The sequence below is a fragment of the Aquimarina latercula DSM 2041 genome (genome assembly GCF_000430645.1).
GTDB classification, from domain to species: Bacteria; Bacteroidota; Bacteroidia; order Flavobacteriales; family Flavobacteriaceae; genus Aquimarina; species Aquimarina latercula.
On record NZ_KE387186.1, the window covers coordinates 242925 to 300595 of the forward strand.

Here is a 57671-nt window from a genome sequence, read left to right on the forward strand (position 1 = left end):
CAAGAAGACGGTAAGTCTTTTATAAAATTCATCATAAGCTTAAAATTCAATCTAAAGTGTGTTTGTAAAAATCTCATAGTCTTTTCCCTTTTTATAATATAACGCTTGTTAGAATAAGATACCCTACCACTGTTATATTCTTTTTATTATAGTGTTTCTAATGAAGTATAAGAATAATAAAAGCCTATGATGTAATCTATAAGATGCAAATCATGCTAAAAATACAAAGTTTTTTAATTAGGTGTAACAATTTATGATCAAGTGCATCAAAGAAGAAATCAAAAACAAAACGTAATGAAAAACGTGAAAATCACATTTGCTTTCTTCTTGCTAATTAATCTTGCATTTAGTCAAGCTCCAGCTATTACAATAGACCTATCAGGAAATGGAACCCCAATTATATTTTTGCCTGGTTTTACAACACCAGGATCGGTTTGGGAGGAAACAATAATTCATTTAGATGGTAATTATCAAAATCATGTAGTATCCTATGCAGGATTTGATGGTAATACCCCTATTGCTATGCCTTGGTATGATACTATAAAAAAAGAATTGATTACATATGTTAAAGAAAATAAGTTAACAGATGTAATTATTATTGGACATAGTATGGGAGGTAATTTAGCAATTGATATTGCAGCCTCATTACCTAATTCTATAAAAGATTTAATTCTGGTGGATTCAATACCTTGTATGCGTGAATTAATGATGCCTGGTGTATCAGAAACCCAGATCCAATACGATAGTCCATATAATAAACAAATGTTATCTATGAATGAAGAACAGTTTACCCAAACAGCTTTGATGATGGCTCAAAATATGACTAATAAAAAGGAGAAAGTAAATACATTGTTAGACTGGATACAAACAGCAGATCGAGAAACATATGTGTATGGTTATACAGATTTATTAAAATTAGATTTGAGAAAAGTATTGGATAGAATAACTGCAAAAACTCTAATCGTTGGAGCGGCTTTTCCAACTATTGAAACAGCAAAAGCAAATTATGAAAAACAATATGCGCAGCTATCTAATAAGCGTATAGAGATGATACCTGATAGTAAGCATTTTATTATGTTTGATCAACCAGAATTGCTTTATGAAAAGATAAATGAATTTTTAACTAATGAGTAAAGAGAAACCACAACTTTTTGAAACAATATATAATGATTGTTATCCAATGGTATTGCAGATGTGTTTAGGTTATATGAAAGGAGATGAGAGTTTGGCCCATGATTTAACCCAAGAAGTATTTATTAATATTTGGAATGCATTGGATAAATTTAAGGGTATATCATCTCATAAAACCTGGGTGTACAGAATTACAGTTAATTCATGCTTACAACATATTAGAAAAGAGAAAAACAAAAAACAAGTGTCTATTGATACGGTAGCACATATGATTGAGGATGATAATCAGGAGGTTAATACAGGAGAAAATAAGAGTTTATATACAGCAATAGGTAAGCTGGAAGAGATAGATCGTTTGCTAATCATGATGGTTTTAGAAGGCCAGGATTATGATAGTATTTCAGAAATAATGGGGATAAAGCCAACCAATGTAAGAGTTAAGATCCATAGAATAAAGAAGAGATTAAAAAAAATATTAGATCATGAGTAATGAATTTGAAGCATTGCAGAGTCAATGGAAAGAAAATAAGAATAGTATTAAACGTAATTCACCGAATTCAGATGAGATGTTTTCCTCAATAAATAAAAAGAAAAGTTGGAGTACTCGTTTTCATTATGGAAATATTATTATACTATCATTAGTTTTGATAGGGATTGTAGCTTTTTTCTATTTTATAGCTCCTGTTCAGGAGCTGTTGAGTAGAGTTGGGGCTGGATGTATGATTGGAGGTTTATTTATAAGAATCGTAATTGAAATTATAAGTGTATCTAAGGCAAAAAAGATCAACATGACTGACAATGCTTTACAAACGACTAACGATACAATTGCATTCTATAATTTTAGAAAAAAGATTCACGGGCCAGTTACCGTCGGAATTATAGTTTTATATACTATTGGTTTTTATATGATCACTCCAGAGTTTAGTTTGTATTTTAAAATGTGGCAGATGATTTTGATTGATGTGTCTTATATTATTGGTGCGATAATTCCTTATATCGCTGTTCGAAAAAACATCAGAAAAGAAATACATGTTTTATTAGAGATTATTGAGTTAAAGAGAACAATAACAAGGGAGGTTAAATAATATATTTGAGAAATCAATTTATAATATAGATAAGTCGACCATCCATATGGTCGGCTACTTTTCCGTAAGCAATTAAAGAAGCTCCAATGGTCCAGCGCTTAGATTTTCCAATGCTATACCAAAACGAATATCGTTGATATAACCAATTTGGTTGAATGTTTCTAGGTCTAGTAATATAAAATCCAAACTGCTGTAGGAAATAAAAATCTCCTATTGAGAAATGGTGGCCAACTGTTATTGACGATGAAAATGCGGAATCATTAATATCCTCTTGTTTTGCAATCTCTCGATCAGAAAAATCATACCAAAATTCTATACCGGCATTTAGCCCATTAATTCCAGATATTGGTTGTAGAATTCCTCCCGTGATTCCGATTAAAAGATGATTCGAAGCTTCAGCTTCTCGATCAGAGGATCTTAAACTAATAAATGAACCTAGGTAATAATCAATAGATGTTTCATAAGACTTTAAGGATTTTGGTTTTTTCTTTAATTGAGTGTTATTAATGACTTTATCAATCCCTATAGAAAAAGTTGGAAAATTCATTCCTTTATTCGGTTGCTTTTGACCGCCATTAGAGATGTGATTATAATTTGCGGAAAGGTTAACTGCATAATTATCGTTAATATGATAATTTAGATTTAGAGATAATGCTAGGTAAAAACTAAAATGAGTACTAAATAATAGATTTTCTGGGTTCGTTTCTTGATCAAATATTTGATCAAGGTATGTAACCCCTAAAGATCCTCTTAGCGAAAATTTTAGAGGTCCTTTATACGTAAAATAAGGTTCTACAAAGTATATAAGATTGTATGAGTTACCCAGGATGTTTGGGTTGGCATAGTTGAAATAAGCAAATGCAAATCCACTTCTTCCGTAACAGAAACAGGTTTTCCAGGCTTTGTCGGTGGTTTTTAACCAACTATATTCTAACTGCAATCCATAAGGATTTGTTTGCGAAATCGGTTTTAATTCCGGCGAATGCGCGATGATAAAACCGTAATGGGATTTTGCCCCAAAAAAAGTAGGATTCACTTGGGCTCCTATCGAGGTGTAGATCAATATGCTGAATAAGATTAATGTAATCTTTTCCATTGTTAATCAGTGTGTTATTAAATTTACTGAAAATTATTAACGGTTTAAATTCAATTTGATACTTTATTTTAGTTTTCATACAGAAAACCCATGTATACTAGAAATGTTATTTGCAATTATTTAGTACATTAGTAAATAACTATAGCATATATAACAACAACTTGAAACCAATAACGACCATCAATGATGTCATCGACTCTTTAGATGATATTATTAAAACATCAAAACTTGATAATAGTCCCTTAGGATATTTTGCCGCGTTGTATAGACGGGTAACTATTAAGGTAAAAGAAGGAATTGAAAATGATTTTTTTGATGACGGTCCTAGGATGGAAAAACTTGATATCATTTTTGCTAGTAGATACTTAGATGCCTATTTTTCTTATAGAGATGATAAAGTAGTAACGACTTCTTGGAAAATAGCATTTGACTTGTCAAAAAATTATTGGCCTATAGTATTACAACATTTATTAATAGGAATGAATGCCCATATTAATTTGGACCTAGGAATAGCGGCTGCAGAAGTTTCCAAAGGCACAAATATTGAAAATCTTAAAGAAGATTTTGATAAAATAAATCAAATTCTTTCATCATTAGTAATTGAGATAGAAAATGATCTGGCAAGTATTTGGCCGACCCTTAAAAAAATCCTCAAATTGACTCGAAATGTTGATGATTTTTTAGTTGATTTCAGTATGGAATTAGCAAGAGATGGAGCATGGGAGTTTGCTAAACAAATTGCAATCACACCAAGTGATCAATTTATAGAAGTAATTAATCAAAGAGACCTTAAAGTAGCTGATAAAGCTTCAATAATTACAAACCCAGATTTCGTGGCTAATATTATCTTGGGTATTATTAGAATAGGCGAACGAGGATCTGTTTCCAATAAAATTCAATATTTAATATCCTAAAACGCAGTTTTTTTGTTTTTCAAAGTCAATTTTGATTTTTTTAACATAATATGTAAGGAAAATTACTTTTTTATTTAATTTTATCGCGATAAACATCTTAAATTTTTCTTATGTTTTAATATTTTAGTTAAAAAAATGTGATAAAAACAACGCAAACGTTTGCGTGATTGTAATTTCTGTGATCCCTTGTTAAATCTTCATTTCTAGGGTTTTTATTTTTTATTATTGTTAAATAAATAGTGTTAAAAAAGAATATTCAATATAGTTTACCTTGTTTGTTTAATGATTTGGTAATTCCATTCTTAATTTAGTGACATAATCACTAACTAAATTTAACACTATGAGAATGTTTGTCAAGTTTTTTGGAATTCTGTTATTAGTTTTGTCATCATCTGCCTGCGAAACAGAAGAGTTAATTGTAGAAGATGCCACTGATATACAAAATACAACAGATATAGATGCAAAGGCAGGACCTTGGGTTCGACAGTTTACTGATAACTTTAATTCTAATGGAAATTTAAATCAATGGGAGAGGACACATAATAGAGCGGATTATAATTCTAGTGTATGTAATTATAAAAATTGGAATTCAGAAATAGCTAATCTTGATGGCAGTAGTTGTTTACGTCTTCAAGCATATAAAAAGAGCAATAATAATTATGAATCAGGTCATGTAAAATCTTATTTTAATTTTCATCCTGGAAATAACGAGGAATATAGAGTAAGAGCAAGAATTAAATTGTTAGCTAAGAACGGTACAAATAGTTATAAAGGATTTTCGGAAACTTATGGTGCTTGGCCAGCTTTTTGGACGGTTAATGAAACGAATTGGCCTACACGTGGAGAAAGTGATATTATGGAAGGTTATTCTTTTGGTAATAGCGCAAGATTCGCTAGTAACTTATTTTATGGAGCAAATACCTCTCAAAATCAATTGGGAACTAGTGCTGAAAGAAGATATAATTTAGGAGAAGGATGGCATACTTACGAGCAAAGATGGATCAACAGAAATGGATGGGTTACTATTCAGGTCTATGTTGATGGGAATAGAGTTGCTAGTTATAATAATAATGTGGATAATGATCTAAGACTTCAGAATTTCAAAAACCATAATATTATTTTAAATTTAAATATAGGTTCGGACACAGGTATTTTTAATAATTCTAGCATTAATATTTTCTGGAATACTTATATGTATGTAGATTATGTTCGTGTTGATAAGCGAACTATTTAAAAGTGTAGAGATCTTATACTAAACCATTACATCTTAATTAAAAGCAAAAAGCTGTCTCATGTTAACTTAGAGGCAGCTTTTTTAAGAATGATAATGTTTTGATTTTGTCTCAAAAAAGCCTAAAAAATATACACCACTTGGTTTTAAGTACTTCCACTGTTGTCAGAAATGTATACAATTACATTTATCTAGTTTTTTCTAACTCTCAGTTCTGACTGGCCCATACTTAAATAGAGAGTTTTTGGTTTTTGAATTTTTAGGCTTTTTGTTTTCTATTGAATTTGGCTAACTCAAATAAATTAAGAACTTCAATATTCTTTTTCAAAAATACATTATATGATGACTCTAATAAAGAGTTAAAAAACTAGTTTTGATAGGGGTATGTTACCCTTTGTTTTGTGATGATATCATAGATATATATCTTTACTTTGATAATCCTAAAAAAAATAAAAACTTAGTTCATGAATCATCAATTAATAATAAAAAGCTTGTTAAGAAATCAAAAGGTTTTCGAAGAACTATTAAGCGGTATTACAAAAGAAGAATATTTATGGAAAGACAGGCCAAATCGTTGGTGTTTACTTGAGATAGTTTGTCATTTATATGATGAAGAAAAAGAAGATTTTAGAAAAAGAACAAAACATATATTAGATACTCCAGATAAAAATTTTGAGCCAATTGATCCCGAAGGTTGGGTGGCTAACAGAGCGTATATAAAACAAGATTATAATGTTGTTTTTAATAATTTTATCGAAGAACGAAAAGCATCTATTAATTGGTTGAATTCTTTAGAAAACACTAATTGGAACAATGTTTCAATACATCCCGACCTTGGAGAAATGACGGCAAAACAATTTCTTACTAATTGGTTAGCACATGATTATTTGCACTTTAAGCAAATCACAAATCTAAAATTGGATTATATTAAATACACATCTAAAGAAGATTTCTCTTATGCAGAAGGATATTAGATATATAGTCTAAAAAGATTTCGAAAAGTACAGTCCAACACTATCGCCCGTAAATTGCGGTGCGAATGCGATATCGTCTAGATTTTTAAAAGGGTTCCAAGAAATAAGATGTTCATAATGGTATACTAATCGCGTTGTTAAGATTCCTATTCCAGCTCCTACAAGTACATCAGAGAGATAATGTTTGTTGTTCATCATTCTTAAGCTACCAGTGGTAATTGCAAAAATATATCCACTATACGCTAATAAAGGACTACTATCGATGAATTCTTCATATAAAACAGCAGCAGAAACAAAAGCCATAGAAGTATGTCCTGATGGAAATGAGTTTAATTGGGTAGGATCTCCTGGTCGTGCCTTATCAACCTCTTTTTTTAAGACTGTAGTAGCTGCACTGGTTACTAAAGAAGAGATTAAAAGGTTTTTAGTTTGATCGAACCAATGATTTCTTGATGCTACTCCAAAAATATCAGCAGCATACATTTGCACTATAGGGGCGTACCTTGTGTAATCATCAATGTTTAAATAAAAATTATTACCTGTGTAACCTCTAATGTCTTTTTGTAATGATTTTTCAAAATCACTAGTTGATAAAAGAATTCCAGAAGCAATTAAAGTAAAGGGTATTACTCTTTTTGTAAATAGATTTCTTTTTTGTTTTTTACGTTCAGTTTGTTTAGAAGTCTTGAAATCAACTTTAGTAGCTGGTGCTTCTGTAAATTGGGCATTGGTGGTGTTTAGATATAGACATACCAATAGTAGTAGGTTAATACTAATCTTCATAGAATATTTTTTTAGGGCTCTTTTTGATTTGGGATCAAAAGCATTGAAATATACTATTTTAATATTAAAAAAATGTTAAATTAGATGAAGCTATTATTAATTTTTGGCAACTAATACTATTAACAGGTTAGTTTGTAATGTCCTTAAAAACAGTGTTTAAAGGTGGTTTCGTGTTTTTTGAAGAGTCATGAGTATTGTTGTAAGGTATTAAATTTCATTTCAAATAAACAAAACCGATATTAGCTATTGACTTTTATAGGATTCCTTTAAAAAAGGCTTATATTTGCACGCAATTAAATCTTAATTGCGATGACAGCACACGAATCCAAAATCGTTGGAGAAGGACTTACATATGATGATGTACTTTTAGTCCCTGCATTTTCCGAAGTACTACCACGAGAAGTAAGTATCCAAACAAAATTTACAAGAAATATAACGATTAACGTTCCTATAGTTTCTGCGGCTATGGATACCGTTACAGAAAGCCGTATGGCAATTGCTATGGCGCAAGAAGGTGGAATTGGTGTATTGCACAAAAATATGACCATTCAGGAACAGGCTATGAAAGTTCGAAAGGTAAAAAGGGCAGAAAGTGGGATGATTATAGATCCTGTTACATTACCATTAGATGCAAAAGTTATTGATGCTAAAAATAATATGCGAGAGCATAGTATTGGAGGAATTCCTATAGTAGATGATAATAATAAGTTGTTAGGAATAGTTACTAATAGAGATTTACGTTTCGAGAAAAATAATGAACGACCTATTTCAGAAGTGATGACTAGCGAAAATCTAGTTACTGTTGGAGAAGGAACATCATTACAGGAAGCAGAAGTTATATTACAAGATAATAAAATTGAAAAATTACCAGTAGTAAATGATGATAATACCTTAGTGGGATTAATAACTTTCAGAGATATTACAAAACTAACGCTAAAACCAAGTGCTAATAAAGATAGTTTAGGACGTCTTCGTGTAGCTGCTGCTATTGGAGTAACGGGTGATGCGGTGGATCGTGCAGAGGCTTTAGTTGGTGCTGGAGTAGATGCGGTGGTAATTGATACAGCTCATGGACATACTAAAGGAGTAGTTTCTGTTCTAAAAGAAGTGAAAAAGAAGTTTCCTGAATTAGATGTAATTGTGGGTAATATTGCAACAGGAGAGGCTGCAAAATATTTGGTAGAAGCTGGAGCTGATGCGGTAAAAGTTGGAATTGGACCAGGCTCTATCTGTACGACTAGAGTTGTTGCTGGAGTAGGTTTTCCACAGTTTTCAGCAGTTTTAGAAGTTGCTTCTGCAATTAAAGGATCAGGTGTTCCTGTAATAGCGGATGGAGGAATTAGATATACTGGAGATATTCCTAAAGCAATTGCAGCTGGGGCAGATACAGTTATGTTAGGCTCTCTATTAGCAGGAACAAAAGAATCTCCTGGGGAAACAATTATTTACGAAGGAAGAAAATTTAAATCCTATCGCGGAATGGGGTCAGTAGAAGCAATGAAAAAAGGATCAAAAGATCGTTATTTTCAGGATGTAGAGGATGATATCAAAAAACTAGTTCCAGAAGGAATTGTTGGTCGTGTAGCGTATAAAGGAGAATTATATGAGAGTATTCATCAATTCGTTGGTGGATTGCGTGCTGGTATGGGATATTGTGGTTCTAAAAATATTAAAACGCTACAGGATACAGGCCGTTTTGTGAAAATAACTGCTAGTGGTATCCATGAGAGTCATCCTCATGATGTTACTATTACTAAAGAAGCTCCTAATTATAGTAGGTAATAAAGTTTTAAATAAAGATATAAAAAAACGCTTCAAAATTATTTGAAGCGTTTTTTTATAATGTATTTTAATAGGTAAGATTACTGTACTGGAATTCCCAGTTTTGTCATTACCGTTTTAGTAAGATCAAATTTTGGATCTACATACGCTAATCCACTGCTTGTAATTGTTAGTACCTGTGTATATCCTTCTGCTTTGGCTACTTCTTCTAGCGCCTTTCCTATTTTAGTATATAATGGTTGTAATAATTTATTTTGCTCTAGTTGTACTAGTTGTGAACCGTTTTGGCGAAATTTAGCAATGTCATTTTCTACAGCAATGATTTCTTCTTGCTTAGTTTTTTTCATAGGTTCAGTCATTGTTGCTTCACCCTCCTGATAAGCTTTTACTTTTGCCTGATAATCATCAACTTTTACTTTTAAGTCAGCTTCTAATTTGGTGTTATATGCTTTCAGGTCTTCTTGAACTTTTGTTAATTCAGGCATTTTAGACAAAATAAAATCACTATCGATTGTTCCTACTTTAGATTGTGCTATTGCTTGTGCACTAATAAATAATACTAGTATTGGTAATAATATATTTTTCATTATAACTTTTTTTCTTTAATTTTTGATTTAGAATTTTTGCAAATATATAAGGTCTAAGGCAATATACGTGCCAAGACAAAAAAAAATAAAAATCTATTCTTGAAACAATTGACCACGATGTGGTTTTAAGGCGTCTCTGACTTTTTTCATTTCGGAGTCGATTACTACCATATAGGCAATACAGTGGAACTCGTTAACATCTTGATGACCAGTGTTTTTTATAGACAAGCCTTCAGAAGTAATGTATTCATTAAGGTGAATCACATGGTGTTGTGCCGTTTTATTTGCTACAGGACCTCTAAAATCCCAAATAAGCTTTAATTTTCTTTCCAAATTTTATAGTTAAGGTTGTTGTAAAATATATATTTTTCGATTTTGAAGTGTTTTTTTCTTTCTGATATATTTATATTGGTTAAATATGGTGGCAATATATATAGAACACTAAAATTTTAAAAACTATTTAATACTATATTATGGTAATGATTCGTTAGAATAAAGAGCTTGTAAAACGCTTTAATATTGTTATTTTTGTCCGATTTGGGACTTTATTTAGAGAACTATGCACAAAAAATCTATCGTACTGTTTTTAACAGTCATCTTTTGCACCTTAATATATGGTCAAGAAAAAGACCCTGTATTACTTACCATTAATAATTCGCCTGTATACAGATCAGAGTTTAAGAGAGTATATCTTAAAAATATTGATTTGGTAAAGGATGAATCCCAAAAAGATATTGATGAATATCTACAGCTGTTTATAAACTATAAATTAAAGTTAGAAGAAGCTAAAGAACAAGGTCTAGATAAAAAAGAATCTTACATTAAAGAACTAGAGGGGTATAAGAAACAACTTTCATCTGGATATCTTACAGATACAGATGCATCTGATGCTTTAGTAAAAGAAGCCTACGATCGTTTACAAGAAAGAGTAAATGCAAGTCATATACTGGTACAGGTTAAACCTAATGCATCTCCAAAAGATACATTGCAAGCTTATCAGAAAATAATAGAGGCAAGGAATAAAATAATTAATGGAGCTGATTTTAAAGAAACAGCATTTGCATATAGTGAAGATCCTTCTGCCAAAAAAAATGGAGGTGATTTAGGCTGGTTTTCTGCGTTTAGAATGGTGTATCCGTTCGAACAAGCTGCTTTTACAACTAAGGTAGGGAATGTTTCAGAACCTTTTAAAACTCGTTTTGGGTATCACATCGTAAAAGTTAATAAAAAAGAAAAAACTTTAGGAGAGGTTACAGTTGCTCATATTATGGTAGCCTTTAATAAGGACAGAACGGAAAATGAAGCAGAAAAAAGAATCAATGAGATCAAGACGCAATTGCAAGCTGGTACTTCATTTGAATCACTTGCAAAACAGTATAGTGATGATCGCAATACTGCTGTAAACGGTGGTAAGATTAATCGTTTTGGTAGAGGAGCTCTAAATTCAGAAGATTTTGAGAAAGTAGCTTTTGCTTTAAAATCTTCGGGAGAATTGTCAAAACCTGTAAAAACGAAGTATGGCTGGCATCTTATCAAACTATTAGAAAAACATCCACCCAAGACTTTTGATGAACTGAAAGGAGAACTTACTCAGAGAATTAAAAAGGATAGTAGATCTCAACTTATTACAAAATCATTTATAAATTCTTTAAAAGAGAAATATGGTGTAAAAAGAAATGAAGAAGCAATATCTTATTTCGAAAAGAATGTGCCGTCAACTATTTTTAATGAAAAATGGAATATTCCAACGAGTGATAAAAATTTAACTAATTCTATTTTTTCTATAGGTAAAGAGAGTTTTACTTATTTAGACTTTGCAAAATTTATACAACAAAAAGGAACTCGTAAAACGAAAACAAAAGATATCTCTTTGTTTATAGAAAATGTGTATAATGATTATGAATCAGCTAAGTTACTCCAGTACTATGAAGAGCATTTAGAAGAAGATAATCAAGATTTTGCAAATGTAGTTTCGGAATATAGAGATGGATTATTGCTATTTGATCTTATGGAATCTAAGATTTGGAATGCTGCTAAGGTTGATTCTGTTGGGCTTCAAGAATTTTATGCATCTAGAAAAGAAACCTATATAAAAGAAGAAAGTTATAAAGTGATAAAAGCTTCTTCGTCTAATAAAGAACTAATAGATAATGTGAAAGCGAAAATTGAAAAGGCCAATAGTATTGAGCAAATTAAAAAGGAGGTGAATATTTCAGACTCCAATACGGTACTTTTTACAGAAGAAGAGTTAACTAAGGATATAGATGAGTTAGCAGATAAATTTTCTGGTAATAATGGAGAAGTGGTCGTTGTTAATGAGGATGATTATATAACCCTGATTAAAGTAGTAGAAGTACTACCTTCAAGGGTGAAAACCTTTGATGAAACAAAAGGTAAGGTTATTAATGACTTTCAGGAAGACCTAGAAAAGCAATGGCTTAGTGAACTTAGAAAGAAATATTCTATAGAATTAAATAAAAAGACGTTAAAACAAATCAAAAAAGAATTATCTATCTAAATGCGATATATCTCTAACATACTATTGTTTTTTGTTTTAGTTTCTTGCGGAAATATAAATCGAAACGCAAACAGAGAAGTGGTAGCAAGAGTTAATGAGACATATCTCTATAAAGATGCTATAAAAGACCTGGTTCCTAATGGTACCGCAGCAGAAGACAGTTTAAATATAGTAAACAACTATATCAATATATGGGCAACTAAACAATTGTTTATAGACCAATCAAAAAGGAATCTTACGGAAATAGAACTTCAGGAATTTGATAATTTAGTAGAGGATTATAAAAGTACTTTATATATCAATGCTTATAAAGATGCTGTAATCAATAAATCCATTAATATGGAGGTTACCAAAGATGATATGACGTCTTATTATTCAGAAAATTTAGAAAATTTTATTCTTAATGAAGAGTTGGTAAAGCTACGTTACTTACATTTGCCACCTGATTATAAAAATATTGTTGCAACGCAAACACGTTTTAATCGTTTTAATGAAGAGGATCATGAAGAACTACTTGGTAAAAAAATAGAGTTTGCTACATTTTCCTTTAATGATTCAGTTTGGGTTCAGTTTGATCAGGTATTAAATAAAATCCCTGTTCTTAAGAATCAAGACAGGAACAAGATCTTAAAAGATGGTAAGTATGTTCAGTTGCGAGACTCTTTGGGAGTGTATATGATTAAAATAAAAAAAGTGCTTAAGAAAAAAGAAACAGCACCTTTAGATTATATAAAGCCAACAATACGACAAATCATATTGAATAAAAGAAAGCGAGAGCTGATAAAAAAATTAGAAAAGGATATCACGAAAGATGCAATTAAAAACAAACAATTTGAAATATATAATTAAGAATACTATTTGTATTGCTGTATTGCTATTATGTAGCACTGGTGCTCAGATCTATGCTCAGGAAATTATAGAAGATGTTAAAAAAGAGGTTGAGAAGAAAGAAGATTCTGTAAAATCATTTCAAAAGATTAAAATCGATGGAGTTGCAGCTGTAATAGGAGAATATGTAATATTAGAGAGTGATATTACAATTGCTTATCAGCAATTGATAAGTGAAGGAGTTTCTGCTGCAGATGTTAGTCGTTGCGAATTAGCAGGAAGCTTGTTTGAGAACAAATTATATGCTCACCATGCGGTACAAGATAGTGTTATTGTATCTGATGCTGAGGTGAATTCTATGGTAGATCAGCAACTGAGTTATATGACAAGAGAACTGGGAACAATAGATAAAGTTTTAAAATTCTATAGAAAAGAAAGTGAAGCAGATTTTAGAAAAGAACTTTTTGAAATTAATAAAGGAAATAGACTAGCAGAACAAATGCGTTCTAAGATAGTAGAAGATGTAGAGATTACACCAGAAGAAGTAAGAGAGTTTTTTGATGAAATCCCTGAAGATGAAAGACCTCTTTTTGGTACAGAATTAGAACTTGCTCAGATAGTAATAGATCCTAAAATTCCAGATGAAGAAGAGCAAAAAGTAGTTGATAGGTTAAAGCAATTTAGAACTGATATCGTAGAGAATGGAAGTAGTTTTGCTACTAAAGCGGTTTTATATTCTCAGGATCCCGGATCAAAATCAAAAGGAGGGAAATACACGTTAAACAGACAAACTCCTTTTGCTAAAGAGTTTAAAGATGTTGCCTTTAGTTTACAGGTTGGTGAGGTTAGTGAGCCTTTTAAGACAGATTTTGGTTGGCATATCATACAATTAGATAAAATTAGAGGAGAAGAAATAGATGTTAGACATATTTTATTGATTCCAGATGTTACAAGAGAAAGTGTTGAGGTAGCACAGAAACTTGTGGATTCTGTTCGTACAGCAGTGGTTTCTGGAACTATTGGTTTTAAAGAAGCTGCTAGAAAATTTAGTAATGAAAAAGAGACCAAAGAAGATGGAGGACAATTATTAAATCCTACAACAGGTGATACACGTTTTGAACTTACCAAAATTGATCCTATATTGTACGATCAAGTATCAAAATTAAAAACGAATGAAGTTTCGTTAGTAATACCAGATCAAGATCGTCAAGGTCGTAAAAAATTTAAATTAATCACTGTACTAAATCGTTTTGATGAGCATATAGCGGATTATTCTAAGGATTATTTAAAAATACAAGAACTCGCTCTCAGGAAAAAACAAATAGAAGCAATACGAGCTTGGCAGGAAGAAAAAATTAATGATACTTATATAAAAATTAATGGAGAGTACAGAGACTGTGAGTTTAGCGGTAACTGGTTAAAAAAAGAAAAATAATATGTCTGACGTTGCAGCAGTAGAAAAACTGGTAAGCAAACATACCGAACTCAAAAAAGAAATAGCAAAAATAATCATAGGTCAGGAAGAAGTAATCGATCAGATACTGATTGCTGTATTTTCTGGAGGTCATGCTTTATTGATAGGTGTTCCAGGATTAGCAAAAACACTAATGGTTAATACCATTTCCAAAGCTTTAGGATTGGATTTCAAAAGAATTCAATTTACTCCAGATTTGATGCCAAGTGATATATTAGGAAGTGAAATCTTAGACGAGTCCAGACATTTTAAATTTATCAAAGGCCCAGTGTTTTCTAATATTATTTTGGCAGATGAGATTAATAGAACTCCACCAAAAACACAGGCAGCCTTATTAGAAGCAATGCAAGAAAGAGCCGTAACAGTTGCAGGTCATCATTATAAACTAGATTTACCATATTTTGTATTAGCTACACAAAATCCTATTGAGCAAGAAGGGACTTATCCATTACCAGAGGCTCAATTGGATAGATTTATGTTCGCTATCGAATTGAAATATCCTAGTTTTCAAGAAGAAGTAGAAGTTGTGAAAAGCACTACAGGAGATACTTCTGCAACAATTAATGCCTTGTTTACTGCCCAAGAGATTATCGATTTTCAGCAATTGATTCGCCGTATACCTGTAGCTGATAATGTAGTAGAATATGCGGTGTCTATGGTTTCTAAAACTAGGCCTAATGGAGAATCCGCAACGGATTTGGTTAAAAGCTATATAGATTGGGGTGCCGGTCCAAGAGCATCACAAAATCTAATTTTGGCAGCAAAAGCAAATGCGGCCGTAAAAGGTAAGTTTTCTCCGGATATTGAGGATGTGCAAGCTGTGGCTATGGGGATATTACGTCACCGTATGATTAAAAACTATAAAGCCGAAGCAGAAGGAGTAAGTATTGAGGATATTATTCAAAGCTTATTCTAATCATTAAACCAATTTCTTAGTTTAAGAAGAATCAATTTTTATTTAATAAAAAAAGAAAAGCCCATTCAAGTAGGAAATGGGCTTTTTGCAATTATGAACAATTGAATTTTTGGGTAATGAATACTTGGGGAAAATCATCACCAGATATCTTCAATTTCAGTGCGCGAAAATAATAGAATAAGGGGAAATAACCCCGTTTTTAACATTTCTTTAATCCACTTTTAAGGGTTTGTAAAGAAATCATAAAGCCTGAGTTAAAATCTTTTAACCTCAATAGAGTAATTGAGGTTGTTGATTAATGTTTTCATTAACTTATAGAGGTAGAATTCTAAATAACTTTGTTTTTTTTATCTAAATAATTAAACCTTTTTTATTTCTGCGAGTCTTACTATTGAACGTTCATTAAAATAAAGTTGAATAATTAAGAAAAATAGATAGATGAAAAATAGTATAACCTACATAATGATTATGTTTTTGGGAGCATTTACGATGTTTGCCCAGTCGGAAGATGTAAGTGATAGACGTGAGAAACATAAAGAGCAAAGAGAGTTAAGAAAAGAATTTAATGAAAGCCTTTCAGAAGATCAAAAAGCTCAATTAGAGTATCAAAGAGAGTTACATAAAGAACACAGAAAGGCATTTAAAGATACTTATACAGAAGAACAATTACAGATTGTAAAGAATGAAGACCTTTCTAGAAAAGGAAAACGTAAAGCCTTAAATCCTACGTTAAGTGATGAGCAAAAAAGCCTTAAAAATAAACAAAAAGAGGAAATGAAAGCTGCTAAAAGCAAGTTTGAATCATCTCTTAATGATGAACAATTAGAGAAATATAAAAAGGTAAAAAAGAAAGGTCATAGAAAAGGGAAGAAAGGACGTAAAGGTCATAACAGAAAAAAAAGCGATAAAGAAGAAAATTAAATTTAGTTTATTTTGTGTAGAAAGAGTGAAGTTGCTAAAACTTCACTCTTTTTTTGTTTTTATGTTAAAATTGATGGTTTTTAAATCAATAACTTAACAAATTACTACAACGTTTTCGTAATTCTTAAAGAAGTCAATTAAAATATTAGATATTTTTTTATGTGATTACCATTTTAATAGTTCTAAAATTGATGATTTAATCAAATAAAAGCGGTATTTTTTTTAAAAATGTAAAAAAGGGTTATTAACGCCATTCATTTAATAAAATCCCTTAAAATTCGTATTTTCGTCGGACTTTTCAATACACATTATATAGCAATATTGTTCTCAATATCGATATGATAAAGAAAGATGAAGGTCTAAGTTATAGAAACACAAAATACTGTTTCTTAATCAAGAATATATCTTTACTATTATTTTAGAAAATTATCACGATATTTTTTTGAGAAACTTGAGATAAATAAGAATATTGAAAAGATGTAAGGACTACCATAATTTCACTACCTAATGTATAGCTTGTCATTATGTAACAATATATAATAGGATTTTTCTATTATTGGCGGGTAGGAGAAATTTATCGTTTTCCAAACATTTGTATTAAACCAGGAAAGAATTCTATTACGTACTATGAACATTTACAATAATTACATTAGGGAAATCGAAGAAAGGAAATCCCTTGGGTTACACCCTAAGCCAATCGATGGAGCAGAGTTATTAAGTGAAATTATTTCACAAATTAAGGATAATGATAATGCACATCGTGATGACTCCCTTAACTTTTTTATCTACAATGTTTTGCCAGGAACCACAAGTGCTGCTGGTGTAAAAGCTCAGTTTTTAAAAGAAATTATTTTAGGTAAAGAAGTCGTTAAAGAAATTACTCCTGCTTTTGCTTTTGAGCAATTATCTCATATGAAAGGTGGACCTTCTGTAGAGGTATTGTTAGATTTAGCTTTAGGTGATGAAACTGCAATAGCTAATGAAGCTGCTAAAGTATTAAAAACGCAAGTTTTCTTATACGAGGCAGATACAGAACAATTAGAAAAGGCGTATAAAGCAGGCAATACTATTGCTAAAGAATTAATAGAGAGCTATGCTCAAGCAGAGTTTTTTACAAAGTTACCAGACGTAGAAGAAGAAATAGAGATTGTAACTTTTGTTGCGGGAATAGGTGATATTTCTACAGATTTATTATCTCCTGGAGCGGATGCGCATTCAAGATCAGATCGTGAATTACACGGTCAGTGTATGTTTGAGCATAATAAAGATATGCAAAATGAATTATTAGCTTTAAAAGAACAACACCCAGATAAGCGTGTGATGTTGATTGCTGATAAAGGAACAATGGGAGTAGGATCTTCAAGAATGTCAGGTGTAAACAATGTGGCGTTATGGACAGGTATTTCTTCTAGCCCATATGTACCATTTATTAATATTGCTCCAGTAATTGCTGGTACGAATGGTATTGCGCCAATATTCTTAACAACTGTTGGAGTAACTGGTGGTATTGGTATTGATTTAAAGAACTGGGTAAAGCAAAAAGATGCAGAAGGAAATACAATTGTAGATGAAGATGGTGAAGCAATCTTAAAAGAAGAGTATTCTGTAGCTACAGGTACCGTTCTTACAATAAATACAAAAACAAAGAAATTATATAATGGAGACAAAGAGTTAAAAGATATCTCAACTGCTTTAACACCACCAAAAATGGAGTTTATTAAAGCAGGAGGTTCTTATGCTGTTGTTTTCGGTAAGAAATTACAAACATTTGCTTGTAAAGTTTTAGGAATAAATGTTCCTCAAGTATATGCAGCTTCCAAAGAAGTTTCTGTGGAAGGACAAGGTTTAACTGCTGTTGAGAAAATTTTTAACAGAAATGCAGTAGGAACCACGCCAGGTAAAACATTACATGCAGGTTCAAATGTTAGAGTTGAAGTAAACATTGTAGGTTCTCAAGATACTACGGGTTTAATGACTTCTCAAGAATTAGAGATGATGGCTGCTACAGTAATCTCTCCAATTGTTGATGCTGGTTACCAATCAGGATGTCATACAGCTTCAGTTTGGGATGATAAATCCAAAGCTAATATTCCGAGATTAATGAAGTTTATGAATGACTTCGGATTAGTTACAGCACGTCATCCAGAAGGGAAGTATCATGCAATGACTGATGTAATTCATAAGGTATTAAATGATATAGCGGTAGATGATTGGGATGTAATCATAGGTGGAGATTCACACACACGTATGGCAAAAGGAGTTGCTTTTGGAGCGGATTCAGGAACAGTTGCTTTAGCATTAGCTACAGGAGAAGCTACTATGCCAATTCCAGAGTCTGTAAAAGTTACTTTTAAAGGAGAAATGAAACCTTATATGGATTTCCGTGATGTAGTTCATGCTACTCAAGAGCAGATGTTAAATCAGTTTGAAGGTGAAAATGTTTTCCAAGGAAAAATTATTGAAGTACATATCGGTACTTTAACTTCTGATCAAGCATTTACATTTACAGATTGGACCGCTGAAATGAAAGCAAAAGCATCTATCTGTATTTCTGAAGATGATACATTAATTGAATCCTTAGAAATCTCTAGAGATCGTATACAAATTATGATTGATAAGGGTATGGATAACCCAAAGCAGGATCTTAAAGGATTAGTTGATAAAGCAAATAATCGTATTACGGAAATTAAAACTGGAACTAAATCGGCATTAAAGCCAGATGCAGACGCTAAATATTATCAAGAAGTTGTTATTGATTTAGATAAGATCGTAGAGCCAATGATAGCTGATCCAGATGTAAATAATGAAGATGTATCTAAGCGTTATACGCATGATAATATTCAACCATTGTCCTTTTACGGAGGAACTAAGAAAGTAGATTTAGGTTTCATAGGATCTTGTATGATTCATAAGGGAGATATGAAAATTTTAGCTCAAATGTTAAAGAACATTGAGAAACAACAAGGAGAAGTTGTATTTAATGCACCTTTAGTTGTTGCTCCTCCAACATATAATATTGTTGATGAGTTAAAAGCAGAAGGTGATTGGGATGTTTTAGTTAAATATTCTGGTTTTGAGTTTGATGATAGTGCGCCAAAAGGTTTAGCACGTACAAAGTATGAGAATATGTTATACTTAGAACGTCCTGGATGTAATTTATGTATGGGTAACCAAGAAAAAGCGGAGCCAGGAGATACAGTGATGGCTACTTCTACACGTTTATTCCAAGGAAGAGTTGTTAGAGATTCTGATGGCAAAAAAGGAGAATCTTTGTTGTCTTCTACGCCAGTAGTAGTTTTATCTACAATTTTAGGTAGAACACCAACCATGGAAGAATATGAAGCTGCTGTTGATGGTATTGTATTAACTAAGTTTAAACCATCTCAGAAGCAATTAGTTATGTAATTAAAAATATATAATAGTTTAAAAGCCTTAATACGAATTGTTGTATTAAGGCTTTTTTGGTTTTAGCTAAAGATGTTTTTTGATATATGAGATAAACTTTTTAATGAAAATAGACAGTTTAGGGAATCAAGTTTAAAATTGATTGTTTGCAATCGATATTATGTGCAGGTTATTCTTAGTTTGTATAATACTTGTTTTTAGTGCAATAGAATATTTTTTATAATCATTCTATATTCTCGATACTCTTTTCGTAGTCATTCGATATTTCGTATCTTGGAATACTTAAAAAAGAATAACGAAAACACATAAAACACAACTATATGGCATTCGATATCGATATGATAAAAAAGGTGTATGCTCAAGTTGCCGAAAGAGTTGATGCTGCTCGCGAAGTAACAGGAAAACCTTTAACATTAGCAGAGAAAATTTTGTACTCACATCTTTGGGATGGTAAAAGTAAAACAGCATTTACTAGAGGTAAGGATTATGTTGATTTTGCTCCAGACCGTATTGCTTGTCAAGATGCAACTGCTCAGATGGCATTATTGCAATTTATGCAAGCTGGAAAAAAGAAAGTTGCAGTTCCAACGACGGTACATTGTGATCATTTAATTCAGGCTAAAGTTGGTGCTGATAAAGATTTACAATCAGCGATGAATACCAGTAGTGAAGTATTTAATTTCTTAGAATCGGTATCTGATAAGTATGGTATTGGTTTTTGGAAACCTGGAGCTGGAATTATACATCAGGTAGTTTTAGAAAATTATGCATTCCCTGGAGGTATGATGATTGGTACGGATTCTCATACGGTAAATGCAGGAGGATTAGGAATGGTAGCAATTGGTGTAGGTGGAGCTGATGCTGTAGATGTAATGGCAGGAATGCCTTGGGAATTAAAGTTTCCTAAATTAATTGGTGTTAAACTGACTGGTAAATTATCTGGTTGGACAGCACCAAAAGATGTGATTCTAAAAGTGGCCGAAATTCTTACTGTAAAAGGTGGAACTGATGCTATTGTAGAATATTTTGGCCCAGGAGCAACTTCAATGTCATGTACAGGAAAAGGAACTATTTGTAATATGGGTGCCGAAATAGGTGCAACAACATCTACATTTGGTTATGACGAATCAATGGAGCGTTATTTACGAGCTACAGAAAGAGCTGAAGTAGCAGACGCCGCTAATAAAGTAAAAGAACATTTAACTGCAGATCCAGAAGTATATGCTAATCCTGAACAGTATTTTGATCAGGTTATAGAAATTAATCTGTCAGAATTAGGACCATTATTAAATGGGCCATTTACCCCAGATTTATCAACTGAGGTTGGTACGAGTATGACAGAGAAAGCAAAAGCGAATGATTGGCCTTTGCAGGTAGAATGGGGACTAATAGGTTCTTGTACCAATTCTTCATATGAAGATTTATCACGTGCTTCTTCTATTGCACAGCAAGCATTGGATAAAGGTCTAAAAATGAAATCAGAGTTAGGAATCAACCCAGGTTCTGAACAGGTGAGATATACAGCAGAGAGAGACGGTATTCTTGGGATATTCGAAAAGTTAGATGCTAAGATATTTACCAATGCTTGTGGACCTTGTATAGGGCAATGGGCAAGATATAGTGACCCTAAAAATGCTCCGAAAAATAGTATCGTTCATTCTTTTAATAGAAACTTTGCGAAACGTGCAGATGGAAATCCGAATACACATGCTTTTGTAGCATCTCCTGAATTAACTGCTGCTATTGCTGTTTCTGGACGTTTAGACTTTAATCCATTAACAGATAAGTTGCTAAATGAAGATGGACAAGAAGTAATGTTTGATGAACCAACTGGATGGGAGTTACCTCCTAAAGGTTTTGAAGTGGAAGATGCGGGATATTTAGCGCCGGTAGAAGATGGTAGTGGAGTGCAAGTTAATGTAAGTCCAACATCAGAAAGACTTCAATTATTAACTCCTTTTGAACCAATAGGTGATGAAATTAAAGGAGCAAAGCTATTAATTAAAGCTTTCGGAAAATGTACTACAGATCATATTTCTATGGCAGGTCCTTGGTTGCGTTATAGAGGACACTTAGATAATATATCCAATAACTGTTTAATAGGAGCGGTGAATGCTTTTGGAAAAAAGACAAACTTTGTTAAAAATCAATTAGATGGAGAATTTGGTGGTGTGCCAGATACAGCAAGAGCGTATAAAGCTGCGGGTGTTCCTACAATCGTAGTAGGAGATCATAATTATGGAGAAGGTTCTTCTCGTGAACACGCCGCAATGGAACCAAGACATTTAGGTGTTGTTGCAGTAATTGTAAAATCATTTGCGCGTATCCATGAAACAAATCTTAAGAAACAAGGTATGTTAGGACTTACATTTGTAAATGAAGGAGATTACGATAAAATTCAGGAAGATGATACTATCAACTTCTTAGATTTAAATGCTTTTTCACCAGGAAAAACTTTAAATATAGAGTTTGTACACGCAGATGGTTCTAAAGATGTAATTGAAGTAAATCATACCTATAACGATTCTCAAATCGAATGGTTTAAAGAAGGTTCTGCTTTGAATTTAATAAAGAAACAAAACGCTTAAATTTTAGATTAATAATACATACTATATAGGAAACTCCTGAAGACTATTCTTCGGGAGTTTTTGTTTTGTAAAAAGTCAGAATTTTGTAATTTTGCGTATATGGTACGCCAAAATATTAAAGTAGCAGTAGATGCAGTAGTCTTTGGATACAAAGATAAGGCACTGCATGTGCTTTTAATCAAAAGAGACATAGAGCCGTTTAAAGATTCATGGGCCTTACCAGGTGGTTTGGTGTTAGAGAATGAAAGTTTAGAAAATGCGGTAGAACGAGAACTTAAAGAAGAAACTAATGTTACTGCTGATTATTTAGAGCAGTTGTATTCTTTTGGGAAACCAGGAAGAGATCCAAGAAATAGGGTAGTGAGTATTACGTATTTTGGTTTAGTGAAACCAGAACATCATAATATAAAAGCAGATACCGATGCTAATGATGTAGCTTGGTTTGATATTAATGAACTTCCTGAGTTAGCATTCGATCACGCTACTATTCTTGATATTGCTAAGAAAAGATTGCGTAATAAACTAACCTATGAACCTATAGGCTTTGATTTATTAGCAGATAAGTTTCTCTTTTCTGACTTAGAGAAACTATATATGACAATTCTCGATAAACAAATCGATCGAAGAAATTTTAGAAAAAAAATTCTAAGCTTTGGTATTTTAGAAGAACTAAAAGAAAAAATTTCTGAAGGAAGAGGAAGACCGGCAAATCTTTTCAAATTCAATCAAAAGCAATACTTCAAGCTTAAAGAAGAAGGTTTCCTTTTCGATATTAAATAAAGATTCTGTAGTACTTAGAGCGGAGTCGAGAAGTAGTAGAACTCATTTTTCATTATTCTAAGATATCATGTTGATCCCTCCTGAAGGATGAGGGCATCCAGTGTGGAATCCAAATTATAGTTAGTAATACCTGTAAAACATCTTTTATTGTATTTTTTACGCAAAATATTTTGTCAATATATTGATCTGTTTTATATTTGCGTAAAAATAACACAATTATGCAGTATTTACATTTAGATCAATCATTTACTCCATTCGATAAATCAATTGAGTTTACTTCGTTTGTTTTTAATGGTGGTGAGCCACATATCAAAATCTTTGAAAAATCCATAGGTAATGAAGTAACAATTACACATAGATTGAATTCATTTAATGATGTTGGTTTATTGTTAGTAACCACAGATGCGTTGCGTAGAATGGATGTGAAATTAATTAATGTTTTGATTCCGTATTTTCCAGCTGCAAGACAGGATAGAGTGATGGTTAGTGGAGAATCACTAAGTGTAAAAGTATATGCGGATATTATAAATGCGCAAAACTATAATCAGGTGATGGTTTTTGATCCACATTCTGAAGTAACTCCAGCGTTGTTGAATAATGTAAAAGTGATAGAGAACTATGAGTATGTAAAACAGTGCTTAGGTCATATTAAGGAGGATGTGGTATTGATATCTCCAGATGGAGGAGCATTAAAAAAGATTTATAAAGTATCTGAGTATTTAGGAGGAATAGAAGTTGTAGAATGTTCTAAGAAAAGGGATGTAAAAACAGGGAAGCTATCTGGTTTTAGAGTATATGAAGAAGACCTTAATGGAAAACATTGTGTAATTGTAGATGACATTTGTGATGGAGGTGGAACGTTTTTAGGATTGGCAACTGCATTAAAAGAAAAAAATGCAGGGAAGTTAAGCTTAGTAGTAAGCCATGGAGTTTTCAGTAAAGGCTTTGAGGAATTAAATAAGTCATTTGATACTGTTTTTACTACCAATTCTTTTAGGGATATAGAAGAGAAGAACGTTATACAATTTCCAGTTATATAGCTAAACATTAAATACTGTCATTCCAGCGTAGGCTGGAATCTAAGAATTGAAAATATAAAACTATGAAAATAATAACAGCACCAACAAAAATAGAACTAGATAAAAATCTAAGTGTTTTTTTAGCAGGTAGTATCGAAGTAGGTGTTGCAGAAAGATGGCAGGATATAGTTATAAATGAGTTATTAGAATACGATGTAACCTTGTTAAATCCCAGAAGAGCAAGTTGGGATGCTAGTTGGAAACAAACAATTGACAATCCTGTTTTTAAGGAACAAGTAGACTGGGAACTAGAAGCTTTAGAAAAGGCTGAAATGATTATAATGTATTTTGATAAAAATACAAAGTCTCCAATTACATTATTAGAATTGGGGTTGTTTGCTAGAAGTGGAAAACTAATTGTTTGTTGTCCAGATGAATTTTGGAGAAAAGGAAATGTAGCTATTGTTTGTGAGAGATATGAAGTAAAACAAGTAGATAGTTTAGAAGAATTGATTAATGAAGTAAAGAAGAGAGTGAAATGAAAAGTTTATTAGAAAAAATAAAAGGAGGAATATTCGGATTAGTGGTCGGTGATGCATTAGGAGTGCCCTATGAGTTTTTAGATCGAGATCAAATGGATAAAAGACCGGCTCGTGATATGATCGGGTATGGTACACACAATCAACCAGAGGGAACTTGGTCTGATGATAGTTCATTAACTTTTTGTCTGATGGATAGTTTGTGTAACGGATATGATTTAGAGGATATTGCATCCAAATTTACCGCTTGGTTTTATGAAAATTTATGGACACCAAGAGGATTTGTTTTTGATATCGGTATAACAACGAAAAATGCAATTTATCAATATAAAAGAGGTATGACACCTGATTTATGTGGAGGATTGGATGAATATTCCAATGGAAATGGTTCTCTTATGAGAATATTACCACTGGTATATTTTCTAAGAGATGAAGATGACATTAATGTTAGATACGATATTGTAAAAAGAGTTTCTTCTATTACGCACGGGCATTTGAGATCTGTTTTTTCATGTTTTATTTATATAGAATATGCATTATTGTTACTAGAAGGTAAAGATAAGTTCAAAGCTTATGAAGCCATTAGAAAACCAATAGTAGAGTTTGCAAAACAAAATGATTTTAATCCAAATGAAATACAGCTTTTTGGAAGAATTTTAGAAGATGATATTTCAAAACAAGATCGCTTTAATATTAAAGGTACTGGATATGTCTTAAGATCGCTAGAAGCTGCTTTTTGGTGTTTGTTAACTTCTGATTCTTATGAAGAATGCATTTTGAAGGCTGTTAATCTAGGTGAGGATACTGATACAACAGCTGCTATAACTGGTGGATTGGCAGGGTTATATTTTGGATATGATACTATTCCGGAAACTTGGAAGTTTCAGCTTGCTAGGTTTGAGGATGTAGAAAATTTGATAGAAAGATTTAATGAAAGTTTAATAAAAGTCAGTTAAGATGTCATGCTGAGCTTGTCGAAGCAAATTTATAGAACAATTACTCTTCGACAAGCTCAGAGTACCTAAAGAAACAAAATGAAATACACATTACAACATATACAAGAGCAGTTTAATAAAGGAAAGAGTTTGAAATATCTGTTCTTCTGGGGGCATACGCCTAATAAAGATGGAAGTATTGGTAAAAGTTGTTTTAGTCAATGGTGGAATCAGTCTTTCGAAGTAGAAGGAGTTGTTTATAAAACAGCAGAACACTGGATGATGGTTGAAAAAGCCAGATTGTTTGAAGACAATGAAATTTTAAAAGAGATTATTGATTGCAATCAACCAATGGAAGCTAAGCAATTAGGTAGAAAAGTAAAGAATTTTGATCCTAAAGTATGGGATGCTCATAAGTACGAAATTGTAAAACAAGGAAACTATCATAAGTTTTCACAGCACCAAGAGTTGAAGGAGTTTTTGTTAAATACCAAGAAAAGAATTATTGTAGAAGCAAGTCCAAGAGATCGCATATGGGGAATCGGAATGGGACAGGCAAATGAAAAAGCACAGAATCCTAATTTGTGGAGAGGTCAAAATCTATTAGGTTTTGCCCTGATGGAAGTGAGGGATGAATTAGATCCATAGGGTCTTTAAAAAATTAAGAAAATGCAAAAGACATTAAGAAAAATAACAGCAAAGGAAACGCTTGAAATAACTGAACAAGGTTTCTATATTAATACTAAACAAGAAAAAATAGTTATTTCTGAAATTCAGAAGAACGCAATTTATGGAACAAAATTTTATGATACTAAAGAATTAGATGAGTTACTTATAGAGTTAGATACAATTGATAATTATAAAACATCTTTTGAAGTTGTAGAAGAAACAACGATAGGCAGTATACAAAGATTAGTTTCTTTAGGATTCTCCAACCTGATGTGCTTAAACTTTGCTTCTGCTAAAAATCCTGGAGGAGGTTTTTTTAATGGAGCACAAGCTCAGGAAGAAAGTATTGCGAGATCTTCAGGTTTATATCCATGTCAACTATCTGCTATAGAATTTTATGAAACGCATAGAGGAATGAAATCTTGTATGTATACAGATGGAATGATTTATAGTCCTAAAGTTCCGGTTCTACGAAACGATAAAGGAGAGTTATTCGATACTCCAATAGTAAGTTCGATAATTACAGCAGCGGCTGTTAATGCGGGAGTAGTTAAAAGGTTTGAGGCTGATAAGGTATCCAAGATTGAAGATGTAATGAGAGTAAGGATTGATAAGTTATTAGCCCTTTCGATAGCGAACAATCATAACGCTTTGATTTTAGGAGCTTGGGGGTGTGGAGTATTTCAGAATGATCCTAAAATGATAGCGAAACTGTTTTCGGAATTATTAAAAGAAAAATATAAAGGAGTATTCGAAAAAGTGGTATTTGCTATTTATGCAAAAAACAAAAAGTTTATCGAAGCTTTTCAGAATGAATTTGAGAAATGAAATTAGAGTTAACAAATTATAAAGAACAAGAAGAAAACTGGCCGGAGCAAGGATATCATATTATGGCACAATATGATGATCAAAAAATAGTAGTATATCAATCGTATAGACTAGCTATTGGAAACTTTGCGGTGGAAAATCAATTTTTTGGTGGTCCATTTAGTTTAGAAAGAATGACTTGGATTAAGCCTAATTTTCTTTGGATGATGTATCGTAATGGATGGGGAACGAAAGAAGGACAAGAAGTTGTATTAGCTATACATCTAAAGCGAGAGGCTTTCGAAAGTTACCTAAGTAACGCGGTGTACTCTTCATTTAAACCTGAATTATATTCATCTTATGAAGCTTGGCAAGAGGATGTTACTAATTTTGATGTTAGACTACAATGGGATCCTGATCACGATCCTTATGGAGTAAAGCTAGAAAGAAGAGCAATTCAGATTGGATTAAGAAAAGAGTTTATAAAGTCGTATGCATCCGAAGATATTTTAGAGATAGAGGATATTTCACAATTTGTAAAAGAACAATATGAACTAGTACAATCTAATAATTTGGAAGAATTAATAACTCCTCTCGAAAAACCATTGATTTTTGAAAATGAGAAGTTGAATACATATTTGAAGTTAAAAGAATAGTAAAAAGATAAAAATGATTCAAGAAATACGAGCAGATTATGATAGAGAAACGATCACGATGTATCAAGCATATGGTAAATCCATTGCCCTACCTGCTATCAAGAATAATAAGTTCGAATCACCTTTTTCTTTTAATCGAATGACCTGGATCAAACCATCTTATTTATGGTTAATGGAACGAAGTAATTGGGGGACAAAATCGAATCAGGAGTATATCCTTGGAATAAAAATAAATAAAGCTAGTTGGGAAAAAGCGCTGTCAATGGGAGTGTTAACAGATCCTGATAAAACTATTTATAAAAGTGGTGCTTTATGGGATAAGGAATTCCGAAATGCAAAAGTTCATATACAATGGGATCCAGAAAGAACTTTAAAAGGAGCTAAGATGCAAATAAGATCCATTCAGGTGGGTATTGGTAGAGATTTAATAAAAGAATATAATGAAGAATGGATACAGGAAATAAACGATTTAACTCCGTTAACCAAGAAAATTCGATTATTACTAAAAGATGGGAAGTATAAGGAAGCTAAAAGATTAGTGCCCGGAGAAAAAACGTATGAAGTTCCTGATGATACAAAACGAAGAATAGGAATTAGGTGAACTAAGTAAAAAAGTGATGTATGAAACTAAAAGCACTCCAATCAGATATAACAACTGTAAAGGTAGATGTCATTGTTAATGCTGCGAATACCTCTTTATTAGGTGGAGGAGGAGTGGATGGAGCAATTCATAGAAAAGGAGGTGCGGAAATTTTAGAGGCTTGTAGAAAGATTAGAGCTACCCAAGGTAAATGTAATCCAGGAGAGGCTGTGATTACAACTGCCGGAAATCTTCCTGCTAAATATGTAATCCATGCGGTAGGACCGGTATGGAATACAGGAGGAAAAGATAAAGAAAGACTACTAGCTAATTGTTATTTGAATTCTTTAAGATTGGCTATAGAGAATGATATTAAGACCATTGCTTTTCCTAACATAAGTACGGGGACTTATAAGTTTCCAAAGGAACTGGCTGCTAGGATTGCCATTGAAACGGTAATGAGTTTTCAGCAAGATCAAATAGAAGAAGTAATCTTTGTGTGTTTTGATGAAGAGAACTATAAGTTATATGATGAATTGTTAAGGATAAAAAAATAAACTATGTATACACTAGATAAAATACCTTTTTTTCAGGAAGTTGAAGAAAGCAATAACATACTGCTATCAGGAATGGGAGGTGGCTTTGATATCTACGCTGCTATACCATTATATTTTAGCTTAATACAACAAGGTAAAAAGGTAACTATTGCTAATTACTCTTTTACGAGATTACGCAATACCAATTCAGAGTCAGTATTTCCTTTTTGTTATAAAATAAGATCTGGTGATCAGGTATATACAATGCCAGCATATTTTCCAGAGAAGTACCTTAAATTATGGTTTCAATCTCAGGGAATATCAGTGGACATTTACGCTTTTGAAAGAATAGCAGTCCAACCTCTTAAGGGTGCATATCAGTTTTTAGTGGATAAACATAAAATAGACACTGTTATTTTGGTGGATGGCGGAACTGATTGTTTAATGTTTGGAGATGAAGAAGGATTAGGAACGCCACAAGAAGATGTTTCTTCCATGGCAGCAGCGTTTCAGATCAATGTTGCTAAAAAATTACTAGTAAGTATTGGTTTTGGAGTAGATCATTTTCACGGAGTTTCTCATTATAGGTTTCTCGAAAATTTAGCAGAATTAGATCGAGAGAATGCATATTTGGGGTCGTTCCAAGTGCTTAATTCAATGTTAGAAGGCCAAAAGTATAAAGAAGCAATCGATTTTGTGGATAGTAAAATGAAAGGAATGGAAAGTATTGTTTCTAATTCGATTATTAGTGCCTTAGAAGGGAATTATGGAAACTATCATAAGACTGGTAGAACAAAAGGAAGTGAATTGTGGATTAATCCATTAATGACAATTTATTGGTGTTTTGAATTAGAAAAAGTTCTGAAAAAGAATAAGTATTATGATTATATAAAAAACACCAATACCATAGATGAATTTAATATGGGGTTATCAGAATACAGAGAAGGTTTAGAAGATATTAGGGTGAAAAAACAAATGCCAATTTAAAATGAAAACTATAACACTATATAGACCTGTAGGATTAAAAGAACTAGAGTTAATTCATAATACTGGATGGAAATATTTCCCTCCAAGATTGAGTTGGCAACCGATCTTTTATCCTGTAATGAATGAGGAGTATGCAATTGAAATTGCAACCAAATGGAACTTGGATGATGAAGGATCTGGGTATTCAGGTTTTGTAACCGCTTTTGATATGAACGAGTCGTTTTTGAAAAAATATAAAGTAGAAAATGTAGGAGGTCCCATTCATAATGAATTATGGATTCCCGCAGAAGAATTAGAAGAGTTTAATGAAAATATAGTAAGAGAAATTAGGGTAACAAAAACATATTTCGGTCAGAAATATACCTCACCTGAAAATGAAGAATTAAAAAGAATTATTGAAAAAAATGAAAACAAATACGAAACAAATAAGTAAATTTTTGAGTCTTATCCTAAGGCATAATCCAGGAAAGATTGAATTGAAATTAGATGAAAACGGTTGGGCAGATGTTAATGAATTGATAAGTAAAGCAAATAAACATCGCAATAAACTAACTATAGAAACCCTAAAAGAAGTGGTAGCTACTAATGATAAAAAGCGTTTTGCTTTTAATGAGGATAAGACCAAAATCAGAGCGAATCAAGGACATTCTATAAAAGTAGATTTAGAATATACGCCTATTCAACCACCAGAATTTTTATATCACGGTACCGTAGGGAAGTTCAGAGAAGATATACGAAGAAAAGGTCTGCTAAAGATGAGTAGACATCATGTGCATCTTAGCGAAGAACTAGAAACAGCAATGAAGGTAGGTTCCAGAAGAGGAGTGCCCATTATATTAACGGTTCGATCAGGAGATATGTATCGCGATGGTATTGAATTTTATCAATCCGATAATGGAGTCTGGTTAACGGATACTGTTGCTCCAGAGTATATCGAGTTTAAAAAGTGAAAGTGATGATCAAGAAAGTACTACATCCAGAAATATTTTTAATAGAAGATTTTCTTTCAAAAGAAATGTGTGATCATTTCATAGAGAAAGGGGAACAAGTTTCATTCGAAGAGGCTAAAGTTTCTATTGATGGCAAACAAGTAATGGTAAAAGGAGTTCGTAATAATCAACGAATTTTATTCAAAGACCAATTGCTAGCTGATAAGATTTGGAAACAATTAGAACCATATGTAGTGCAGAATTTTGGGGTTTATAAAGCGAATGGTCTTAATGAAATGTTTCGTATTTATAAGTATGATGAGGGACAACGTTTTAAAATGCATCGAGATGGTAGTCATAAACGAAATGAGAAGGAATGTAGTTTCTTCTCTTTTTTGATATATCTCAATGAAGATTTTGAAGGTGGAGAAACTTATTTTGAAAACGGAGTCACAATTACACCTAAACTTGGGGATGCTTTGATATTCCATCATCCACTACGTCATGAGGGAAAACCAATAATCTCAGGAACAAAATATGTGTTAAGAACGGATATAATGTATAAATTAATACAATGAGAACATTAGTAATTGGAGATATACACGGAGGTTACAAGGCATTACTACAGGTGCTAGAAAGAGCTAAAGTAATACCATCAGATACATTAATCTTTTTAGGTGATTATGTAGACGGATGGAGCGAATCTGCAGAAACGATTCAATACCTAATTGAATTGAGCAAAAAACAAAAATGTATTTTTATAAAGGGAAATCATGATGTATGGTGTCATGAGTGGTTATTAGATCCAGAAACCGAAAACCATATTTGGTTTCGCAATGGAGGTAAAGAAACTATTACTTCTTATTTAACTAATAACTTTAGCACTTCTGTTCATTTAGAGTTTTATAAAAACCTCAAAAATTATTACGTTGATAAAGAGAATAGATTGTTTATTCATGCAGGATTTTCATCAATGAAAGGGCCAGAAAATGAAGTGTATCTTACTAATTATAGATGGGATAGGACATTGTGGGAAATGGCTATTGTAATGGATAAAAGAGTTAAAAAACACTCGGCATTATATCCAAATCGATTAAAACTATATTCTGAAATATATATAGGTCATACACCAACATTACATTATAATTGTGATGTCCCAATGCAAGGAATTAATGTTTGGAACATCGATACAGGAGCAGCTTTTGAAGGAAAACTCACAATACTGGATATTGATACCAAAGAATTTTGGCAAAGCGATTCATTACCTTCCTTATATCCTAATGAAAAAGGACGAAACTAAGTCTTTCCTATTTTAGCTGAAAATGGGGTAGTTTCTACATGAAATTCTACCGATTTTTGTCATTCAAAATATTTATAATGATGATTATCAAATTTTCACTAGAATATACAATCAATTATAAGGTCAAAATGACTTTTCTTTTGGTATTCTGTATGCTTTTATCCAACACTATTAATTCTCAAAATATGGAAGATACTATTGAGCACAATTCCTTTTTAATTGTAGAAAAACCCCAGAAAACATATACAGGAATTTATAAAGATGGTATGCCTTTTAATGGATATTTCTCCAAAGGAGATCAAGATTTCCCTAGAGTAGATTATTATGAAAATGGAGAGGCTAAGTTTCAATATTCATTAGATGTTTTTCAAATGGCAATGGGAGCAGAAACAGTAGAAATTAGTGAGGAACTTTTTAAGGGAGAAGAAGATGAAACTAGTGAAGAGTATGAAATGAGTGAAGAAGAATACGAGGAATATGAGCGAAATCTATACAAGGCAAAACTCAATATAAAATCGATATATAGAGATGGTAAAATTCTTCAGGGATATGAATATGTCGAAGCACCTTCTGCTCTGTTTTCCAAAAAGATAATGGATGGTAAGATTGTAGCATTGTATATTGATGTATTTGCTATGCATTATTATCAGAGAACTTCTATGATTCTAAAGAGTGATTCTATAGTTATAGAGTCTCCTACACTGGCTGTCGAAGGAGATAAATTTCAGACAAACTTATCAAAAAAAGATATGTACTGGGAGATAAGATATGTTATGAATAATGAAAATATAGGTTCTAAATATTTTGTGATAGGAGAAACTAATAATTTGCCTAAGAATAGTATCCTTTTTATGTATGATAAGAATGATAGTACTTATAGTTATGGTACTAGTGGTTTTCAAGATTATTTACCCACTCTTAATTTAATAAATATTTCAAATATTTTTTTTGATAAACCAGAAATTTTTAAGTCTATAGATATGAATACTTTTTTTGGGGATTTAGTAGAAGCTACTATAGTAGAAACTAAGAGAGAAGAAGGAACTTACCCAAAAGAACCAGAAAAATATAGAGGGTATTTAGAAACTGGAGATGATGGAAATGTAGTAACAGGAATACGATTTTTTGACAAAGGAGTAGACTCTTATTATGAAGAATATATAGAAGGAGATAGCGTTAAAAAGGAAAAGATGGATATTGTTAGTTTTCAAAAAGAATTTAAAAAATACCTAAATAAGGTTAGAAACAAGTAGAATATAAAAGGCATTTTAGAAGAAATGTTTTTAAAAATTTCATTTATTTTAAAATAAAAACTATATTTGCGTATAATTAACGCAAAATAATTAATATATGAATCCACTATTATTAACAGACGGTTACAAATTAGGTCATAAAGAACAATATCCAGATGGAACTACTTTAGTGTATTCTAACTGGACTCCTAGAAAAAGTAGAATAGATGGAATTGATTATGTTGTCTTTTTCGGATTACAGTATTTTATCAAAGAGTATTTAATCAAGAGATTTAATAAAGACTTTTTTAATCAGCCAAAAGAAGAAGTTGTTGCAGAATATAAAAAATATGTGGATAATTATTTGGGTGTAGATTATGACACTCAGCATATTGCAGCATTGCACGATTTAGGATATTTACCAATTGAGATAAAAGCATTACCAGAAGGGACAGAAGTACCTATAAGAGTACCTATGTTTACGTTGGTTAATACAAAATCAGAATTCTTTTGGTTAACAAACTATTTAGAAACTCTACTTTCTAATATTATCTGGCAGCCTTGTACTTCTGCTACGATTGCTAAGCAATATCAAAAGATTCTTAGTAAGTATGCTATGGAAACTGATAAAGAAAACCAGGAATTTATTACTTGGCAAGGGCATGATTTTTCGATGAGAGGAATGTCTGGTACAGAATCAGCTATCCTTAGTGGAATGGGGCATGCATTATCTTTTTCTGGTAGTGATACTTTACCAGTAGCAAAAGCTTATGAAATGTATTACAATGCTGATGTTACAAAAGAACTGGTAATAGGTAGTGTAAATGCAACTGAACATAGTGTGATGTGTGCCGGTCGTAAAGATGATGAGATTGGAACTTTTAAAAGATTGTTAGAAACATATCCAACAGGAATTTTATCTGTAGTATCTGATACTTGGGATCTATGGAAAGTATTAACAGAATATCTTCCAAAGTTAAAAGAAGAAATTTTAAAGCGTGACGGAAAATTGGTGATCAGACCGGATTCTGGTGATCCAGTAGATATTATTTGTGGTTGTGAACATGAAAACCCTACAGTAGCTAAAGGTGTTATTGAATTGCTTTGGGATGAATTTGGAGGAGCCATTAATGAACAAGGATATAAGGTATTAAATCCTAAAATTGGAGCAATTTATGGGGATAGTATTACAATAGATAGAGCAACACAGATCTGTGAGCGTCTTAAGGAAAAAGGTTTTGCATCTACTAATGTAGTATTAGGAATAGGGAGTTTTACTTATCAATATAATACTAGAGATACTTTTGGATTTGCTATGAAAGCTACTTATGTTGAGGTGAATGGAGAAGGAAGAGAAATTTTTAAAGATCCAATAACAGATGATGGAACTAAAAAATCAGCAAAAGGACTAATGCAATTATATAAGTCTAATGGTGAGATTATATTAAAAGATCAATGTACAGTAGAGGAAGAAACTCAAGGATTGTTTGAGACTGTTTTTAAAGATGGTAAATTAATTAAAGATGAAAGTTTGTCTGAGATTAGAAAAAGGATTCTGTCATGAATTAAATGAATATTCATTAAAACTCCCAAAAAAGTATTTTTTGGGAGTTTTTGTTTGTAGTTGTATAGGGTTTATAATGAATAGCTTGTTATAATATAGTGAGGTTCTCGTTTGTTTTACAAAAAAATAATTTGATCATTTTTTTGTAAGGATCATTTTAGTATTACGACAGTCTTTATGGTATCAGTCACTAGATATCTAACTAACTTATAAAACACAAACATCATGAGTACAATTTGGTTTTTTGAGGATGCCAATCTCTTCAAGGTATTATGTCCTCATAAATTTAGAAATTACAAAAAAGATCACGACTTCGACGCTTATAAAAAGAGCGATTACATTTATTTTGAAGAAGATTCAGCCAATAAAGTATACCTAATTGAAAAAGGGAAGGTAAAAATTGGTTATTATTCTGAAAATGGGAATGAAGTTGTAAAAGCAATCTTAACACGAGGAGAGCTTTTTGGAGAAAAAGCAATTTTAGGAGAAGATCGAAGAACAGAGTTTGCACAATCCGTTGATAATGCAACTTCTATATGTCCTATTGGGGTGCAAACTATGCACGATCTTATGAGGGATAATCAGACCTTTAGCTTAAAGGTTTATAAATTTATTGGACTTCGTTTTAAACGTTTAGAAAGAAGGTTGCAATTACTCTTATTTAAGGATACTAAAACTAGATTACTAGAATTCCTAGATGAACTTAAAGAAGATTTTGGGTATTGCTGTCCTAATACTGGAGATACTGTGATACAACATCCATATACACAAAGAGATATAGCAAATCTTATTGGTACATCGCGTCCTACCTTAAATATCATTATGAACGAATTGAAAGAGTCTAAGCAAATAGATTTCAATAGAAGAGAAATTCGTTTAAAAATTGTTGCTTAGTGTTAGCTACCTAACATTTTAAAAAGTTTTATGAAATTATTTTTACAGTAATAATAATCATAAAACAAAAGGCAATGTTTAAAAAATTAATAATAGGAGTACTAGCGATAGGATTGATCGCAGTTTCCTGTAATGACGACGACGATAACGTACTTGTCGCTAATGCTGGTGAAATCGCTGGTGGTCCCTTCGAATTTGATGTGGATGGTGAAGCAGATATGGTTTCAGGAATTACTTTAGATGACACCAATGCTTTCGGAACTAGTAGCACTTGGATAGTAACAGATGATCAAGGGAATATTCTTGGATTACCACCTACAATAACCGCAGTAGAAGGGGTTAATTTTGATGAGGCTGGTGCAGGAACTTGTTTAATATGGTACGCTAGATATAATGGTACTATTACCGGTTTAGAAATGGGTATGAATGCCAATGATGTAACAGGTGATTTTGATCTTTCTAATTCGATTACCGTAATAAGAAATCAAGTAGCTAATGCAGGAGTTATAGCTGGAGGACCATTTGAATTTGATGTTGATGGTGAAGCAGATATGGTTTCAGGCATTACATTAGATGACACTAATGTATTTGGTTCTGGTAGTACTTGGGTAGTTACTGATGATCTAGGAAATATTTTAGGATTACCTCCAACAATTACTGCTTTAGAAGGAGTTAATTTTGATGGAGCAGGTGCTGGAACCTGTTTGATATGGTATGCTCGTTATGAAGGAACAATTTCAGGTTTAGAAATGGGTATGAATGCCAATGATGTAACAGGTGATTTTGACCTTTCTAATTCAATTACAGTAGTTCGTAATCAAGTTGTAAATGCAGGAACTATTTCTGGAGGACCATTTGAATTTGACGTTGATGGAGATGCTGATATGGTATCCGGAATTACATTAGATGATACTAACGCTTTTGGGGCCAATAGTACTTGGATTATTACCGATGATTTAGGAAATATTTTAGGATTGCCGCCAACACTAATGGCTGTAGAAGGAATTGATTTTGACGCCGCAGGAGTAGGTACTTGTTTAATATGGTATGCGAGATATGATGGAACCGTAACTGGTTTAGAAATGGGTATGAATGCTAATGATGTAACAGGAGATTTTGATCTTTCTAATTCTATAACGGTTATTCGTAATCAAGTGGCTAATGCAGGAGTAATTTCTGGAGGACCATTTGAGTTTGATGTAGATGGAACTGCTGATATGGTATCAGGAATTACATTAGATGATACTAATGTATTTGGTGATAATAGTACTTGGGTAATTACAGATGATCAAGGTAATATTTTAGGGTTACCACCAACGTTGATGGCTGTAGAAGGTGTTGATTTTGACGCTGCGGGTCCAGGTATTTGTTTAATATGGTATGCAAGATACACAGGAACAGTAACAGGATTAGAAATGGGTATGAACGCTAACAATGTAACAGGTGATTTTGATCTTTCTAATTCGATAACAGTAACTAGAAACTGTAATACAAGTCCAGGAGTAATATCTGGAGGTCCTTATACTTTTACCGTTGATGGAACACCAGATATGGTAAGTGGGTTGTCTGTTGATGACTCAAATGCAGCAGGACCTAATAGTACTTGGGTTATTACAGATGATCAAGGTGAAATTTTAGGATTACCTGGAAGTTTGTTTGAGGTAGCAAATGTTGATTTTGATGCAGCGGGACCAGGAGTATGTCTAATCTGGTATTTGAGATACGAGAATGGGGTAGAAGGGTTAGCAATGGGAATGAATGCAAATGATCTTAAGGGATGTTTCAGCCTATCAAATTCTATACAAGTAACAAGAAACTAAAAGATACATTGAAAAAGAAATAAAAATCATTAAAGATAATGATAATGTGAACTTAACGTAGTAGCTTCTCTTCTCTTAGGAAGTATATCACAATAGTTCATTGTTGTTTTTTTGTTAGTTTTAAAGCGCAACCCCAAGTTGCGCTTTATTAATTTATATACTTTTGTAAGGAAACCTATTTGTACAGACAAATTTTAAAAGTAATACTATAATAGACCACTTATGAAATTCAATAAAAAGAATATATCTAATTTAATTTTTGTAATTATTTTATTGCTCTTTTTTATTCCTAATACTAGAGGAATGATGCAAATTTTCTTAACAAGAATATTTTCGTTTAGCCCTAGTTTAGTAAATGTAGAAGAACGAGCGCAAGTGGCTACTTATGACTGGAAATTACACGGGGTGAATACAGAATCAATGAATTTCAATGTTGCTGAGGGTAAAGTAGTTTTATTGAACTATTGGGCAACTTGGTGTCCTCCTTGTATTGCGGAAATGCCATCTTTGCAAAAACTATATAATGATTATAAAGATAAAGTAGTGTTTGTTTTCCTTACGGAAGATGATGATCCTGAATTAAATAAATTTATGAGTGATAAAAGTTATAATTACCCTATTTATAGGTCTTTATCAAAACAACATCCTAAACCTTTCGTTCATAAACCTATTCCTGGAACTTACCTCATTGATAAGAAAGGAAATATAGTAATTCATAAAATTGGTGCAGCAGATTGGAATACAGAGAAGGTAAGGGCTACGATTGACCAATTAATTGCAGAATAACTTTATTTTTTAAAATATTTAAAAGGAACAAATAGCATTCCGAAACATTCTCCTTTATTTTTACCTAAATGTTTATGATGTATTTTGTGTGCTCTTCGCACACCTTTTGCATACCAATGATTTGCGTTTCTAAATAGTTTAAAACGTTGATGAATAAAAATATCATGAACGAGAAAGTAGGCAATACCATATGCTAAAATTCCAAAACCAATAGATTCTCCAAACCAAAAAGTAATAGGATCATGAAGCATGATACACGACATACTTATTACAGCGTAGAAAACAAAAAATAAATCATTACGCTCCCACCAACTGCTATGATCTTTATGGTGATGATCTTTATGTAAAGACCATAAAAATCCATGCATGACGTATTTGTGAGTAAACCATGCCATAAATTCCATAAAACAAAATGTAGCTATAAAAATTGATATCCAAATAAGAGTATTCATTTTAGATAATTTTTTTAATATACTATTATATTAAGTTCAATCTATAATCAAAATATGATTTAGCTAATAGACCAAATTTTTGATAATTAGGGACACGTATTCTAGTATTCTTTATTTCAACAGAAGGAGTCGACTTTAGTTTGTTTAATAGCTTTTTGTAATAAATGTAAGCGGTGTAAACCCCAAATTTAGCTTCTGCTGGTAGTTTCATAATACCTTCGAAACCTTTGTCAAAATCTTCTTGAATTTCTTCTATAATTCTTAATTTAGACATTTCATCGAGCTGTGTAAGATCAGTATCAGGGAAATAAGTACGACTTAATTCTTCAAAATCAGCTTTTAGATCTCTTAAGAAATTTACTTTCTGAAAAGCTGAACCTAAATGCATAGCACTTTCTTTAAGTTCGTTATATTTCTTATCATCTCCTTTTACAAACACTTTAAGACACATTAGTCCAACCACATCCGCAGAACCATATATATATTCTTTATACTCGGCATTAGTCAAGTAATCTGTTTTATGAAGATCTAATCGCATACTCTTCATAAATGCTTCATATAATTCTGGTTCAATGTTGTAATCGTGAACCGTTTGCTGAAAAGAGTTTAAAATTGGATTTAAGCTTATTTTTTGCTCAATCGCTTTATACATTTCAGTTTCAAAGTCATTAAACAATGTTTCTTTATCGTAATCGTGAAAACTATCAACTATTTCATCTGCAAACCTTACAAATCCATAAATATTATAAATATCCTGTCTAATAGAATCAGATAACATTTTAGATGCAAGAGAAAAAGAAGTACTATATGAATTAGTAACGAGTTTACTACAACTATAAGAAACGGAATCAAATAAAGCTTTCATGGATATGGTTTTAGTTAGGTTTAAGTCTCAATGTGATTGGAGAATTAATAATTAGATTTTTAATAATAGTGTTGAATAATCAGTTGTGTTTTACATAAATTAAACAGTTTGAAGTTTCGGTTTTCTTGATACATTTAACTGTGATTCTATTAATCCTGCTACTAATTTACCAGATATTAAAGAAGGTGGAACTCCAGGTCCAGGGACAGTTAGTTGACCGGTGAAAAATAAATGCTTCACTTTTTTACTTTTCAACTTAGGTCTTAGAAATGCTGTTTGCAACAGTGTGTTAGCCATTCCATATGCATTTCCTTTGTATGAATTATACTCTTTTACAAAGTCCTTAACACAAAAGGATTCTTTAAAGATAATATTATTTCGAACAGTTTGCTCAGTTAAATCTTCAAAACGCGTTATAATTTTATCAAAATAAGTTTCTCTTAAAGCTGGAGTATCTTCTATTCCAGGTGCTAAAGGAATCAAGAAAAAGCCATTTTCTTTTCCTTCAGGAGCTGAACCAGAATCCGTAACAGACGTAAAATTCGCATAAAAAAGAGGTTCTTCTGGCCATTTTGGCTCATCATAAATATCTTTTGCGTGTATATCAAAATCTGTATCAAAAAATAAATTATGATGATGAATGTTTTTTAGTTTTTTGTCAAAACCTACATAAAATAGCAATGAAGAGGGAGCAAATGTTTTGCGTTCCCAATATTTTTCTGAATACTGTCGATATTTAGGTTCTAATAATGTTTCACTATGATGGTAATCAGCACCGGATAATACTATATCTGCATTTATTTTGGTACCATTAACGACAATACCATTTGCAACTCCATTGTCTACTTCAATTTTTTCTACAGGCGAACTGGTAAAAAAATCAACACCTAACGATTCTGCTAATTTTTTCATTCCTAGTATTACTTGATACATTCCTCCTTTTGGATGCCAAGTTCCTAATCCAAAATCTGCATAGTTCATAAAACTATAAAAAGCAGGAGTATCACTTGGTTTTGCACCTAAAAACAGTACTGGAAATTCAAGAATTTGAATTAATTTATCGTTCTTAAATTCTTTTCTAACTTCTTTTGAAATAGTACTAAAAAATTGTCCAATTTTTTTGATGGTTTCTTTAGTTACCAATTCTATGGGCGAAACACCTGGGCGATATACTAGTTCATTAATCGCAATATCGTAGTTGTTTTTTGCGGCATCAATAAATTTTTTAAGTTTTATAGAACTTCCTTTTTCTTCTTTTTCAAAAGCGGTATATATCTTTTCTAAGGTATCCTCAATTGTAATACTTTCTTTGTTTTCAAAAAAAACTTTGTATGCAGGATTTAATTTATCTAATCCGTAAAAATCAGAAGGGGAAGTATTAAAATCATTAAAAAACTTTTCAAATACGTCTGGCATCCAATACCAAGAAGGTCCGATATCAAATGTAAATCCGTCTTTTTTAAGTTGTCTCGCTCGACCACCAACGGTATCATTTTTTTCGTAGATCGATACATCATATCCTGATTGCGCCAAATAACACGAGGCAGAAAGAGACGAAAAGCCAGAACCAATGATTACTACTTTCTTTGACATAGTGGTTTGTTTATAGATAATATGTTATAATTCTTTGATTAGATCTGTGATAGATGAGAAATAACGGTGGTTGGGAGCGCTATTTTCAGATATATGCATGGTTTGTTTACCCAGCATCCAAAACTCACTTTCACGTTTCGAACATATTATATCGTTAAATTTTGCAACATAGTCTTTTATTTTGTCTTTTTCAGGTCTAACAGTAAAATAAGACAAAAATGTAGTGTTTTCATGAAAAGTAAGCATATTGGGTAAGCTATCAAGAGGAATACTAGGCCCTAAATAGATAGCTTTATATCCTTGTAATAATATCTCATAGTTAATATATAACAAACCTAGTTCGTGGATCTCATTTTCCGGAAGAAAAAGTATAAAAGCCTTATCTGTTTTTGTAGATTTAGAATATTGAAGTTTTTCAATATTGATAAGCAATTTTTGCTTGATTAAGTTTGTTATGAAATGCTCGTGAGATGGACTTATAGTATTTGTTTGCCATAATAGACCAATCTCTGTTAACAAAGGAATAAAAACATCAGTAAATATTTGTCTAAAAGTTCTTTTCTCAGCTAATTGCTCATAAGTTCCTAGAAACAATTGAAGATCATAATTAAGCATGGATATTTTAAGAGAATTGATCGCTTGATTTTTTGTGCTATTGTCAGAAACAATTCTTCGCACATACTCATCTATTTCTTCATTATTAAGTTTTGAAACTCTAGATATTTTATATCCGCTATTTACTAAATAAGTTACATTAAGTAATTTCTGAAGGCTTTTTAAACTGTAAGTTCTTATATTGGTTTCTGTGCGATCTGGTGACAATAAATTATATCTTTTTTCCCATATCCTGATCGTATGCGCTTTAACACCGCATAAATTCTCCAGATCCTTAATGCTAAAATTTTGTTTTATATTGTTCACCTTTTGTATAAAATAGTTAAACAAATTTAAACAAAAAGTAGATAATCTATAGATAGTTCTTGTTAAATTATTAACGATAACTGTTAAAAAGATATTTAGAAACTGAATTTGAAATTTAAAAGACTTAAGTATTTAACAGTAAAAAGGTACTTCTATAGAAATACTTAAAAGAAAAAGGCAGAGACATTTGTTTTTAAAAACCTCAATGCTTTCGTGATATGAATTTCTACAGTTTTTGTAGAAATACCTAGAATTTCGGCAATTTCCTTATGCTTTTTCTGTTCGAATCTACTTAATTTAAAAACCTCTTGACATTTTTTTGGTAGCTTTTCTATTGCGCTTTCTATTTTTAACCAATTTGCTTCTTGTTGCATTTTTTCATTTTCTTGGTATAATTGAAAAAGCGCTTTCCATTTTAATTCATCTAATAAATCGATCTCTTTTTTTTGTTTACGCAAATGCATCAGGTATTCGTTATGGCAAGATCGGAAAAGATAATTTCTGAGTGAAGAGGTAATGTGTAAGGTAGATTTTTTTTCCCAAAGTCTTAAAAAAACATTTTGTACCAGATCTTCGGATAATGTGCTATCGTTAGATAACTTATGGACATAATTACATAACCAGTCATAATATTGATCAAATAAAATTTTATAACTTTTTTGATCCCCCTCTATTAGCCCGTTAATAAGTAATTTTTCTATGTTATTGTGTTGATTCTTCATGATAACAATCACTTGCTAAATTATAAAAATTAAAATAAAGTAGGGGATTGATATGATTTTTGCATCATGTATATAGAAATGTAGAAGAATGGATAATTATTTAACAATAATTAAGAAGTATTTAGAAGGAAGTATTTCTTCTTCGGAGAAAGAAACTTTAAAACAATGGCTACAACAGAAACAAGAGCATCGAGATGTTTTTGAGAAAAAAGTTGCGCAATGGCATGCTTCTAGTAAAGATATTTCTGTAAACTCTGATCAGGCTTTTAATCGGTTTTTAAATTCGATACAGGAAAAAGAATTAGAAGAGCGTAAGGTTATCACATTAAAGACTCTAAAAAAAGTATTTCGATATGCAGCTATACTTATAGGGGTTCTAGTATTAGGATATTACTTAAGTAGATTAAACCCATCCAATGTAGATAATGTAGAAGATTTAGTATCTACTGAAACAGTAAGAGATGATAAGATCAAAATTGTACAAGAAGATGGAACAATAACGTATATAGATATCAATAGTCTGTCTGATGTTATAACTGCTAATGGTAGTATGATTGGTAAAAAAGATAGGGATAAGTTAGTTATTTCGGATAATGCTAAAGATTTAGAGGAAATAGAGTATTTAGAGATTTCTATTCCTAAAGGTGAAATTTTTCAATTGAGTTTATCTGATGGAACAAAGGTTTGGATGAATGCCGATAGTAAACTAAAATTTCCTAAGAACTTTATAGCCAAAGAGGTTAATAGAATAGTGTATCTCGAAGGTGAAGCATTTTTTGATGTAACTACGAATAAAGCACAACCATTTATAGTAAAAACTAAAGAGATGGATGTAAAAGTTTTAGGGACAAAGTTCAATGTATCCTCTTATGCTGAGGATTCAACTATTAAAACAACATTGGTTGAAGGTTCGGTTGCTATAAATGCTAAAAATAAATTAAAGGAATTGAAGCTGAGACCAAATTATCAAGCGGTTTATTCTAAGGGTGACGAGCTGATTGCAAAAAAGAAAGTGAATACTATACTCTTTACATCATGGATGCAGAAAAAGATGATCATACATAATGAATCTTTCGCCGAGGTAATTAAGAGATTAGAAAGAACGTATAATGTAGAAATTATAAGTACAAATCAAAGATTGAATAATACTAGATTTACTGGAGAATTTGATACGGAAAATGTAAAACAGATTCTTAATGTATTTTCTAAGACGATAAATTTTAATTATGAAATAGAAAATAAAAAAATTGTCATCGCCCCATAGCTAAGAGGCAATAATCATTCAGGACTTATCAAAAGATGTAAGTAGTACAGAGAATTTGATAAGTTCTGTATGATATATGAAGATTAAAATCAAACCATAAAAAAAAGGAAGTGCTGCAACACTTCCCTTATGGTCTGATTATTATTTAACTGAGTACTAACAACCAAACTTTTCAAAATTATGAAAAAAAAGGGTAACCGTACGCTATTTTCACACCTAGCGCACAAATCAATCGTTTTAAGAATGAGGCTTACATTAGTTTTATTTTGTTTTTCCATCTTTCAACTGATGGCAACATCCGGCTTTTCGCAGGGCGAAATAGAACTTAATTTAGAGCAAACAACTATTGCTAATGTAATAGAAGAGATTAAAAATCAGACTTCGTATAAATTCTTCTATATCAATGATGAAGTCAATCTAAATCAAGAAACTTCTATTAAGGTAAAAAAGGGAACCATCGAAGAAGTATTATCTATGCTTTTTGAAAATACAGATATTTCTTATTCAATTATAGAGAAACAAATTGTATTGAAGAAAGCTCCGGATATAAAAGAAAAACTTAAAATTATTCGAGAGATAAAAGGTAATGTAAAAGATTCTAATGGGAGTCCGCTTCCTGGAGCTAATGTATTGGTAAAAGGGACTACCATAGGCGCACAGACAGATTTTGAAGGAAATTTTATAATCAATATACCAGATGATAATAGTATACTCGTTATTTCTTATATAGGTTTTGAAACTGTGGAAGTTGATGTTACGGGAAAAGATTTTATTTCTGTGGCTTTAAAAGATGCTTCTGCTCAATTGGATGATGTTGTGATTGTAGGATCTAGAAATCCTAGTCGTACTGCAACAGAGACCGCAGTGCCTATTGATGTAATTGATATTACGCAAGTAGCAACGCAAGGTCCGCAAACATCTGTAAATGAAATATTAAATTATGTAGCACCATCTTTTACATCACAAACCCAAACTGTTTCTGATGGAACGGATCATATTGATCCTGCTTCACTTCGTGGATTAGGTCCCGATCAAGTATTAGTTTTAGTTAATGGAAAAAGAAGACATAATACTGCTTTGGTAAATGTTAACGGAACGGTAGGAGCAGGTAGTGTTGGAACGGATTTAAATGCAATCCCTACAGCGGCTATTCAGCGTATCGAAGTATTACGAGATGGTGCTGCTGCCCAATATGGTTCTGATGCAATTGCAGGGGTAATTAATATTGTATTAAAAAAAGGAACTAATAAATTGGATGTTACATTGACTACTGGAGCAAATTTTAGTGAGAATTCTAACCAATTCGATGGAGGTAGTGATGGAGAAAAAGTAAAGCTTGATGTTAATTATGGACTACCAATAGGCGATAATGGAGGGTTTATTAATTTTACAGGTTCATTGTCAACAAGAGAACCGGCGTTACGTAACAAAGATTATCAAGGAGATATTTTTAGAGGTTTCCATGGGGCAGAACGTATTTTTGCTGCTAACGGAGGAAATGTTGCAGAAATGACATTAGTTGATTATCAAACAGCTTCACAGGATATTTCTTATTTAGATCAAGTAACGAAGGATCAGATCGCGGCATTGGATGTTAGTGATCCAGCTGATATCGATACGTTCAGGACGCTATTAGATTTTGATGCAGATGAGGATGAATTATCAGCGAGAGGATTAACACGTACTGATTTTAGATTTAAAGTAGGAACAGCTAAATTACGAGAAGGGAAGTTCTTTGCTAATATGTCAATTCCCCTTGGAGAAGATGCAGAATTCTACAGTTTCGGAGGGATTAGCTATCGAGAAGGTTTAGCATCTGGGTTTTATAGAAGACCGGCACAAGCAGACGGTAGAGCAAATACTCCAGCGTTTCCGAATGGATTCTTACCAACTATCGGAACTGATATTGTAGATAAATCAATAGCAGTTGGTATCAAAGGAAAAGTAAATGAATGGAATGTGGATTTTTCAAATACTTATGGGATTAACAATTTCGATATTACTGTTGGAAACTCCAGTAATGGAACTCTAGGAGTGGCTACGCCACGGAGTTTTGATGCAGGAGCTTTGAGTTTTATGCAGAATACTACAAATCTTGATATTGGTAGATTCTATGATGATATTTTTAAAGGATTAAATATAGCGATGGGAGCAGAGTATAAGGTAGAGAATTATACCATTAGTGCTGGAGAAGAAGCGTCTTATACAAGTTATGATATTAATGGTAATATTGTAACAAGTACTACTCCAGAAACAGATTTGGTGCGTAATAATTTTACAGGAGCGGTTCTTGGAGGAGGTTCGCAAGTATTTAGAGGTTATGATCCTAATAATGAAACTGATGAATATAGAAATAGTATCGCTGGTTACATTGATTTGGAGGCAGATTTTACAGAACAATGGTTGGTAAGTCTTGCAGGTAGATATGAGAATTTTTCAGATTTTGGAGATACATTTAATTACAAATTAGCAACTCGTTATAAAATAACCGAAAACTTCTCAGTTCGAGGTGCAAATAGTACAGGATTTAGAGCACCATCTTTACATCAACAATTTTTTAGTCGTACTAGCACGGTTTTCGTAGATAATCAACCATTTGAACAAGGAACTTTTACTAATAATAGTAGAGCAGCTTCATTGATAGGGATAGCACAATTGAAAGAAGAAACATCTAGTAGTTTTAGTCTTGGGCTCACTGCTAAAATTCAAAATTTCACTATTACGGCAGATGCATATTTAATTAATATAGACGATAGGATTGTGTATAGCGGTAGTTTTGGAAATGGAGGAGATCCTGAATTAACGCAGATTTTTGAAGATGCAGGGGCAACTAGTGCTCGATTCTTTGTTAATGCAATAGATACAAAATCACAAGGAATAGATGTAGTGGTGGCACATAAAATGAATATTGGAGAGGATATGATACTTAAAAATGATCTTTCCGCCACATTTGCTAAGACTGAAGTAGAAGATATAAGGGTTCCAGAAAGAATTGCTGCGGCAGGAGAAAGTGGAAGTTTTTTCGATGGGCAAGAAGAAGCTTTTTTAACATTAGCGCAACCAAGAACCAAGCTGAGTTTAACCAATGCTCTATCTTTTGGGCGGTATGATATTTTACTTAGAAACGTATTCTTTGGAGAAGTTACGGATCCAGATGATTTTAATGGAGATCCAAGAGTAGATGGAACTGTAGTTAGTGATGATGCGGTGTATGGAGGAAAAGTGGTTACAGATCTTTCATTTTCTGCAAAAGTTTTAGAAAATCTAAATATTACGATTGGAGCTAATAATTTGTTAGATGTGTATCCTGATGAAAATAGAGCAGGAGGAACAGCGGGTGATCAATTTGTGTACTCCAGAAGAACTTCTCAGTTTGGATATTCAGGTAGGTTTTTATTTGCAAGAATTAATTTTAGTCTTTAGATAAGAACATTTTGTAAAAGCATAGGCAAGGATTAGGATATCCTTGCCTACTTTTTTTATTTTAAGTAATCCATTGGATCCATGTTTTTTCCATTAAGTTTTACCTCATAATGAAGATGAGGGCCAGTAGAAAGGCCTGTGTTTCCGCTTTTTCCAATAACTTGCCCTTTGTTTACTTTTTGATTTTCTGTTACTTCGAAACTGTCTAAGTGAGCGTACCAAGTTTCATAACCGTTAGCATGGGTAATAACAATTAAATTTCCCCAATTCCCTTTATCCTTTGCTACAGAAACTGTTCCATCTTCAGTAGCTAATACTGAAGTTCCAATTTTAGCTCGGATATCTATTCCTTTGTGAATTACTTTCTTTTTTAAAAGAGGGTGTTTATGGGTTTTTCCATAAACCGCAGTAATGTTATCTTTTGAACCATTTTCGATTGGAAATATCGAAGGTGGAATTTCGACCTTGATTTCTTCATCTATAATATTATCCACAATATTCTTATCATCAAATTTAGGTTTTATAAATGCTGTTAAGAGTATCATGAAAATTGGTAATAATAAGATGTATCTAAAAATACTTTTTTGATTAGAATTGGTTTTCGTGATCATGTCTATTCGTTTTTTGATTAATGAACGATTAAAATAACTATGTAATTTTTTTGTTTGTCTGGTTTGTAACGTATTGATAAGGAGTTCTAGATAATAAGATTTTTTTATTTGGGTATTTAGAACAAAGCTATCTGCTTGGAATTCGTGAACAGATCGTATTGATTTTCTGAAAAAATAAGAGAATGGATTAAACCAAAATATAACAACATATATTTCTGTAAGTATTAAATCTGCTGTATGCCATAGCTTAATATGTGCTTTTTCGTGTTCTATAACAGCTGAGGCAATTTCATTTGTTTTATAGTTTGGAATAAAAATCCAGCCGAAACTTGAGAATATATGAGGAGTATCTGTTGTAACAAAGCGATATCCATCTTTCGAAAATATATTGGACTTTTTCTTTATTCTATAAAGTTGTATTGCAGATAGAGATAATCGAAATAGTGCTATAAAGAAACCCAAGATGTACATTAATGAAATAAGATTAGTCAGATAATTCTTTTCTTCGGAGCGTGGCTTTTCCAGCAAAACAACATCTGTTGCTGGTTGATCTATCGGTAGAAGTTCATTAAAAAACGGGATTGTTATAGTTTCGTTGGTTATAGTGAATTCTATTTGATTTAGTAACGGAATACCTAAAGAACAAGGTATCAATAGGAGTAATACTATTCTATTAATCTTATGAAAAGTTAATCTCCTAAAGAATAAATAATAAGAACAGTATAGTATGGCTAAACAAAAACTAGCTTGAAACAGGTATGTTAAAATATTACTCATTTTCTTTTTTCAATTTTTCAATTTTTTCTTCTATAAATTGTTTCATGTTCTCTAGTTCTTTAACATTCAAATCTTCATCATTTGTGAAAAACATGGCAAATTTGCTTATAGAACCACTAAAGAAATTTTTTACAACACCTTTAAAATGATTTTTGAAATAAACTTCTTTAGATATGAGTGGGTAATATTCTTTTATTCTTCCGTAGGTGTTAAAACTTATGAATTTTTTGGTCACTAAGGTTCTGATCACCGTTGATATGGTAGTATAAGCAGGGCGAGGTTCTGGAAATTGCTCTACGATATCTTTTAGAAACGCTTTTTCAAGCTTCCATAAGTATCTCATAATTTGTTCCTCTGCTTTTGTTAAGTCTTTCATATTGCTAATATAACTATAGTTTTAGTAATATTACTAAAATTATAGTAAATAAACTATTTTTATAGTAATTGATATGTTGTTTGTGTTCTAGCTATTAGCTTTTTAATATAATTAGGAAGGCTTGTGTGTTAATTATTGAAGTGTAAGTATCTTGTCTATAATCATTACTTATACAGATAATGAACTATAGGAATTGATTTTTGAAAATTTACTCGAATTTAATGTGGTAAAGAAGAAAAGTGCCCAGAGCGGGAGTCGAACCCGCACGCCCTAATGGACACATGGCCCTCAACCATGCCTGTCTACCAATTCCAGCACCTGGGCAATATAATTTATTTTACAATATAGTGTAAAACTAAAAAAGTATCACAGGGGAATTGCGATACTTTTTAGTGACCGGGCTGGGGCTCGAACCCAGGACCCTCTCCTTAAAAGGGAGATGCTCTACCAACTGAGCTACCCGGTCATTGATAAATTAAATTATCATATATTTTAAAGAACTATAGAATAAATAATCAGTAATACCTCATAATTATTCAGTATTTGTGACCGGGCTGGGGCTCGAACCCAGGACCCTCTCCTTAAAAGGGAGATGCTCTACCAACTGAGCTACCCGGTCATCATTCTTTTTCCTTGAATGCGGGTGCAAATATACTATCAATAATTTATTTTTCAAGAAGAATTTAATATAAATTTACGTTTTATTTTAAATGCCCTTTTTTTTAGGCATAAATAACCTAGTTTTTACTTTATGAATATTATTTTATTAGGATATATGGGTTGCGGTAAATCCTCTATTGGCAGGGATTTAGCTTCTGAATTAAAAATGGAATGTCTCGATCTTGACGATTTTATAGAAAATCAAGAAAAAAAATCAATTGCTCAAATTTTTGAAGATAATGGCGAGATATACTTTAGAAAAAAAGAAAATGAGTTTCTAAAACAAGTATTAGAAACAAAAAATAATCATATTATTTCTTTAGGAGGAGGGACTCCTTGTTTTGCTGGAAACCTTGAGATCATTAAAGGAAATGAAAACGCTAAAAGTGTATACCTGAAAACTTCTTTAGAAGAATTAGTGGATCGACTCTATTTAGAGAAAGAAAAACGTCCTTTAATAGCTCATATATCAACTAAAGAGGATCTTAAGGACTTTGTTCGTAAACATCTTTTTGAACGTTCCTTTTATTATAGTCAAGCAGAGTATACTGTTTCTACTGATAATAAGACCATTCAAGAAGTTGTCAAGGAAATACAAAATGTTTTATTCTAGTATAGCCAGATCATTTTCCCCAAAAGTTACATTCACATGTTCGTGTAGTGATGTAGAAAGTGAAATTCCTTTGAAATCAGCTTTTATAGGATATTTTTTATGATTACGATTAACAAGAACAGCTGTTTTAAACCTTGTTAGTGGTACATCCAAAAAATGTTTGACGCCATACACTAAAGCTGTTCCAGAATTAAGCACATCATCTGCAAGAACAAGTGATTTGTTTTTATAATCCGAAGCAGAAATGGAGGTTTTAACAGTGTCTTGTGGAGAAGATTTATCCATAGTTACTTCACATAATGTAATATCAATATCAGAAACCTCATCTAATATTGCTTTTAGACGTTGAGCAAAAATATAACCATTACTAGCAATACCAGCGATAACAATTTCTTTTTCATTTACATTGGTTTCATAGATTTGGTATGCTATACGTTTAATCTTATGTTGTATTTGTTCGTGAGTAAGGATGATATTGTCTTCGGCTTGCATTCTAACTGGAGTTATGTTTTTTTCAATTGACTTCAAAGATAAAAAAGAGTTCGTTATCCTTGCGTGGTAGAATGGAATTATAACATTTTTCTAATGTGTTAATTTTGAAATGTTGTGAAAATAACCCCAGATAGTGATTTTTAGTACCTCCAAATGGAGGGCCTGATTTTTCAAATTCTATATTAAAAAAAAGACCAACTAATTTTCCATTTGGTTTTAAAATTGATTTCATCTTAGCAATATATTGCTTTCTTTCGTCCGGATGAATTGCGCAGAAGAATGTTTGTTCTACAACAATATCGAATTGATCTTCTAGTTCAAAAAAATCTTTATACAGTATTTGCGATACAGGAAAATCCGGAAATTTTATTTTGAAATTATCAAGAGTATCTTTTACAAAATCCAATATGTAGATGTTTTTAAAACCATTCCGAAATAAATAAATAGCCTCATATGCATTTCCACATCCAGGAATTAATATTTTTAAGTTTTTGTCTTCTAACTGATCAAAGTATGAGATAATTGGAGGAGATGCATATCCTATGTCCCATCCAGTTTGATTTGAACGATATTTTCTATTCCAAAATTTTGAATCTAATTTCATTCCTCACTATCGTTATTAGAAGGTTCTTCAAACCAATCATCAATATCTCTTCGATCTTTCTTGGTAGGTCTACCAGCACCTTTTTTTCTGTAGTAATCTTTAGAATATTTTAAAAGATCTAGTTTTTGCAACGTTTCTGTTGGGGTGACGTCTTTACGATATATGTCGACTAGCTTAGCGCCAAGTCGACTTTTTGGTGTGTCTAGAACAACAAGTTCATAGTTAACCTGGTTTTTTCGAACTGTAATTTTATCAGTTGGGTAGATTTCTCGTGATGGTTTTATAATATCCCCATTCACTCTTACTTTACCCTCTTTACAAGCTTTGGTAGCAATGCTACGCGTCTTGAAATATCTGATACACCATAAATATTTATCAACTCGCATAAAAAATGATTAAAAAATGCGTTTTATCTATAATAATAGTTGAGCAAAAGTACAAGAAAATTGTATCTTGCGCCTTCAAAAAAGCAATCAAATGAATGTAAGAAAATATATTTTTGCCGCAGGTGTTGTCGTGGCATCCTTATATGCCTGTAATAATGATGATGATAATGATTTTGTTAGTGTGCCGATTAGAGATGAGGCGGAGCAGCAGGCCGATGAAGATCCGATAATACAAAATTACTTAAAAACACACTTTTTTACCTTAGTAGATAACGACGGAAATCCTGATTTCCAGACTGTCCAATTTGATACTATAGCAGGAGTTAATAGTGGCGAAACTTCTATTTGGGATTCCGGATTTTTGGAAACTAAGACAGTTACCAATATGGATACAGAGGTTTCTTATACATTGTACCTGCTTAAATATGATAATGGAGTGGCTACTGAACGCCAAACACAGTTTGCAGATTCTACATTTGTAACTTATACCGGAGAGGTTTTTTATGATTACGAAGATGATGATGGAGATGGAATTCCTAATGATGGGGATGTAGACGCAGATGGAGATGGAGAACCTGATACGGTAGATGATTCTGTTACTAAAACAGATAGTGACGGCGATGGTATTGCTGATGATAGTGATATTGATAACAATCCAACTTCTTCAGATTCTGATGGTGATGGTGTAATAGATGAAAATGATCCTGTAGATAATAACAACCCTAGGAGAAGAGTGTTTGATAGTGCAGTAACTCCAGTGTGGTTTGATTTAGTAAACGTTGTAGAAGGTTTTAGAGAAGCAGTTGTAGATTTCAAGGGAGCGTCAGGTTTTATGGAGAACGGCGATGGTACCGTTAGATATAATATGGATTTTGGTAATTTTACAGTTTTTATGCCTTCAGGTTTAGCATATTTTGAAGAAGTTCAGAATGGAATCCCACAATATGCGCCTTTGATATTCAGTGTTCAGTTGTACGGAAGTGTAGAAGCAGATCACGATAATGATGGGGTTCCTTCATATTTAGAAGATATTGATGGCGATAGACTTGTTTTAGATGTTGATGATGATACGGATGATAATGGTTTTCCTAACTACTTAGATCCAGATGACGATGGTGATGGAACATTAACAATAGATGAAGATTTAGAACCAGATACAGATTTAACTGTAGATAGAGATGGAGATGGAGATCCAACAAATGATATTGGAGATGGAGATCCAACAAATGATGATACTGATGGAGATGGAATTCCAAACTATCTCGATACTGATGACACAGCATCTAGAGATGATTAATTTATAAAAAAACTCCGGTAATTTTACCGGAGTTTTTTTATAAATGAAATTATAAGTCCAATGCTAAACTTAGAATAAATTGATTAGGTCTAGAATCAACCCTAATTGTTTGTCCTGTATTTGCATCAATAGTTTGAGCCTGGTTTTCGGTAATTCCTCTTTCATACCTAAGATCTATGTTTAGTCGTCTTATCTGTAACCCTACACCAAATTGAACTCCTACAGTGAATTCATTTTTAACTTCACTTAGTCGAACATCTTCTAGATCATTATCTACAATATATTGCAAAGAAGGTCCTCCAAATACGTGTAAAGGGCCTAATAAATAGATCCCTGCTAAAATAGGAAGATCTAGTTTCTTTACATTGTAATTTAATTTTCGATTATCAAATGAATAAGAACTACTGTTTTGTGTATACTGTAATTCTGGTTTAAGATAAAAGTTGTCAGTGATATCTCCTCTTAAAAATACTCCGATATGATATCCTACACGATCATCAGCATTCTCAGAAAGTAAATTGTCACCAGCATTGGTTACATCACTAAATTCTATTTTGCCATTGTCCCCATAGTTCAGACCAGCTTTTACACCAAAGTTTATTCCTTTTTCTTGTGATATGATTGCACAAGAGCTAAAAAGAATTAAAAACACTACTACGTTTTTCATTTTAAATGAGTTTTAAAAGATGAATAAATAATTAATTGTAATTTTTGGTTGTGGTCAGTGTTTCTTTTATAACGAAAATAGGGTGGGATTATTCTAATAGTTAATAAAAAAGTCCTCTGTAAAAACAGAAGACTTTTAAAATATACTTTGATAAATAATATAATACTGATGTTATTTTCTTTTGATAACTTTTTCCGCCGCATTTATGATAGCATCAGCATTTAATCCATATTTTTCCATAAGTTGATCAGGAGTTCCACTTTCTCCAAATGTGTCATTAGTAGCAATGAATTCTTGTGGTACAGGGTGATTTTGAGTTAATACTCTAGATACACTTTCTCCTAAACCTCCTAAGAAGTTATGCTCTTCTGCCGTAACAATACAACCAGTCTTTTTAACGGAGTTTAAGATAGCTTCATTATCAAGTGGTTTTATGGTGTGTATATTAATCACTTCCGCACTAATTCCTTTTTCTTGCAATGCTTCAGTAGCTTGTAATGCTTCCCATACTAGGTGGCCTGTAGCTACAATAGTAACATCAGTACCATCCTGTAAATGAAGAGCTTTTCCTATTTCGAATTTTTGATCTTCTGGTGTAAAGTTTGCAACCTTTGGTCTTCCAAAACGCAAATAAACTGGACCTTCATAATCAGCAATTGCAATTGTAGCTGCTTTAGTTTGATTATAATCACATGGGTTAATTACTACCATACCTGGTAACATTTTCATTAACCCAATATCTTCTAAAATTTGATGTGTTGCACCATCTTCTCCAAGTGTTAAACCAGCATGAGAAGCACAGATTTTTACATTTTTACCACTGTAGGCAATGGATTGACGAATTTGATCATAAACTCGACCAGTAGAAAAATTAGCAAAAGTTCCAGTAAAAGGTATTTTACCACCAATAGTTAACCCAGCTGCGATTCCCATCATATTAGCTTCGGCAATTCCTATTTGAAAAAAACGATCTGGATTATTTGCAATAAATGCATCCATTTTTAGAGAACCAATAAGATCCGCACAAAGTGCTACAACATTCTCGTTTGTTTTTCCAAGTACTTCAAGACCTGCTCCAAAACCTGAGCGAGTATCTTTTTTTCCTGTATCTATATATTTTTTCATGAATATTTTTTTTAAGTCATTTCTGTAAAACAGAAATCTCTTTTGTACGCCTTAGTAATCTCCTAAAGTCTCTGGATTTTGTGCTAAACCTATTTCTAACTGCTCATCATTTGGAGCTTTACCATGCCAAGCGTGTGTGTGCATCATAAAATCAACTCCGTTACCCATTACCGTATGCATCAAAATACAAACTGGCTTGCCTTTTCCGGTTCTACTTTTAGCTTCTTTTAAGCCTTCTATTACAGCTGTGATATTATTTCCTTCTTTGATTTCCATAACATCCCAACCAAAAGCTTCAAATTTAGCTCTAAGACTACCTAAAGATAATACATCATCAGTAGATCCATCAATTTGCTGTCCATTAAGATCTACAGTAGAAATAAGATTGTCTACTTTCTTTCCAGACGCATACATAGCTGCTTCCCAAATCTGACCTTCTTGTAGTTCTCCATCTCCGTGAAGACTATATACAAGGTGATTGTCATTATTTAGTTTTTTTGCTTGAGCAGCTCCAATGGCTACAGACATACCTTGTCCAAGAGATCCAGAAGCAATTCGAATTCCAGGAAGTCCTTCGTGTGTTGTAGGGTGTCCCTGAAGCCTACTATTGATAAGTCTAAATGTATTTAGTTCTTCCACAGGAAAGTACCCACTTCTTGCTAATACACTATAAAAAACAGGAGAAATATGTCCGTTAGATAAAAAGAAAAGATCTTCTTCTTTTCCGTCCATATCGAAACCATCTTTTCTTTCTAGAATTTCTTGATAAAGAGCTACAAAAAATTCGGTACATCCCAGAGAACCACCTGGATGCCCTGAGTTTACTTTGTGAACCTGTCGAAGAATATCTCTACGAACTTGGGTTACAAAATCTTCTAATTGTTGTGTTTTTGGCATTGCTATGCTAATTGGCTTAATGATTAAGGCGCAAAAATAAAGGTTTTGATTACCGTGGCAAAATGTCTGATCACCTTTTAATTAAGATACTATTGTTAATAACGAAAAGTTTTCGGAAACTTCACTTTATTAAAGTAGTTTTAGTTAGTTATCTTTGCGCTCTACGAAATAAAAAATATGCAATTCGACCTATTATCTACGGACCCTCAGAGTAAGGCCAGAGCCGGAAAAGTAACAACTGATCATGGAGTTATTGAAACTCCAATTTTTATGCCTGTTGGTACTGTAGCAACTGTAAAAGGTGTACATCAAAGAGAGTTGAAAAATGATATTAATCCTGATATTATATTAGGAAACACTTATCATTTATATCTAAGACCGCAAACACCAATTTTAGAAAAAGCAGGTGGGTTACATAAATTTATGAATTGGGATAGAAATATTCTTACAGATAGCGGAGGTTATCAAGTATATTCTCTATCAGCAAATCGTAAGATTAAGGAAGAAGGTGTGAAGTTTAAGTCTCATATTGATGGATCATATCACGTGTTTACGCCAGAAAATGTAATGGAGATTCAACGTACAATTGGTGCAGATATCATCATGGCTTTTGATGAATGTACTCCATACCCTTGTGATTACAGATATGCAAAGAGAAGTATGCATATGACTCACAGATGGTTAGATAGATGTATGCAACATCTCGAAAAAGTTCCAGTTAAATATGGATATGATCAGACTTTTTTTCCAATAGTACAAGGAAGTACTTATAAAGATCTAAGAAGACAGTCTGCAGAATATATTGCTAATGCGGGAGCAGAAGGAAATGCAATCGGAGGTTTGTCAGTAGGAGAACCAGCAGAAGAGATGTATGCAATGACTGAAGTAGTGACAGAAATATTGCCAGAGGATAAACCTAGATATTTGATGGGTGTGGGTACACCAATTAATATTTTAGAAAATATTGCATTAGGTATTGATATGTTTGATTGTGTAATGCCGACTAGAAATGGGAGAAATGGGATGTTATTTACGGCACACGGAACTATAAATATTAAGAATAAAAAGTGGGAGGATGATTTTTCTCCGATTGATGAAATGGCTATTACCTATGTAGATACTGAGTATTCTAAAGCATATTTAAAGCATCTTTTTTCGGTGAATGAAATGCTTGGAAGACAGATAGCAACGATCCATAATTTAGGTTTTTATTTATGGTTGGTTCGTGAAGCAAGAAAACATATCTTAGCTGGGGATTTTTATTCTTGGAAAAATATGATGGTAAAACAAATGGATAAAAGATTGTAATTTGAAAATATTAGACTGGTATATACTTAAACGTTATTTGGGAACATTTTTCGCAATGATTCTCATGTTTATTCCAATAGGAATTATCGTTGATCTTTCTGAGAAAATAGATAATATATTAGAGCATGAAGCGCCCTTTGGAGCCGTTGTTTCTTATTATTTGGATTTTACCATCTACTTTGCAAATTTACTATTTCCATTATTTGTATTTCTTTCTGTGATTTGGTTTACTTCTAAATTAGCTAATAAGACAGAAATTATAGCCTTTTTAAGCTCAGGTGTTTCATTTTGGAGATTTCTTAGACCGTATATGATTGGAGCGATTTTAATTTGTGTAGGAGCTCTTGCAATG

56 protein-coding genes and 3 tRNA genes (1 of these 59 only partly in view) are annotated in these 57671 nt (G+C 32.2%); 39 read left to right on the forward strand and 20 right to left on the reverse strand.

The genetic code is table 11. The features are described from left to right. Positions 1-294: 294 nt before the first annotated feature. The 3 genes from H526_RS0125660 to H526_RS0125670 are packed head-to-tail and all read left to right on the forward strand — an operon-like array spanning position 295 to position 2216. Positions 295-1134: an alpha/beta fold hydrolase gene (locus tag H526_RS0125660; RefSeq protein WP_027395564.1), complete on the forward strand. Its 840-nt coding sequence runs from the start codon at positions 295-297 to the stop codon at positions 1132-1134. Beyond that, positions 1127-1621 carry an RNA polymerase sigma factor gene (locus H526_RS0125665; RefSeq protein WP_027395565.1) on the forward strand — a complete coding sequence of 165 codons (495 nt, stop codon included), beginning with the start codon at positions 1127-1129 and terminating at the stop codon, positions 1619-1621. The genes H526_RS0125660 and H526_RS0125665 overlap by 8 nt, the downstream gene beginning before the upstream one ends. Continuing rightward, entirely contained in the window at positions 1614-2216 is a 603-nt protein-coding gene (locus H526_RS0125670) for a hypothetical protein (RefSeq protein WP_027395566.1), read from the forward strand. The genes H526_RS0125665 and H526_RS0125670 overlap by 8 nt, the downstream gene beginning before the upstream one ends. 13 nt (positions 2217-2229) lie before the next feature. On the opposite strand, the gene H526_RS0125675 is transcribed toward H526_RS0125670, so the two are convergent. Continuing rightward, entirely contained in the window at positions 2230-3312 is a 1083-nt protein-coding gene (locus tag H526_RS0125675) for an acyloxyacyl hydrolase (RefSeq protein WP_027395567.1), read from the reverse strand. 161 nt (positions 3313-3473) lie between these two features. Here H526_RS0125675 and H526_RS0125680 point away from each other — a divergent pair, with 161 nt between their 5' ends. The 3 genes from H526_RS0125680 to H526_RS31315 all read left to right on the forward strand — a co-directional run bounded on the left by H526_RS0125680 (position 3474) and on the right by H526_RS31315 (position 6431). Beyond that, positions 3474-4226, forward strand: coding sequence for a DUF5995 family protein (locus tag H526_RS0125680; protein ID WP_027395568.1), 753 nt, complete (start codon positions 3474-3476; stop codon positions 4224-4226). A gap of 340 nt (positions 4227-4566) precedes the next feature. Next, entirely contained in the window at positions 4567-5460 is an 894-nt protein-coding gene (locus H526_RS30230) for a glycoside hydrolase family 16 protein (protein WP_155839787.1), read from the forward strand. A gap of 461 nt (positions 5461-5921) precedes the next feature. After that, positions 5922-6431 carry a DinB family protein gene (locus H526_RS31315; protein ID WP_051336360.1) on the forward strand — a complete coding sequence of 170 codons (510 nt, stop codon included), beginning with the start codon at positions 5922-5924 and terminating at the stop codon, positions 6429-6431. Between the two features lie 9 nt (positions 6432-6440). On the opposite strand, the gene H526_RS30240 is transcribed toward H526_RS31315, so the two are convergent. After that, entirely contained in the window at positions 6441-7214 is a 774-nt protein-coding gene (locus H526_RS30240; RefSeq protein ID WP_051336361.1) for a phosphatase PAP2 family protein, read from the reverse strand. Positions 7215-7523: 309 nt separating this feature from the next. Between H526_RS30240 and guaB the strand changes: the two genes are divergently transcribed. After that, positions 7524-8996, forward strand: a complete 1473-nt coding sequence (guaB, locus tag H526_RS0125705) for an IMP dehydrogenase (RefSeq protein WP_027395569.1) — start codon at positions 7524-7526, stop codon at positions 8994-8996. 80 nt (positions 8997-9076) lie between these two features. On the opposite strand, the gene H526_RS0125710 is transcribed toward guaB, so the two are convergent. Together H526_RS0125710 and H526_RS0125715 are read right to left on the reverse strand one after the other, a co-directional pair. Then, complete coding sequence (locus H526_RS0125710; protein WP_027395570.1) at positions 9077-9583, reverse strand: OmpH/Skp family outer membrane protein; 507 nt, start codon at positions 9581-9583, stop codon at positions 9077-9079. Positions 9584-9676: 93 nt separating this feature from the next. Next, a complete protein-coding gene (locus H526_RS0125715) occupies positions 9677-9916 on the reverse strand; it encodes a hypothetical protein (protein ID WP_027395571.1) in 240 nt (79 codons plus the stop codon). Positions 9917-10142: 226 nt separating this feature from the next. Here H526_RS0125715 and H526_RS0125720 point away from each other — a divergent pair, with 226 nt between their 5' ends. The 26 genes from H526_RS0125720 to H526_RS0125845 all read left to right on the forward strand — a co-directional run bounded on the left by H526_RS0125720 (position 10143) and on the right by H526_RS0125845 (position 38266). Further along, entirely contained in the window at positions 10143-12101 is a 1959-nt protein-coding gene (locus H526_RS0125720) for a peptidylprolyl isomerase (RefSeq protein ID WP_027395572.1), read from the forward strand. After that, positions 12102-12950, forward strand: a complete 849-nt coding sequence (locus tag H526_RS0125725) for a hypothetical protein (protein WP_027395573.1) — start codon at positions 12102-12104, stop codon at positions 12948-12950. It begins immediately after the preceding gene. Beyond that, positions 12934-14364: a peptidylprolyl isomerase gene (locus H526_RS0125730; protein ID WP_342667702.1), complete on the forward strand. Its 1431-nt coding sequence runs from the start codon at positions 12934-12936 to the stop codon at positions 14362-14364. Before H526_RS0125725 ends, H526_RS0125730 begins: the two co-directional genes overlap by 17 nt. 1 nt (position 14365) lies before the next feature. Continuing rightward, positions 14366-15319: an AAA family ATPase gene (locus tag H526_RS0125735; protein ID WP_027395575.1), complete on the forward strand. Its 954-nt coding sequence runs from the start codon at positions 14366-14368 to the stop codon at positions 15317-15319. Positions 15320-15757: 438 nt separating this feature from the next. Next, entirely contained in the window at positions 15758-16240 is a 483-nt protein-coding gene (locus tag H526_RS0125740) for a hypothetical protein (RefSeq protein WP_027395576.1), read from the forward strand. Between the two features lie 627 nt (positions 16241-16867). Continuing rightward, positions 16868-19645: a bifunctional aconitate hydratase 2/2-methylisocitrate dehydratase gene (locus H526_RS0125745; RefSeq protein WP_027395577.1), complete on the forward strand. Its 2778-nt coding sequence runs from the start codon at positions 16868-16870 to the stop codon at positions 19643-19645. A gap of 320 nt (positions 19646-19965) precedes the next feature. Further along, complete coding sequence (locus H526_RS0125750; RefSeq protein WP_027395578.1) at positions 19966-22233, forward strand: aconitate hydratase; 2268 nt, start codon at positions 19966-19968, stop codon at positions 22231-22233. A 99-nt stretch (positions 22234-22332) separates the two neighbouring features. Further along, on the forward strand, positions 22333-23013 hold the full coding sequence (locus H526_RS0125755) for an NUDIX hydrolase (RefSeq protein WP_027395579.1): 681 nt from the start codon (positions 22333-22335) through the stop codon (positions 23011-23013). Positions 23014-23231: 218 nt separating this feature from the next. Further along, entirely contained in the window at positions 23232-24053 is an 822-nt protein-coding gene (prs, locus tag H526_RS0125760) for a ribose-phosphate diphosphokinase (RefSeq protein WP_027395580.1), read from the forward strand. A gap of 62 nt (positions 24054-24115) precedes the next feature. After that, positions 24116-24574: a nucleoside 2-deoxyribosyltransferase domain-containing protein gene (locus H526_RS0125765; protein WP_027395581.1), complete on the forward strand. Its 459-nt coding sequence runs from the start codon at positions 24116-24118 to the stop codon at positions 24572-24574. After that, positions 24571-25527: an ADP-ribosylglycohydrolase family protein gene (locus H526_RS0125770; protein ID WP_027395582.1), complete on the forward strand. Its 957-nt coding sequence runs from the start codon at positions 24571-24573 to the stop codon at positions 25525-25527. Before H526_RS0125765 ends, H526_RS0125770 begins: the two co-directional genes overlap by 4 nt. A gap of 78 nt (positions 25528-25605) precedes the next feature. Then, positions 25606-26154 carry a riboflavin biosynthesis intermediates N-glycosidase gene (locus tag H526_RS0125775; protein WP_027395583.1) on the forward strand — a complete coding sequence of 183 codons (549 nt, stop codon included), beginning with the start codon at positions 25606-25608 and terminating at the stop codon, positions 26152-26154. Positions 26155-26175: 21 nt separating this feature from the next. Then, a complete protein-coding gene (locus tag H526_RS0125780; protein WP_027395584.1) occupies positions 26176-27003 on the forward strand; it encodes a TIGR02452 family protein in 828 nt (275 codons plus the stop codon). After that, the gene (locus H526_RS0125785) at positions 27000-27638 is read left to right on the forward strand and encodes a DUF4291 domain-containing protein (protein ID WP_027395585.1); all 639 of its coding nucleotides are present in this window, start codon (positions 27000-27002) and stop codon (positions 27636-27638) included. The genes H526_RS0125780 and H526_RS0125785 overlap by 4 nt, the downstream gene beginning before the upstream one ends. A gap of 13 nt (positions 27639-27651) precedes the next feature. Next, complete coding sequence (locus H526_RS0125790) at positions 27652-28239, forward strand: DUF4291 domain-containing protein (protein WP_035086698.1); 588 nt, start codon at positions 27652-27654, stop codon at positions 28237-28239. 20 nt (positions 28240-28259) lie between these two features. Further along, entirely contained in the window at positions 28260-28775 is a 516-nt protein-coding gene (locus H526_RS0125795; protein WP_027395587.1) for an O-acetyl-ADP-ribose deacetylase, read from the forward strand. A gap of 3 nt (positions 28776-28778) precedes the next feature. Beyond that, positions 28779-29741 (forward strand): DUF1152 domain-containing protein, encoded by a 963-nt coding sequence (locus H526_RS0125800; protein ID WP_027395588.1) that lies wholly within the window; start codon positions 28779-28781, stop codon positions 29739-29741. 1 nt (position 29742) lies between these two features. After that, complete coding sequence (locus tag H526_RS0125805) at positions 29743-30174, forward strand: hypothetical protein (RefSeq protein ID WP_027395589.1); 432 nt, start codon at positions 29743-29745, stop codon at positions 30172-30174. Then, positions 30146-30691, forward strand: a complete 546-nt coding sequence (locus H526_RS0125810) for an RNA 2'-phosphotransferase (RefSeq protein WP_027395590.1) — start codon at positions 30146-30148, stop codon at positions 30689-30691. Before H526_RS0125805 ends, H526_RS0125810 begins: the two co-directional genes overlap by 29 nt. 5 nt (positions 30692-30696) lie before the next feature. Beyond that, the gene (locus tag H526_RS0125815; RefSeq protein ID WP_027395591.1) at positions 30697-31248 is read left to right on the forward strand and encodes a prolyl hydroxylase family protein; all 552 of its coding nucleotides are present in this window, start codon (positions 30697-30699) and stop codon (positions 31246-31248) included. After that, positions 31245-31970 (forward strand): metallophosphoesterase family protein, encoded by a 726-nt coding sequence (locus tag H526_RS0125820; protein WP_027395592.1) that lies wholly within the window; start codon positions 31245-31247, stop codon positions 31968-31970. The genes H526_RS0125815 and H526_RS0125820 overlap by 4 nt, the downstream gene beginning before the upstream one ends. 77 nt (positions 31971-32047) lie before the next feature. Continuing rightward, entirely contained in the window at positions 32048-33223 is a 1176-nt protein-coding gene (locus H526_RS0125825) for a hypothetical protein (protein ID WP_155839788.1), read from the forward strand. A 97-nt stretch (positions 33224-33320) separates the two neighbouring features. Continuing rightward, on the forward strand, positions 33321-34766 hold the full coding sequence (locus H526_RS0125830; RefSeq protein ID WP_027395594.1) for a nicotinate phosphoribosyltransferase: 1446 nt from the start codon (positions 33321-33323) through the stop codon (positions 34764-34766). Between the two features lie 225 nt (positions 34767-34991). Continuing rightward, complete coding sequence (locus tag H526_RS0125835; RefSeq protein WP_027395595.1) at positions 34992-35660, forward strand: Crp/Fnr family transcriptional regulator; 669 nt, start codon at positions 34992-34994, stop codon at positions 35658-35660. Positions 35661-35734: 74 nt separating this feature from the next. Next, positions 35735-37480 (forward strand): hypothetical protein, encoded by a 1746-nt coding sequence (locus H526_RS30245; RefSeq protein ID WP_245591238.1) that lies wholly within the window; start codon positions 35735-35737, stop codon positions 37478-37480. Positions 37481-37702: 222 nt separating this feature from the next. Beyond that, positions 37703-38266: a TlpA family protein disulfide reductase gene (locus H526_RS0125845; protein WP_027395596.1), complete on the forward strand. Its 564-nt coding sequence runs from the start codon at positions 37703-37705 to the stop codon at positions 38264-38266. A gap of 2 nt (positions 38267-38268) precedes the next feature. Here H526_RS0125845 and H526_RS0125850 read toward each other — a convergent pair whose 3' ends face one another. From H526_RS0125850 to H526_RS0125870, 5 genes are all read right to left on the reverse strand, one after another. After that, complete coding sequence (locus H526_RS0125850) at positions 38269-38718, reverse strand: sterol desaturase family protein (RefSeq protein WP_027395597.1); 450 nt, start codon at positions 38716-38718, stop codon at positions 38269-38271. Between the two features lie 25 nt (positions 38719-38743). After that, positions 38744-39583 (reverse strand): phytoene/squalene synthase family protein, encoded by an 840-nt coding sequence (locus tag H526_RS0125855; protein WP_027395598.1) that lies wholly within the window; start codon positions 39581-39583, stop codon positions 38744-38746. A 99-nt stretch (positions 39584-39682) separates the two neighbouring features. Further along, positions 39683-41176, reverse strand: coding sequence for a phytoene desaturase family protein (locus tag H526_RS0125860; protein ID WP_027395599.1), 1494 nt, complete (start codon positions 41174-41176; stop codon positions 39683-39685). A gap of 24 nt (positions 41177-41200) precedes the next feature. Beyond that, the gene (locus tag H526_RS0125865; RefSeq protein ID WP_027395600.1) at positions 41201-42097 is read right to left on the reverse strand and encodes a MerR family transcriptional regulator; all 897 of its coding nucleotides are present in this window, start codon (positions 42095-42097) and stop codon (positions 41201-41203) included. Between the two features lie 164 nt (positions 42098-42261). Next, entirely contained in the window at positions 42262-42819 is a 558-nt protein-coding gene (locus H526_RS0125870) for an RNA polymerase sigma factor (RefSeq protein ID WP_035086701.1), read from the reverse strand. A gap of 88 nt (positions 42820-42907) precedes the next feature. Here H526_RS0125870 and H526_RS0125875 point away from each other — a divergent pair, with 88 nt between their 5' ends. Together H526_RS0125875 and H526_RS0125880 are read left to right on the forward strand one after the other, a co-directional pair. Next, complete coding sequence (locus tag H526_RS0125875; RefSeq protein WP_027395602.1) at positions 42908-44083, forward strand: FecR family protein; 1176 nt, start codon at positions 42908-42910, stop codon at positions 44081-44083. A gap of 288 nt (positions 44084-44371) precedes the next feature. Then, a complete protein-coding gene (locus tag H526_RS0125880; RefSeq protein WP_245591239.1) occupies positions 44372-47506 on the forward strand; it encodes a TonB-dependent receptor in 3135 nt (1044 codons plus the stop codon). Positions 47507-47562: 56 nt separating this feature from the next. Here the strand turns inward: H526_RS0125880 and H526_RS31320 are convergent, their stop codons facing one another. From H526_RS31320 to H526_RS0125905, 5 genes are all read right to left on the reverse strand, one after another. Next, positions 47563-48894, reverse strand: a complete 1332-nt coding sequence (locus tag H526_RS31320) for a M23/M56 family metallopeptidase (RefSeq protein ID WP_051336362.1) — start codon at positions 48892-48894, stop codon at positions 47563-47565. Continuing rightward, positions 48887-49270, reverse strand: a complete 384-nt coding sequence (locus tag H526_RS0125890) for a BlaI/MecI/CopY family transcriptional regulator (protein ID WP_027395604.1) — start codon at positions 49268-49270, stop codon at positions 48887-48889. The genes H526_RS31320 and H526_RS0125890 overlap by 8 nt, the downstream gene beginning before the upstream one ends. Before the next feature lie 240 nt (positions 49271-49510). Then, positions 49511-49594, reverse strand: a tRNA-Leu gene (locus tag H526_RS0125895). A gap of 69 nt (positions 49595-49663) precedes the next feature. Further along, positions 49664-49736: transfer RNA gene (locus H526_RS0125900), tRNA-Lys, on the reverse strand. A gap of 80 nt (positions 49737-49816) precedes the next feature. After that, positions 49817-49889, reverse strand: a tRNA-Lys gene (locus H526_RS0125905). A 132-nt stretch (positions 49890-50021) separates the two neighbouring features. Here H526_RS0125905 and H526_RS0125910 point away from each other — a divergent pair. Continuing rightward, on the forward strand, positions 50022-50543 hold the full coding sequence (locus H526_RS0125910) for a shikimate kinase (RefSeq protein WP_027395605.1): 522 nt from the start codon (positions 50022-50024) through the stop codon (positions 50541-50543). Here H526_RS0125910 and H526_RS0125915 read toward each other — a convergent pair. From H526_RS0125915 to H526_RS0125925, 3 genes are read right to left on the reverse strand one after another with little or no spacing between them, the layout of a single operon-like run. Continuing rightward, positions 50535-51035 (reverse strand): phosphoribosyltransferase family protein, encoded by a 501-nt coding sequence (locus tag H526_RS0125915; protein WP_027395606.1) that lies wholly within the window; start codon positions 51033-51035, stop codon positions 50535-50537. The genes H526_RS0125910 and H526_RS0125915 overlap by 9 nt on opposite strands. A gap of 22 nt (positions 51036-51057) precedes the next feature. Further along, entirely contained in the window at positions 51058-51639 is a 582-nt protein-coding gene (locus tag H526_RS0125920) for a methyltransferase domain-containing protein (protein ID WP_027395607.1), read from the reverse strand. After that, positions 51636-52025, reverse strand: a complete 390-nt coding sequence (locus H526_RS0125925) for an RNA-binding S4 domain-containing protein (RefSeq protein ID WP_027395608.1) — start codon at positions 52023-52025, stop codon at positions 51636-51638. Before H526_RS0125925 ends, H526_RS0125920 begins: the two co-directional genes overlap by 4 nt. A gap of 91 nt (positions 52026-52116) precedes the next feature. On the opposite strand from H526_RS0125925, the gene H526_RS31325 reads away from it, so the two are divergent. Beyond that, positions 52117-53322, forward strand: coding sequence for an FKBP-type peptidyl-prolyl cis-trans isomerase (locus tag H526_RS31325; RefSeq protein WP_051336363.1), 1206 nt, complete (start codon positions 52117-52119; stop codon positions 53320-53322). A 49-nt stretch (positions 53323-53371) separates the two neighbouring features. Here H526_RS31325 and H526_RS0125935 read toward each other — a convergent pair whose 3' ends face one another. The 3 genes from H526_RS0125935 to H526_RS0125945 form a co-directional block, all read right to left on the reverse strand. Next, the gene (locus H526_RS0125935; RefSeq protein WP_027395609.1) at positions 53372-53989 is read right to left on the reverse strand and encodes a porin family protein; all 618 of its coding nucleotides are present in this window, start codon (positions 53987-53989) and stop codon (positions 53372-53374) included. A gap of 171 nt (positions 53990-54160) precedes the next feature. Then, positions 54161-55114 (reverse strand): transketolase family protein, encoded by a 954-nt coding sequence (locus H526_RS0125940; RefSeq protein ID WP_027395610.1) that lies wholly within the window; start codon positions 55112-55114, stop codon positions 54161-54163. 51 nt (positions 55115-55165) lie between these two features. Beyond that, positions 55166-56011, reverse strand: coding sequence for a transketolase (locus tag H526_RS0125945; protein ID WP_027395611.1), 846 nt, complete (start codon positions 56009-56011; stop codon positions 55166-55168). A gap of 177 nt (positions 56012-56188) precedes the next feature. Between H526_RS0125945 and tgt the strand changes: the two genes are divergently transcribed. Further along, a complete protein-coding gene (tgt, locus tag H526_RS0125950) occupies positions 56189-57319 on the forward strand; it encodes a tRNA guanosine(34) transglycosylase Tgt (protein WP_027395612.1) in 1131 nt (376 codons plus the stop codon). 1 nt (position 57320) lies between these two features. Continuing rightward, positions 57321-57671, forward strand: partial view of an LptF/LptG family permease gene (locus H526_RS0125955; protein WP_027395613.1) — the start only. The gene runs 726 nt beyond the window's last position; only the first 351 of its 1077 coding nucleotides appear in the window; its start codon is at positions 57321-57323; the stop codon falls past the right edge of the window.

Coding starts and splice junctions, on each gene's coding strand:
- H526_RS0125660 (WP_027395564.1), top strand. CDS start 295: ATGAAAAACGTGAAAATCACATTTGCTTTCTTCTTGCTAATTAATCTT.
- H526_RS0125665 (WP_027395565.1), top strand. CDS start 1,127: ATGAGTAAAGAGAAACCACAACTTTTTGAAACAATATATAATGATTGT.
- H526_RS0125670 (WP_027395566.1), top strand. CDS start 1,614: ATGAGTAATGAATTTGAAGCATTGCAGAGTCAATGGAAAGAAAATAAG.
- H526_RS0125675 (WP_027395567.1), bottom strand. CDS start 3,312: ATGGAAAAGATTACATTAATCTTATTCAGCATATTGATCTACACCTCG.
- H526_RS30230 (WP_155839787.1), top strand. CDS start 4,567: ATGAGAATGTTTGTCAAGTTTTTTGGAATTCTGTTATTAGTTTTGTCA.
- H526_RS31315 (WP_051336360.1), top strand. CDS start 5,922: ATGAATCATCAATTAATAATAAAAAGCTTGTTAAGAAATCAAAAGGTT.
- H526_RS30240 (WP_051336361.1), bottom strand. CDS start 7,214: ATGAAGATTAGTATTAACCTACTACTATTGGTATGTCTATATCTAAAC.
- guaB (WP_027395569.1), top strand. CDS start 7,524: ATGACAGCACACGAATCCAAAATCGTTGGAGAAGGACTTACATATGAT.
- H526_RS0125710 (WP_027395570.1), bottom strand. CDS start 9,583: ATGAAAAATATATTATTACCAATACTAGTATTATTTATTAGTGCACAA.
- H526_RS0125720 (WP_027395572.1), top strand. CDS start 10,143: ATGCACAAAAAATCTATCGTACTGTTTTTAACAGTCATCTTTTGCACC.
- H526_RS0125725 (WP_027395573.1), top strand. CDS start 12,102: ATGCGATATATCTCTAACATACTATTGTTTTTTGTTTTAGTTTCTTGC.
- H526_RS0125735 (WP_027395575.1), top strand. CDS start 14,366: ATGTCTGACGTTGCAGCAGTAGAAAAACTGGTAAGCAAACATACCGAA.
- H526_RS0125740 (WP_027395576.1), top strand. CDS start 15,758: ATGAAAAATAGTATAACCTACATAATGATTATGTTTTTGGGAGCATTT.
- H526_RS0125745 (WP_027395577.1), top strand. CDS start 16,868: ATGAACATTTACAATAATTACATTAGGGAAATCGAAGAAAGGAAATCC.
- H526_RS0125750 (WP_027395578.1), top strand. CDS start 19,966: ATGGCATTCGATATCGATATGATAAAAAAGGTGTATGCTCAAGTTGCC.
- H526_RS0125755 (WP_027395579.1), top strand. CDS start 22,333: ATGGTACGCCAAAATATTAAAGTAGCAGTAGATGCAGTAGTCTTTGGA.
- prs (WP_027395580.1), top strand. CDS start 23,232: ATGCAGTATTTACATTTAGATCAATCATTTACTCCATTCGATAAATCA.
- H526_RS0125765 (WP_027395581.1), top strand. CDS start 24,116: ATGAAAATAATAACAGCACCAACAAAAATAGAACTAGATAAAAATCTA.
- H526_RS0125770 (WP_027395582.1), top strand. CDS start 24,571: ATGAAAAGTTTATTAGAAAAAATAAAAGGAGGAATATTCGGATTAGTG.
- H526_RS0125775 (WP_027395583.1), top strand. CDS start 25,606: ATGAAATACACATTACAACATATACAAGAGCAGTTTAATAAAGGAAAG.
- H526_RS0125780 (WP_027395584.1), top strand. CDS start 26,176: ATGCAAAAGACATTAAGAAAAATAACAGCAAAGGAAACGCTTGAAATA.
- H526_RS0125785 (WP_027395585.1), top strand. CDS start 27,000: ATGAAATTAGAGTTAACAAATTATAAAGAACAAGAAGAAAACTGGCCG.
- H526_RS0125790 (WP_035086698.1), top strand. CDS start 27,652: ATGATTCAAGAAATACGAGCAGATTATGATAGAGAAACGATCACGATG.
- H526_RS0125795 (WP_027395587.1), top strand. CDS start 28,260: ATGAAACTAAAAGCACTCCAATCAGATATAACAACTGTAAAGGTAGAT.
- H526_RS0125800 (WP_027395588.1), top strand. CDS start 28,779: ATGTATACACTAGATAAAATACCTTTTTTTCAGGAAGTTGAAGAAAGC.
- H526_RS0125805 (WP_027395589.1), top strand. CDS start 29,743: ATGAAAACTATAACACTATATAGACCTGTAGGATTAAAAGAACTAGAG.
- H526_RS0125810 (WP_027395590.1), top strand. CDS start 30,146: ATGAAAACAAATACGAAACAAATAAGTAAATTTTTGAGTCTTATCCTA.
- H526_RS0125815 (WP_027395591.1), top strand. CDS start 30,697: ATGATCAAGAAAGTACTACATCCAGAAATATTTTTAATAGAAGATTTT.
- H526_RS0125820 (WP_027395592.1), top strand. CDS start 31,245: ATGAGAACATTAGTAATTGGAGATATACACGGAGGTTACAAGGCATTA.
- H526_RS0125825 (WP_155839788.1), top strand. CDS start 32,048: ATGATGATTATCAAATTTTCACTAGAATATACAATCAATTATAAGGTC.
- H526_RS0125830 (WP_027395594.1), top strand. CDS start 33,321: ATGAATCCACTATTATTAACAGACGGTTACAAATTAGGTCATAAAGAA.
- H526_RS0125835 (WP_027395595.1), top strand. CDS start 34,992: ATGAGTACAATTTGGTTTTTTGAGGATGCCAATCTCTTCAAGGTATTA.
- H526_RS30245 (WP_245591238.1), top strand. CDS start 35,735: ATGTTTAAAAAATTAATAATAGGAGTACTAGCGATAGGATTGATCGCA.
- H526_RS0125845 (WP_027395596.1), top strand. CDS start 37,703: ATGAAATTCAATAAAAAGAATATATCTAATTTAATTTTTGTAATTATT.
- H526_RS0125850 (WP_027395597.1), bottom strand. CDS start 38,718: ATGAATACTCTTATTTGGATATCAATTTTTATAGCTACATTTTGTTTT.
- H526_RS0125855 (WP_027395598.1), bottom strand. CDS start 39,583: ATGAAAGCTTTATTTGATTCCGTTTCTTATAGTTGTAGTAAACTCGTT.
- H526_RS0125860 (WP_027395599.1), bottom strand. CDS start 41,176: ATGTCAAAGAAAGTAGTAATCATTGGTTCTGGCTTTTCGTCTCTTTCT.
- H526_RS0125870 (WP_035086701.1), bottom strand. CDS start 42,819: ATGAAGAATCAACACAATAACATAGAAAAATTACTTATTAACGGGCTA.
- H526_RS0125875 (WP_027395602.1), top strand. CDS start 42,908: ATGGATAATTATTTAACAATAATTAAGAAGTATTTAGAAGGAAGTATT.
- H526_RS0125880 (WP_245591239.1), top strand. CDS start 44,372: ATGGCAACATCCGGCTTTTCGCAGGGCGAAATAGAACTTAATTTAGAG.
- H526_RS31320 (WP_051336362.1), bottom strand. CDS start 48,894: ATGAGTAATATTTTAACATACCTGTTTCAAGCTAGTTTTTGTTTAGCC.
- H526_RS0125890 (WP_027395604.1), bottom strand. CDS start 49,270: ATGAAAGACTTAACAAAAGCAGAGGAACAAATTATGAGATACTTATGG.
- H526_RS0125910 (WP_027395605.1), top strand. CDS start 50,022: ATGAATATTATTTTATTAGGATATATGGGTTGCGGTAAATCCTCTATT.
- H526_RS0125915 (WP_027395606.1), bottom strand. CDS start 51,035: ATGCAAGCCGAAGACAATATCATCCTTACTCACGAACAAATACAACAT.
- H526_RS0125920 (WP_027395607.1), bottom strand. CDS start 51,639: ATGAAATTAGATTCAAAATTTTGGAATAGAAAATATCGTTCAAATCAA.
- H526_RS0125925 (WP_027395608.1), bottom strand. CDS start 52,025: ATGCGAGTTGATAAATATTTATGGTGTATCAGATATTTCAAGACGCGT.
- H526_RS31325 (WP_051336363.1), top strand. CDS start 52,117: ATGAATGTAAGAAAATATATTTTTGCCGCAGGTGTTGTCGTGGCATCC.
- H526_RS0125935 (WP_027395609.1), bottom strand. CDS start 53,989: ATGAAAAACGTAGTAGTGTTTTTAATTCTTTTTAGCTCTTGTGCAATC.
- H526_RS0125940 (WP_027395610.1), bottom strand. CDS start 55,114: ATGAAAAAATATATAGATACAGGAAAAAAAGATACTCGCTCAGGTTTT.
- H526_RS0125945 (WP_027395611.1), bottom strand. CDS start 56,011: ATGCCAAAAACACAACAATTAGAAGATTTTGTAACCCAAGTTCGTAGA.
- tgt (WP_027395612.1), top strand. CDS start 56,189: ATGCAATTCGACCTATTATCTACGGACCCTCAGAGTAAGGCCAGAGCC.